Source organism: Pseudomonas sp. SZ57, from assembly GCF_009495975.1.
GTDB lineage: Bacteria > Pseudomonadota > Gammaproteobacteria > Pseudomonadales > Pseudomonadaceae > Aquipseudomonas > Aquipseudomonas syringae.
In genome coordinates, this window is sequence record NZ_WIBD01000004.1 from 146,325 (window position 1) to 203,995 (window position 57,671).

48 protein-coding genes and 4 tRNA genes (2 of these 52 cut by a window edge) are annotated in these 57,671 nt (G+C 59.8%); 12 read left to right on the plus strand and 40 right to left on the minus strand.

Annotation, left to right across the window (positions count from 1 at the left end; translation table 11 throughout):
- Nucleotides 1-633, minus strand: partial view of a molecular chaperone HtpG gene (gene htpG, locus GE543_RS07845; protein ID WP_153221146.1) — the start only. 1,275 nt of this gene lie to the left of the window's left edge; only the first 633 of its 1,908 coding nucleotides appear in the window; the start codon lies at nt 631-633; its stop codon lies beyond the left edge, outside the window.
- A gap of 313 nt (nt 634-946) precedes the next feature.
- Here htpG and GE543_RS07850 point away from each other — a divergent pair, with 313 nt between their 5' ends.
- The gene (locus GE543_RS07850; RefSeq protein ID WP_003316565.1) at nt 947-1,207 is read left to right on the plus strand and encodes a lipoprotein; all 261 of its coding nucleotides are present in this window, start codon (nt 947-949) and stop codon (nt 1,205-1,207) included.
- A gap of 93 nt (nt 1,208-1,300) precedes the next feature.
- Here the strand turns inward: GE543_RS07850 and brnQ are convergent, their stop codons facing one another.
- A complete protein-coding gene (gene brnQ / locus GE543_RS07855; protein WP_153221147.1) occupies nt 1,301-2,614 on the minus strand; it encodes a branched-chain amino acid transport system II carrier protein in 1,314 nt (437 codons plus the stop codon).
- A 301-nt stretch (nt 2,615-2,915) separates the two neighbouring features.
- Here brnQ and GE543_RS07860 point away from each other — a divergent pair, with 301 nt between their 5' ends.
- The gene (locus GE543_RS07860) at nt 2,916-3,491 is read left to right on the plus strand and encodes a GNAT family N-acetyltransferase (protein ID WP_046270810.1); all 576 of its coding nucleotides are present in this window, start codon (nt 2,916-2,918) and stop codon (nt 3,489-3,491) included.
- A gap of 99 nt (nt 3,492-3,590) precedes the next feature.
- On the opposite strand, the gene sucD is transcribed toward GE543_RS07860, so the two are convergent.
- From sucD to sdhC, 9 genes are all read right to left on the minus strand, one after another.
- Nucleotides 3,591-4,472 carry a succinate--CoA ligase subunit alpha gene (gene sucD / locus GE543_RS07865; RefSeq protein ID WP_003316562.1) on the minus strand — a complete coding sequence of 294 codons (882 nt, stop codon included), beginning with the start codon at nt 4,470-4,472 and terminating at the stop codon, nt 3,591-3,593.
- Nucleotides 4,472-5,638 carry an ADP-forming succinate--CoA ligase subunit beta gene (sucC, locus tag GE543_RS07870; protein ID WP_004410334.1) on the minus strand — a complete coding sequence of 389 codons (1,167 nt, stop codon included), beginning with the start codon at nt 5,636-5,638 and terminating at the stop codon, nt 4,472-4,474. The genes sucD and sucC overlap by 1 nt, the downstream gene beginning before the upstream one ends.
- 208 nt (nt 5,639-5,846) lie before the next feature.
- Nucleotides 5,847-7,283 (minus strand): dihydrolipoyl dehydrogenase, encoded by a 1,437-nt coding sequence (gene lpdA / locus GE543_RS07875; protein WP_003409846.1) that lies wholly within the window; start codon nt 7,281-7,283, stop codon nt 5,847-5,849.
- A gap of 172 nt (nt 7,284-7,455) precedes the next feature.
- Nucleotides 7,456-8,691 carry a 2-oxoglutarate dehydrogenase complex dihydrolipoyllysine-residue succinyltransferase gene (gene odhB / locus GE543_RS07880; protein WP_024960477.1) on the minus strand — a complete coding sequence of 412 codons (1,236 nt, stop codon included), beginning with the start codon at nt 8,689-8,691 and terminating at the stop codon, nt 7,456-7,458.
- A 41-nt stretch (nt 8,692-8,732) separates the two neighbouring features.
- Nucleotides 8,733-11,564, minus strand: coding sequence for a 2-oxoglutarate dehydrogenase E1 component (locus tag GE543_RS07885; protein WP_153221148.1), 2,832 nt, complete (start codon nt 11,562-11,564; stop codon nt 8,733-8,735).
- 259 nt (nt 11,565-11,823) lie between these two features.
- Entirely contained in the window at nt 11,824-12,528 is a 705-nt protein-coding gene (locus GE543_RS07890) for a succinate dehydrogenase iron-sulfur subunit (protein WP_003343563.1), read from the minus strand.
- A gap of 12 nt (nt 12,529-12,540) precedes the next feature.
- Nucleotides 12,541-14,313 (minus strand): succinate dehydrogenase flavoprotein subunit, encoded by a 1,773-nt coding sequence (gene sdhA, locus GE543_RS07895; RefSeq protein ID WP_003419913.1) that lies wholly within the window; start codon nt 14,311-14,313, stop codon nt 12,541-12,543.
- Between the two features lie 3 nt (nt 14,314-14,316).
- Nucleotides 14,317-14,685: a succinate dehydrogenase, hydrophobic membrane anchor protein gene (gene sdhD / locus GE543_RS07900; protein WP_003316551.1), complete on the minus strand. Its 369-nt coding sequence runs from the start codon at nt 14,683-14,685 to the stop codon at nt 14,317-14,319.
- Nucleotides 14,679-15,053: a succinate dehydrogenase, cytochrome b556 subunit gene (gene sdhC, locus GE543_RS07905; RefSeq protein WP_003423585.1), complete on the minus strand. Its 375-nt coding sequence runs from the start codon at nt 15,051-15,053 to the stop codon at nt 14,679-14,681. The genes sdhD and sdhC overlap by 7 nt, the downstream gene beginning before the upstream one ends.
- 361 nt (nt 15,054-15,414) lie before the next feature.
- Here sdhC and gltA point away from each other — a divergent pair, with 361 nt between their 5' ends.
- Entirely contained in the window at nt 15,415-16,704 is a 1,290-nt protein-coding gene (gene gltA, locus GE543_RS07910; RefSeq protein ID WP_003366698.1) for a citrate synthase, read from the plus strand.
- A 64-nt stretch (nt 16,705-16,768) separates the two neighbouring features.
- On the opposite strand, the gene GE543_RS07915 is transcribed toward gltA, so the two are convergent.
- The 9 genes from GE543_RS07915 to GE543_RS07955 all read right to left on the minus strand — a co-directional run bounded on the left by GE543_RS07915 (nt 16,769) and on the right by GE543_RS07955 (nt 24,000).
- The gene (locus tag GE543_RS07915) at nt 16,769-17,380 is read right to left on the minus strand and encodes an START domain-containing protein (RefSeq protein WP_162886983.1); all 612 of its coding nucleotides are present in this window, start codon (nt 17,378-17,380) and stop codon (nt 16,769-16,771) included.
- Nucleotides 17,381-17,436: 56 nt separating this feature from the next.
- Complete coding sequence (locus tag GE543_RS07920) at nt 17,437-17,694, minus strand: YkgJ family cysteine cluster protein (RefSeq protein ID WP_003406159.1); 258 nt, start codon at nt 17,692-17,694, stop codon at nt 17,437-17,439.
- A 94-nt stretch (nt 17,695-17,788) separates the two neighbouring features.
- Nucleotides 17,789-18,430: a translation initiation factor 2 gene (locus GE543_RS07925; protein WP_074996954.1), complete on the minus strand. Its 642-nt coding sequence runs from the start codon at nt 18,428-18,430 to the stop codon at nt 17,789-17,791.
- Nucleotides 18,431-18,544: 114 nt separating this feature from the next.
- Nucleotides 18,545-19,984: a PLP-dependent aminotransferase family protein gene (locus GE543_RS07930; protein ID WP_003366691.1), complete on the minus strand. Its 1,440-nt coding sequence runs from the start codon at nt 19,982-19,984 to the stop codon at nt 18,545-18,547.
- A gap of 216 nt (nt 19,985-20,200) precedes the next feature.
- Nucleotides 20,201-21,016 (minus strand): OmpA family protein, encoded by an 816-nt coding sequence (locus GE543_RS07935; RefSeq protein WP_046236867.1) that lies wholly within the window; start codon nt 21,014-21,016, stop codon nt 20,201-20,203.
- Nucleotides 21,013-21,366 (minus strand): DUF4398 domain-containing protein, encoded by a 354-nt coding sequence (locus GE543_RS07940; RefSeq protein WP_046236866.1) that lies wholly within the window; start codon nt 21,364-21,366, stop codon nt 21,013-21,015. Before GE543_RS07940 ends, GE543_RS07935 begins: the two co-directional genes overlap by 4 nt.
- A gap of 10 nt (nt 21,367-21,376) precedes the next feature.
- Nucleotides 21,377-22,204, minus strand: coding sequence for an ABC transporter substrate-binding protein (locus tag GE543_RS07945; protein WP_153221149.1), 828 nt, complete (start codon nt 22,202-22,204; stop codon nt 21,377-21,379).
- A gap of 116 nt (nt 22,205-22,320) precedes the next feature.
- The gene (locus tag GE543_RS07950) at nt 22,321-23,250 is read right to left on the minus strand and encodes an electron transfer flavoprotein subunit alpha/FixB family protein (protein WP_003366683.1); all 930 of its coding nucleotides are present in this window, start codon (nt 23,248-23,250) and stop codon (nt 22,321-22,323) included.
- Nucleotides 23,251-24,000 carry an electron transfer flavoprotein subunit beta/FixA family protein gene (locus GE543_RS07955; RefSeq protein ID WP_003394537.1) on the minus strand — a complete coding sequence of 250 codons (750 nt, stop codon included), beginning with the start codon at nt 23,998-24,000 and terminating at the stop codon, nt 23,251-23,253.
- A gap of 519 nt (nt 24,001-24,519) precedes the next feature.
- Between GE543_RS07955 and GE543_RS07960 the strand changes: the two genes are divergently transcribed.
- Nucleotides 24,520-26,175 carry an electron transfer flavoprotein-ubiquinone oxidoreductase gene (locus GE543_RS07960; RefSeq protein WP_249723799.1) on the plus strand — a complete coding sequence of 552 codons (1,656 nt, stop codon included), beginning with the start codon at nt 24,520-24,522 and terminating at the stop codon, nt 26,173-26,175.
- A gap of 51 nt (nt 26,176-26,226) precedes the next feature.
- On the opposite strand, the gene GE543_RS07965 is transcribed toward GE543_RS07960, so the two are convergent.
- On the minus strand, nt 26,227-27,132 hold the full coding sequence (locus GE543_RS07965; RefSeq protein ID WP_153221150.1) for an AraC family transcriptional regulator: 906 nt from the start codon (nt 27,130-27,132) through the stop codon (nt 26,227-26,229).
- Nucleotides 27,133-27,311: 179 nt separating this feature from the next.
- Here GE543_RS07965 and GE543_RS07970 point away from each other — a divergent pair, with 179 nt between their 5' ends.
- Nucleotides 27,312-28,364, plus strand: a complete 1,053-nt coding sequence (locus tag GE543_RS07970; protein ID WP_003406175.1) for an NAD(P)-dependent alcohol dehydrogenase — start codon at nt 27,312-27,314, stop codon at nt 28,362-28,364.
- An 11-nt stretch (nt 28,365-28,375) separates the two neighbouring features.
- Here GE543_RS07970 and GE543_RS07975 read toward each other — a convergent pair whose 3' ends face one another.
- From GE543_RS07975 to leuC, 9 genes are all read right to left on the minus strand, one after another.
- Nucleotides 28,376-29,185 carry an IclR family transcriptional regulator gene (locus GE543_RS07975; RefSeq protein WP_153221151.1) on the minus strand — a complete coding sequence of 270 codons (810 nt, stop codon included), beginning with the start codon at nt 29,183-29,185 and terminating at the stop codon, nt 28,376-28,378.
- A gap of 79 nt (nt 29,186-29,264) precedes the next feature.
- On the minus strand, nt 29,265-30,575 hold the full coding sequence (locus GE543_RS07980; protein WP_046236863.1) for an MFS transporter: 1,311 nt from the start codon (nt 30,573-30,575) through the stop codon (nt 29,265-29,267).
- 326 nt (nt 30,576-30,901) lie between these two features.
- Entirely contained in the window at nt 30,902-32,080 is a 1,179-nt protein-coding gene (gene dgoD / locus GE543_RS07985) for a galactonate dehydratase (protein ID WP_371927119.1), read from the minus strand.
- Nucleotides 32,081-32,119: 39 nt separating this feature from the next.
- Nucleotides 32,120-32,755 (minus strand): 2-dehydro-3-deoxy-6-phosphogalactonate aldolase, encoded by a 636-nt coding sequence (locus GE543_RS07990; protein WP_153221153.1) that lies wholly within the window; start codon nt 32,753-32,755, stop codon nt 32,120-32,122.
- Nucleotide 32,756: 1 nt separating this feature from the next.
- Nucleotides 32,757-33,770: a 2-dehydro-3-deoxygalactonokinase gene (locus GE543_RS07995; RefSeq protein ID WP_153221154.1), complete on the minus strand. Its 1,014-nt coding sequence runs from the start codon at nt 33,768-33,770 to the stop codon at nt 32,757-32,759.
- 180 nt (nt 33,771-33,950) lie between these two features.
- Nucleotides 33,951-35,063 carry an aspartate-semialdehyde dehydrogenase gene (gene asd / locus GE543_RS08000; protein ID WP_153221155.1) on the minus strand — a complete coding sequence of 371 codons (1,113 nt, stop codon included), beginning with the start codon at nt 35,061-35,063 and terminating at the stop codon, nt 33,951-33,953.
- A 70-nt stretch (nt 35,064-35,133) separates the two neighbouring features.
- A complete protein-coding gene (leuB, locus tag GE543_RS08005) occupies nt 35,134-36,216 on the minus strand; it encodes a 3-isopropylmalate dehydrogenase (RefSeq protein WP_153221156.1) in 1,083 nt (360 codons plus the stop codon).
- A 155-nt stretch (nt 36,217-36,371) separates the two neighbouring features.
- Entirely contained in the window at nt 36,372-37,013 is a 642-nt protein-coding gene (leuD, locus tag GE543_RS08010) for a 3-isopropylmalate dehydratase small subunit (protein WP_153221157.1), read from the minus strand.
- Nucleotides 37,014-37,023: 10 nt separating this feature from the next.
- On the minus strand, nt 37,024-38,448 hold the full coding sequence (leuC, locus tag GE543_RS08015; RefSeq protein WP_003316525.1) for a 3-isopropylmalate dehydratase large subunit: 1,425 nt from the start codon (nt 38,446-38,448) through the stop codon (nt 37,024-37,026).
- Between the two features lie 145 nt (nt 38,449-38,593).
- Between leuC and GE543_RS08020 the strand changes: the two genes are divergently transcribed.
- Both GE543_RS08020 and GE543_RS08025 read left to right on the plus strand, forming a co-directional pair.
- Entirely contained in the window at nt 38,594-39,466 is an 873-nt protein-coding gene (locus GE543_RS08020) for a LysR family transcriptional regulator (RefSeq protein ID WP_153221158.1), read from the plus strand.
- 63 nt (nt 39,467-39,529) lie between these two features.
- Nucleotides 39,530-41,722 (plus strand): bifunctional diguanylate cyclase/phosphodiesterase, encoded by a 2,193-nt coding sequence (locus GE543_RS08025; RefSeq protein WP_153221159.1) that lies wholly within the window; start codon nt 39,530-39,532, stop codon nt 41,720-41,722.
- 64 nt (nt 41,723-41,786) lie between these two features.
- Here GE543_RS08025 and GE543_RS08030 read toward each other — a convergent pair whose 3' ends face one another.
- The 9 genes from GE543_RS08030 to uvrB form a co-directional block, all read right to left on the minus strand.
- Complete coding sequence (locus GE543_RS08030; protein ID WP_003316521.1) at nt 41,787-42,230, minus strand: Hsp20 family protein; 444 nt, start codon at nt 42,228-42,230, stop codon at nt 41,787-41,789.
- 129 nt (nt 42,231-42,359) lie between these two features.
- Complete coding sequence (locus GE543_RS08035; protein ID WP_046236860.1) at nt 42,360-43,325, minus strand: tRNA-dihydrouridine synthase; 966 nt, start codon at nt 43,323-43,325, stop codon at nt 42,360-42,362.
- 29 nt (nt 43,326-43,354) lie between these two features.
- Nucleotides 43,355-43,816 carry a thioesterase family protein gene (locus GE543_RS08040; RefSeq protein ID WP_153221160.1) on the minus strand — a complete coding sequence of 154 codons (462 nt, stop codon included), beginning with the start codon at nt 43,814-43,816 and terminating at the stop codon, nt 43,355-43,357.
- 525 nt (nt 43,817-44,341) lie between these two features.
- A tRNA-Glu gene (locus GE543_RS08045) sits at nt 44,342-44,417 on the minus strand.
- 46 nt (nt 44,418-44,463) lie between these two features.
- Nucleotides 44,464-44,539: transfer RNA gene (locus tag GE543_RS08050), tRNA-Ala, on the minus strand.
- A 51-nt stretch (nt 44,540-44,590) separates the two neighbouring features.
- Nucleotides 44,591-44,666 (minus strand) — tRNA-Glu (locus GE543_RS08055).
- A gap of 88 nt (nt 44,667-44,754) precedes the next feature.
- Nucleotides 44,755-44,830, minus strand: a tRNA-Ala gene (locus GE543_RS08060).
- Between the two features lie 148 nt (nt 44,831-44,978).
- Nucleotides 44,979-46,460 carry a glutamate--tRNA ligase gene (gene gltX, locus GE543_RS08065; RefSeq protein WP_003433142.1) on the minus strand — a complete coding sequence of 494 codons (1,482 nt, stop codon included), beginning with the start codon at nt 46,458-46,460 and terminating at the stop codon, nt 44,979-44,981.
- Nucleotides 46,461-46,864: 404 nt separating this feature from the next.
- On the minus strand, nt 46,865-48,880 hold the full coding sequence (gene uvrB, locus GE543_RS08070) for an excinuclease ABC subunit UvrB (RefSeq protein ID WP_153221161.1): 2,016 nt from the start codon (nt 48,878-48,880) through the stop codon (nt 46,865-46,867).
- A gap of 401 nt (nt 48,881-49,281) precedes the next feature.
- Between uvrB and GE543_RS08075 the strand changes: the two genes are divergently transcribed.
- Nucleotides 49,282-50,478 (plus strand): amino acid aminotransferase, encoded by a 1,197-nt coding sequence (locus tag GE543_RS08075; RefSeq protein WP_103688154.1) that lies wholly within the window; start codon nt 49,282-49,284, stop codon nt 50,476-50,478.
- A gap of 221 nt (nt 50,479-50,699) precedes the next feature.
- Nucleotides 50,700-51,011 carry a hypothetical protein gene (locus GE543_RS08080; RefSeq protein ID WP_003409811.1) on the plus strand — a complete coding sequence of 104 codons (312 nt, stop codon included), beginning with the start codon at nt 50,700-50,702 and terminating at the stop codon, nt 51,009-51,011.
- 52 nt (nt 51,012-51,063) lie between these two features.
- On the opposite strand, the gene GE543_RS08085 is transcribed toward GE543_RS08080, so the two are convergent.
- Nucleotides 51,064-53,397, minus strand: a complete 2,334-nt coding sequence (locus GE543_RS08085; RefSeq protein ID WP_153221162.1) for an acylase — start codon at nt 53,395-53,397, stop codon at nt 51,064-51,066.
- A gap of 192 nt (nt 53,398-53,589) precedes the next feature.
- Here GE543_RS08085 and GE543_RS08090 point away from each other — a divergent pair, with 192 nt between their 5' ends.
- The 3 genes in view from GE543_RS08090 to GE543_RS08100 are tightly spaced (at most 7 nt apart) and all read left to right on the plus strand, a layout consistent with a single transcriptional unit that may run on beyond the window.
- Complete coding sequence (locus GE543_RS08090; protein WP_153221163.1) at nt 53,590-54,762, plus strand: efflux RND transporter periplasmic adaptor subunit; 1,173 nt, start codon at nt 53,590-53,592, stop codon at nt 54,760-54,762.
- Nucleotides 54,763-56,733, plus strand: coding sequence for a MacB family efflux pump subunit (locus tag GE543_RS08095; RefSeq protein WP_153221164.1), 1,971 nt, complete (start codon nt 54,763-54,765; stop codon nt 56,731-56,733).
- Nucleotides 56,734-56,740: 7 nt separating this feature from the next.
- On the plus strand, nt 56,741-57,671 hold the 5' portion of the coding sequence (locus GE543_RS08100; RefSeq protein WP_153221165.1) for an efflux transporter outer membrane subunit. 458 nt of this gene lie beyond the right edge of the window; the window shows 931 of its 1,389 coding nt (coding positions 1-931); its start codon is at nt 56,741-56,743; the stop codon falls past the right edge of the window.

A 57,671-nucleotide genomic window follows, 5' to 3' on the forward strand; every position in this document is an offset into this window, starting at 1 on the left:
GATCGGCAAGGCGATATGGTCGGAGTATTTCTTGATGATGTTACGCAGGCGGTAGCCGTCAGCGAATTCCTCTTCACCGTTTTTCAGGTGCAGAACAATACGGGTGCCACGATCAGCCTTGTCGACGGTGGCGACTTCGAACTCGCCTTCGCCCTTGGAAGACCAGTGCACGCCTTCGCTCGCTGGCGTGCCGGCACGACGGCTGAACACTTCGACCTGATCGGCAACGATGAACGCCGAGTAGAAGCCGACGCCGAACTGACCGATCAGGTGCGAGTCCTTCTTCTGGTCGCCCGACAGGTTTTTCATGAAATCAGCGGTGCCGGACTTGGCGATCGTGCCCAGGTGGGTGATCACGTCTTCACGGCTCATACCGATGCCGTTGTCTTCAAGCGTAACGGTCTTCGCGTCCTTGTCGAAGCTCACACGAATTTTCAGCTCCGCGCCGCCTTCCAGCAACTCGGGCATGGACAACGCTTCAAAACGCAATTTGTCGACCGCGTCAGACGCGTTCGAGATCAATTCGCGAAGGAAAATTTCCTTGTTGGAATACAGCGAATGGATCATGAGGTGCAGCAGTTGCTTTACCTCGGTCTGGAAGCCCAGGGTTTCCTTTTGAGTTTCCACACTCATAATCATCAAACTCCGATCTGGATGGTATAAGCCGTCACGGTCAGGCAGCAGCCTGTGTGACAGCGGGTAGTCATCAAGGTGGGGGCTGGGTCGGGGATTTCAAGAGCCAATGATGCCTGGAGCGTGTTTCGTGCTTCGGGCACGAGGCGAACCCGCCTGCTCGGAGCTCGCCGGAACGGCTGATGATCGGCGCGCTTTCATCAGCCTGTAACGACCGTGAAACGGCGCCCTCCATTATTGTCGTCACGGGTGGAACTTAACCCTCAGGAGCAGGCTCTTAGGCTCGTGAATAATCAATAAGGAGAAACACCCCATGCGTAAATCTTTAGCCTATGCCTTGATGCTTTCTGCCACCCTGGGCCTTGCCGCCTGTGACAAAAAGTCCGAAAACACTCAGCAAGATGCCAACAAGGCAGCTCAGCAGTCCCAGGAGTCGATGGAAAAGGCTCAGGAAAAAGTGAATGACGCGGCCAAGGAAAGCCAGGAAGCCGCTCAGAAGAACGCTGAAGCCGCTCAGCAGCGCACCAATGAAAACGCCGACAAGGCGCCAGAAGCAGCACCAGCCACCAAGTAAGGCTGACACGCTCGCAGAACTAAAAAGGCCCGCTTACAGCGGGCCTTTTCATGCAGCACGATTTTTCCTGCGCAATCGTCTAAAACCCGGCCTTCAAGCCAGCGCCTCGCTGCGCTTGCCCATGACCCTGTCCACCACCACTGCAACTGCCAGCGTGACAACAGCAGGCACCAGCCACGCAAGCCCCTGATCACCCAGCGGCAGATGGCTCAGAACATCGGGCAGCGCGTCGCCGAAACCGGCGCCCTTCAGCGCATCGATCAGGCCAAACACCAGCGAAACCAGCATCACAGGTGCCACCACACGTCCCTGGCTCTGCCAGAGCTCTTTGCAGAAGCTCAGCGCGACCAGAACGATGCACGGCGGATAAATCGCCGTGAGCACCGGAATCGAAAACTGGATCAGTTTGGTCAACCCGAGATTGGACACCAGCAGCGAGAACACGGCGAGGATGATCACCAGCGTTCTGTAGGACAGCGGCAGCACCTTGGCAAAGTATTCGGCGCAGGCACAGGTCAGGCCTACTGCAGTCACCAGGCACGCCAGGGAAATCAGCACGGCAAGAAAACCGCTGCCCAGCGAACCGAAGGTGTGCTGCACATACGCATGCAGAACCGCTGCGCCATTGCTGGCACCTGCGGCCACGGCGTGGCTGCCGGAGCCGAGGCGAAACAGGCTGACATACACCAGCGCCAGCCCGACCCCGGCGATCAGCACGGCAATGATCGCGTAGCGCGTGATCAGACGGGGCGATTCGACACCGCGCGAGCGGATCGCGTTGACGATGACGATACCGAAGACCAGCGCCCCCAGGGTATCCATGGTCAGGTAACCGTTGATGAAGCCCTGGGAAAACGGCGCTACGGCGTACGCCGGCTCCGCCTCCCCTATTCCGCCTGCCGGCAAGGCGAATGCCGCGATGCCCAGTACCGCCAGCGCGATGATCTTCAGCGGCGCCAGAAAGCGCCCGACGGTATCGAGCAGGCGCCCCGGGTACAGCGACACCCAGAACACCACCAGAAAATACACCAGACTGTAGAGGAACAACGCCATCGGGGTGTCGCCGGTCAGCGGCGCCAGGCCGACTTCGAACGAAACCGTGGCGGTACGCGGAGTGGCGAACAATGGACCGACCGCCAGATAGCAGACGGCAGCGAGCGCCCCGCCAGCGATCTTGCCAATCGGACTGCTCAGGGCATCCATCGCGCCGCCGACCCTGGCCAGAGCGATCACGGTAATGACCGGCAAGCCAACCGCGGTGACCAGAAAGCCCAGCGCCGCCATCCAGACATGCGGCCCGGCCTGCAGGCCCACTATAGGGGGGAAGATGATATTGCCAGCCCCGACGAACAGGGCAAATGTCATAAAACCGAGTGCCAGGATGTCCTGGCCTTTCAACACTTTCATTACGAGGGACCACACGGAATCGAAATAAGGGATGGGACGTCACCCATGAATGGGGCAGACGCAGCCCGTCGGCGTAAGACGTGGCAGTACCTTGCGAAACGCCCCTCGTGAGGGCAACGCAAAAACGGCGGACAGGGTAGCCAACTTCGCTCGAAAATGCACTGTCTCAGGGCGAGCCACCCGACGACGCACCCTTAACTGGCAGTTGCAAAAGCCGCTGTAAAACCAGAAATGCCTGACAGACCAGGCGTTTCCTAACGGATAGATTGGGCCTCCTCTCTATACCCGGCAGCTTATTTCCATGCCTGACATCACCCATCTGAGTGCGATACCCACGCCGACCCTGTACACGCCGCGCCTGGTCCTGCGGCCGTTGCAGCTTGAAGACGCTGCGGCGATGCAACACCTGTTCAACCAGTGGGAAGTGGTGCGTTATCTGACCCACCACGTGCCCTGGCCCTACCCTGACGGAGAAGCGCTGCGTTATATCCGCGAGGACGCCCTGCCAGCCATGCAGGACGGTGAAGAGTGGCACTGGTCGATTCGTCTTTGCGGCGAGCAGGATCATCTGATCGGTGCCGCGTGCATGATGGATGAGCCAGACAACAATCGCGGGTTCTGGCTCTCTCCACCCTATCAGGGGCTGGGCCTGATGTCGGAGGTGTGCGTGGCCATCGACCGTTTCTGGTTTGAAACCCTTAAACGTCCCGTTTTGCGTGTGGCAAAATCGGCCTTGAATGAAGCGTCGTGCCGACTGTCTCGGCGCGAAGGCATGCGCCTTGTGACCGTTCAGGAAGCGCAGTTTGTCTGCGGAACCACCCAAGAGCAAATATGGGAGTTGACCCGTCAGGAATGGCAGATGAATACCAATCGATAAAAGGAAACAGGACCAGGACGCCCCGCCGTCTTTTTCAGACGCCCAAACAAAAGCCACCCGAAGGTGGCTTTTGTCGATTACCCGAAAAGCAAGCGAGGCTTACTTGGTCGGCCAACCAGTCAGCTCGGCCAGGGCCTTGCCGATGTCTGCCAGGGAGCGCACGGTTTTCACGCCAGCGTCCTGCAGTGCAGCGAATTTCTCGTCTGCAGTACCTTTACCACCCGAGATGATTGCACCGGCATGGCCCATGCGCTTGCCCGGAGGCGCAGTCACACCAGCGATGTAGGAAACAACCGGCTTGGTCACGTGTGCCTTGATGTAGGCAGCCGCTTCTTCTTCAGCCGAACCGCCGATCTCACCGATCATGACGATCGCTTCGGTCTTCGGGTCTTCCTGGAATAGCTTCAGGATGTCGATGAAGTTCGAGCCCGGAATCGGGTCACCGCCGATACCAACACAGGTGGACTGACCGAAACCGGCGTCAGTGGTCTGCTTCACAGCTTCGTAAGTCAGGGTGCCGGAACGCGACACGATGCCTACCTTGCCTGGCAAGTGAATGTGACCTGGCATGATGCCGATCTTGCACTCGCCCGGAGTGATGACGCCTGGGCAGTTAGGACCGATCAGGACCACACCCAGCTCGTCGCACTTGACCTTGGCTTCCAGCATGTCGATGGTCGGGATGCCTTCGGTGATGCACACGATCAGCTTGATGCCGCCGAACGCTGCTTCAAGGATGGAATCCTTGCAGAAAGGAGCCGGAACGTAGATGACGCTGGCGGTTGCGCCAGTGGTGTCTACCGCTTCTTTCACAGTGTTGAACACGGGCAGGTTCAGGTGCGTGGTGCCGCCCTTGCCTGGTGTCACGCCGCCAACCATCTTGGTGCCGTAGGCAATGGCTTGCTCGGAGTGGAAGGTACCTTGCGAACCAGTGAAACCCTGGCAGATAACCTTGGTGTCTTTATTGATCAGGACGCTCATTACTTGCCCTCCGCGGCTTTGACAACTTGTTGAGCAGCGTCGGTCAGGCTGGTAGCAGCGATGATGTTCAAACCGCTTTCTGCCAGTACTTTAGCGCCCAGCTCAGCGTTGTTGCCTTCAAGGCGAACAACAACCGGGATTTTAACGCCGACTTCTTTCACTGCACCGATGATGCCTTCGGCAATCATGTCGCAACGAACGATGCCGCCGAAGATGTTGACCAGTACTGCAGCGACGTTGGCGTCGGACAGAATGATCTTGAACGCTTCGGTAACGCGTTCCTTGGTGGCACCGCCGCCAACGTCAAGGAAGTTTGCAGGCTTGCCGCCATGCAGGTTGACGATGTCCATGGTACCCATGGCCAGACCGGCACCGTTGACCATGCAGCCGATGTTGCCTTCCAGCGCAACGTAGTTCAGTTCGAACTTGGCGGCGTGAGCTTCGCGAGGATCGTCCTGCGAAGGATCGTGGAAGCCCTTCAGCTTTGGCTGACGGTACATGGCGTTGGCGTCGATGTTGATCTTGGCATCCAGGCAATGCAGATCGCCGTCAGCCTTGATCACCAGCGGGTTCACTTCCAGCAGTGCCAGGTCATGGTCCTGGAACAGCTTGGCCAGACCGGTAAAGATCTTGGCGAACTGGGTGACCTGCTTGCCTTCCAGACCCAGCTGGAAAGCCAGCTCGCGACCTTGGAACGGCTGAGCGCCAACCAGTGGATCGATGGTGGCCTTGAGAATCTTTTCAGGAGTGTCGTGAGCGATCTTCTCGATGTCCACGCCACCTTCGGTGGACGCCATGAACACGATACGACGGCTGGAACGATCGACCACAGCGCCCAGGTACAGCTCTTTGGCGATGTCGGTGCAGGACTCGACCAGGATCTTGGTCACTGGCTGACCGTTGGCGTCAGTCTGGTAAGTCACCAGGCGCTTGCCCAGCCACTGTTGAGCGAACGCTGCAGCGTCTTCTTTGCTGCGAACCAGCTTTACGCCGCCCGCTTTACCGCGACCACCTGCGTGAACCTGGGCTTTGACGACCCACTCGGTCCCGCCGATCTTGTCGCAGGCTTCTGCTGCTGCTTCCGGGGTGTCTACCGCGTAACCCTTGGATACTGGCAGGCCGTACTCAGCGAACAGCTGCTTACCCTGATACTCGTGAAGATTCATGCTTATTACCGTCTTCGTTTAGGTACTGCGCATTCGGTGCTGCACGTCGGCGTGCCGCACCACCTGTGACCGCTACTCCGGGTGGACTCCGCAAGTGCCGTGGGACACTCATGAAGCCGCCTGAGAGGTCGAGTCCGGCGCAGATTCCGCGGTAAGCCCTGCTTGCAAGGCCAACGACGGGCACTGCGCCGTGGTTTCTCTTGTTGTCTTAGCGTTTCTTGCGATTCTGGATATGAATGGCGCCGCCATTCACAGCCAGTGCAGCTTCATGCAGCGCTTCGGACAGGGTCGGGTGCGAGAAGACCATCATGCCGATGTCCTCTGCGCTGCTGCCGAATTCCATCGCGATTGCGCCCTGCTGTACCAGCTCTGCAGCGCTCGGGCCGATAACGTGAACACCCAGTACGCGATCGGTCTTGGCGTCGGCAATGATCTTGACGAAACCGCCGGTGTCGTTGGCTGCCATGGCACGGCCACTGGCTGCGAACGGGAACGTACCGACATTGACTTCAACGCCTTCGGCCTTGAGTGTCTGCTCGGTCTTGCCGACCCAGGCGATTTCCGGGTGGGTGTAGATAACCGACGGGATCAGGTTGTAGTTCATCTGGGCCTTGTGGCCCTTGATGCGCTCGACAACCATGATGCCCTCTTCCGAGGCCTTGTGCGCCAGCATCAGGCCGCGAACCACGTCACCGATGGCGTATACGCCCGGTACGCTGGTGGTGCAGTAGTCATCAACGTAGATGAAACCGCGCTCATCCAGATCCACTCCGCTGTCCGAAGCCAGCAGGTCGGTGGTCACAGGGCGACGGCCCACGGCAACGATCAGACGGTCGAAGGTGATCGACTGTTCGCCGGCAGCGTCGGTGTAGCTGACCACAACCTGTTCGCCTTCGACCTTGGAACCGGTCACGCGAGCGCCCAGTTTGATGTCCAGGCCCTGCTTGTTGAAGGTTTTCAGCGCTTCCTTGGAAACCGCTTCGTCAGCGGCCGGAATGAACTTCTCCAGCGCTTCCAGAACGGTGACCTGAGCACCCAGGCGAGCCCAGACAGAACCCAGCTCCAGACCGATCACGCCAGCGCCGATGACGCCCAGACGCTGTGGAACCTGCTGGAACTCAAGAGCACCGGTCGAATCGACGATGACTTTCTGGTCTACCGGAGCAGGCGGAATGTCGATAGGACGCGAGCCCGATGCCAGGATCACATGGTCCGCTTCGATGATTTCGACAGTACCGTCGGCAGCGGTCAGCTCGACCTTCTTGCCAGCCAGCAGTTTGCCGTGGCCCTGCAGAGTGGTCACGCCGTTGGCCTTGAACAGGCTGGCGACGCCGCCAGTCAGGCCTTTGACGATGGTCGACTTGCGGCCGATCATCGCTGGAACGTCGATGTTCAGTTCAGAGGTCGAGATGCCATGTACGCTGAAGCCATTCTTGGCTTCATAGAATTTCCAGGAGCTGTCGAGCAGTGCCTTGGAAGGAATGCAACCCACGTTCAGGCAGGTACCGCCGAGGGCCAGTTTGCCCTCCTTGTCCTGATACTTCTCGATGCAGGCAGTCTTGAGACCAAGTTGCGCAGCCTTGATGGCGGCAACATAACCGCCAGGGCCTGCGCCAATCACTACCACGTCGAATTTCTGGGACATAAAAAAGAATTCCTCTATAGCTGCGAGCTTTAACCTGCAAGCTGCAGACAGGTCTGTGATGCTTTACAGACGAGCGTTGCAGCCTGTTCATTAGATGTAATCTGCAAGACCCTGGCTGTGCGACAGACTGCGCTCTTGCGCAGCCTGTCATGTGCAGCCCGGGACTGCTTCATCAAATATCCAGCAGCAGACGAGCCGGATCTTCCAGCAGGTTCTTGATGGTCACGAGGAAGGTTACCGCTTCCTTGCCGTCGATCAAACGGTGATCGTACGACAACGCCAGATACATCATCGGGCGAATCACGACCTGACCATTGACCGCCATCGGACGCTGCAGAATGTTGTGCATACCCAGAATTGCAGCCTGTGGCGGGTTGACGATCGGCGTCGACATCATCGAACCGAAAGTACCACCATTGGTGATGGTGAACGTACCGCCGGTCATCTCGTCGATGGACAGTTTACCGTCGCGGGCTTTCTTGCCGAAGGTGGCGATGCCGCCTTCGATTTCAGCCAGGCTCATGTGCTCTGCATTACGCAGAACCGGTACGACCAGACCGCGATCGCTGGAAACCGCTACACCGACGTCGGCATAGCCGTGGTAAACGATATCGGAACCATCGATCGACGCGTTGACGGCCGGGAAGCGTTTCAGCGCCTCGGTGGCTGCCTTGACGAAGAACGACATGAAGCCCAGACGTACGCCGTTGTGCGACTTCTCGAACAGGTCCTTGTACTTCGAACGCAGCGCCATGACTTCGGTCATGTCGACTTCGTTGAACGTGGTCAGCATCGCCATGTTCGACTGAGCTTCGACCAGACGCTTGGCAACGGTTGCACGCACACGGGTCATCGGCACACGCTTCTCGGTGCGATCGCCAGCGGCGACGACAGGAGCAGCGGCGGCGGCAGGCTTGGCAGCAGGTGCAGCGGCCGGAGCGGATTTCTTCGCTTCAACGGCAGCAACCACGTCTTCCTTGGTGATACGGCCGTCTTTACCGGTGCCTTTGAGGCTGGCCAGGTTGATGCCGTTTTCTTCAGCCAGTTGACGCGCAGCAGGCGCAGCAATCGGGTCTTCTTCGCCAGCAGATGCAGCCGGTGCAGCGGCGGGTGCCGAAGCAGACGCCGAGGCAGGCGCAGCAGCAGGTGCCGGAGCAGCAGATGCTGTAGCACCGTCATTCAATGTCCCGAGCACTTCGTTGGACAGGACGATGGCGCCCTCTTCCTTGGTGATCGCGCCCATCACGCCGTCAGCTTCGGCCAGCACTTCGAGGACAACCTTGTCAGTCTCGATATCGACCAGCATTTCGTCACGCTTTACCGCATCGCCCTCTTTTTTGTACCACTTGGAAATGGTGCCGTCGGCAACGGATTCCGGGAAAGAGGGGGCTTTAATCTCGATAGCCATTATCTGTAATTCCTTAATTCGGTTTCTAATGCTCGAAGGCGTTAAACAGTGAAGGCATCTTGCAGCAGTTTTTCCTGCTGCTCGGCGTGCATCGATGCGTAACCACACGCTGGAGCGGCAGAAGCATCACGACCGGCGTACTCGAGAACGAGTTCACGTTTGTGGTTGCCCATGCTGCGACGCAGGTGGTGTTGACTGCTGTACCAGGCACCCTGGTTCATCGGCTCTTCCTGACACCAGACCACATGCTGCAGGTTGATGTAAGGCGCGATGGTTTCCATCAAATCATCTTCAGGGAACGGATACAGCTGCTCGAGGCGAACGATGGCGATGTCTTCACGCCCTTCGGCACGGCGTTTTTCCAGCAGGTCGTAGTAGACCTTGCCGCTGCACAGCACCAGACGCGTGACCTTGGCCGGATCGAGGGTATCGATTTCCGGAATGACGGTCTGGAACGAGCCTTCGGCCAGATCTTCCAGGGTCGAAACCGCCAGCTTGTGACGCAGCAGCGACTTCGGTGTCAGCACGATCAGCGGCTTGCGCAGCGGACGGATGACCTGACGACGCAACAAGTGATAGATCTGCGCCGGAGTCGTCGGTACGCACACCTGAATGTTGTGCTCGGCGCACAATTGCAGGTAACGCTCCAGACGGGCCGACGAGTGCTCTGGCCCCTGCCCTTCATAGCCATGTGGCAACAGCATGGTCAGACCGCACAGACGGCCCCACTTGTGCTCGCCGCTGGTGATGAACTGGTCGACAACCACTTGGGCACCGTTGGCGAAGTCGCCGAACTGGGCTTCCCAGATAACCAGCGCATCAGGCTGGGTGGTCGAATAGCCGTATTCGAATGCCAGTACAGCCTCTTCCGAAAGGAACGAGTCGTACAGGTCGAAACGTGGCTGACCGGAGTACAGATTCTGCAACGGGATATAGGTCCCGGCGTCTTTCTGGTTGTGCAGCACGGCGTGACGGTGCGAGAACGTACCGCGACCGATGTCCTGCCCCGTCATGCGGATCGGGTGACCTTCGAAGGCCAGTGTGGCGTACGCCATGGTTTCGGCGTAACCCCAGTTGATCGGCAAGCCACCGGCCTGCATCTTCTGGCGGTCTTCGTAGATCTTCTGAACCTGACGCTGCACGACGAAGCCTTCCGGCAGCTCCATGAGCTTGGCGGACAGTTCCTGCAGGGTCTTGAGATCGAAGCGGGTGTCGTGACGCGCAGTCCAGGCATGGCCCAGGTATGGACGCCAGTCGACGAACAATTCCTTGTTCGGCTCCTTGACCAGGCTTTTCACCACGTGCAGACCGTTGTCCAGCGCGCTGCGGTAGTCGTCGACCTTGGCCTGAACGCGGGCATCGTCGAGAACGCCGGCCTTGATCAGATGCTCGGCATACAGCTCGCGGGTGGTGCGCTGCTTGGTGATCTGCTGGTACATCAGAGGCTGGGTGCCGCTAGGCTCGTCAGCTTCGTTGTGACCACGGCGACGGTAGCAGACCAGGTCGATCACGATGTCACGCTTGAACTGCATGCGGTAATCGATGGCCAACTGTGTCACGAACATCACGGCTTCAGGATCGTCCCCATTAACATGGAGGATCGGTGCCTGGATCATCTTGGCAACGTCGGTGGCGTACTCGGTAGAACGCGAGTCCAGCGGGTTACTGATGGTGAAGCCCACCTGGTTGTTGATGACGATGTGGATCGTGCCGCCCGTCTTGAAGCCGCGAGTCTGCGACATCTGGAAGGTTTCCATGACCACGCCCTGGCCGGCAAAGGCCGCGTCGCCGTGGAGGGAAATCGGCAGAACCTTGTCGCCGTTCGGATCGTTGCGACGATCCTGACGCGCACGCACCGAACCCTCGACCACCGGAGACACGATCTCCAGGTGAGACGGGTTGAAGGCCATGGCGAGGTGAACCTCACCGCCTGCGGTCATGACGTTGGAAGAGAAGCCCTGGTGGTATTTGACGTCACCGGAACCCAGTTCCACTTTCTTCTTGCCTTCGAACTCGTCGAACAGGTCGCGAGGATTCTTGCCGAAGGTGTTCACCAGCACGTTGAGGCGGCCACGGTGGGCCATGCCGATCACGACTTCCTTGGTGCCATAGGACCCGGAACGCTGAATCAGCTCGTCGAGCATCGGAATCAGGCTTTCGCCGCCTTCCAGACCGAAACGCTTGGTGCCCGGGTATTTGGTGCCCAGGTATTTTTCGAGGCCTTCAGCTGCGGTAACACGCTCGAGCAGGTGGCTCTGAATGTCAGCCGAGAACACCGGACGGCCACGAACACTCTCGAGACGCTGCATGAACCAGTTGCGCTGCTCGGAATCCACGATGTGAGTGAACTCGGAGCCAATGGTGCGACAATATGTCTGCTGCAACGCTTCATGAATTTCGCGTAGGCTCGCTTCCTCTTTGCCGATGAACAGGTCGCCGGCACGGAAGGTCGTATCGAGATCGGCATTGGTCAAGCCGTAATGATTGATCGACAGATCCGCAGGCGCAGGGCGCTGCCACAGGCCCAGCGGATCGAGTTGGGCAGCCTGGTGGCCACGCATCCGATATGCCTGGATCAGTCGCAGCACTTCAACCTGCTTCTTCTCGTGTTCGCTGCTCACACTGCCGGCGGACACCGGTTGAGCGCGGCGCTGGTTTTTGGCCAGCAACACGAAATGATCGCGAATGGTCGAGTGCGATACATCAGTGGCAGAGCTGCCGTCTGCTGGCAACTTCTGAAAGTAGGTGCGCCATTCTTCTGGCACAGCGTTAGGGTCGTGCAGGTAAAGCTCATAGAGCTCTTCCACATAGGCAGCGTTACCACCGGATAGGTGGGCACTGTTCCACATGCGCTGCATCACGCTTTCTTGCATGCTTGGTCACCCTCGGTAAGGGGACACCACCGGCGAAGACACCAGAGCAATCCTGAAATAGTCGTGTGCAGCGACTGTATCAAGTCACCAGGGATCACGCAGATAGTCCGGGTACCAGCCCGGATGCCCCTGCTGGTCTCATTTCTTCAAAATAAGAGCCGCAGCTTTGCGAGCTACTGCTCAGGTTAAAACTACGGCGCCGGTTGAAGCCTGCGCCGTAGCCACTTCAGTACAACGGTGTAACAGATAAAGCGATAAATCAGACGCCGTTCTGCAACAACATGTTGCGTACGTGACCGATAGCCTTGGTTGGGTTAAGGCCCTTCGGACAGACGTTGACGCAGTTCATGATGCCGCGGCAGCGGAATACGCTGAACGGATCGTCAAGCGAAGCCAGACGCTCACTGGTGCGAGTATCACGGCTGTCAGCCAGGAAACGGTAGGCTTGCAGCAGTGCAGCAGGACCCAGGAACTTGTCGGGGTTCCACCAGAAGGACGGGCAGGAAGTCGAGCAGCAAGCGCACAGGATGCACTCGTACAGACCATCGAGCTTTTCGCGCTCTTCCGGCGTTTGCAGACGTTCGATTGCCGGGGCCGGCGTGTCGTTCTGCAGGAACGGCTTCACCTTCTCGTACTGCTTGTAGAAGATGCTCATATCGACGACCAGGTCACGGATAACCGGCAAACCAGGCAGCGGACGTACGATCAGCTTGTTCTTGGCAACGACAGCCGACAGCGGCGTGATGCAGGCCAGGCCGTTCTTGCCGTTGATGTTCATGCCGTCGGAACCGCACACGCCTTCACGGCACGAGCGACGATAAGAGAACCCTTGATCCTGTTCTTTGACCAGGGCGAGCACGTCCAGCACCATCAGGTCCTTGCCACCGGTATCGACCTGAAACTCCTGCATGAACGGCGCGGCGTCCTGCTCAGGGTTGTAACGATAAACACTGACTTGCAACATATCGGCCACCCCTTAATAAGTCCGAATCTTGGGTTCAAAAGTCGGAACAGTCTTCGGCGAGAAGTTCACGGCACGCTTGGTCACGCGCTTGTCACCCGGGAAATACAGGGTGTGGCACAACCAGTTCTCGTCGTCGCGATCTTCGAAGTCTTCGCGAGCGTGAGCGCCGCGGGACTCTTTACGATGCTCTGCGGCAATCGCCGTGGCTTCGGCAACTTCCAGCAGGTTTTGCAGTTCAAGCGCTTCGATACGGGCGGTGTTGAACGCCTGGCTCTTGTCGTTGATCTTGACGTTGGCGATACGCACGCGCAGATCAGCCAGCTGGGCAATACCCTTCTGCATGTATTCGCCAGTACGGAACACACCGAAGTAGTTCTGCATGCAGCTCTGCAGTTCTTTACGCAGCGACGCAACGTCTTCACCGGTGGTGCGCTCGTTCAGGCCGGCAAGGCGTGCGAGGGCAGCATCGATGTCGGACTCGGAAGCGCGTGCATAATCGACGCCCTCACGCAGAGCCTGCTCCAGGTGGATACCCGCAGCGCGGCCGAACACCACCAGATCGAGCAGCGAGTTGCCGCCCAGACGGTTGGCGCCGTGAACCGATACACAAGCCACTTCACCTACCGCGAACAGACCTGGAATGATCTGGTCGACGCCAGCCGCATCCTGAGTGATCGCCTGACCATGAATGTTGGTGGCAACGCCGCCCATCATGTAGTGGCAGGTCGGTACGACAGGAATCGGCGCGGTTGCAGGATCGACGTGAGCGAAGGTCTTGGACAGCTCCATGATGCCTGGCAGACGGCTGTGCAGCACTTCTTCGCCAAGGTGATCGAGCTTGAGCATCACGTGATCGCCATCGGGACCACAGCCGTTACCGGCAATGATTTCCTTGACCATGGAACGTGCCACAACGTCACGACCGGCAAGGTCCTTGGCGTTCGGAGCATAACGCTCCATGAAACGCTCACCGTGCTTGTTGATCAGGTAACCGCCTTCACCGCGACAACCTTCGGTGACCAGTACACCTGCGCCGGCAATACCGGTCGGGTGGAACTGCCACATTTCGATGTCCTGAACCGGCACACCGGCACGCAGCGCCATGCCGATACCGTCACCGGTATTGATCAGGGCGTTGGTGGTCGACGAGTAGATACGGCCTGCACCGCCAGTCGCCAGCACGGTTGCATTGGCGCGGATGTACGAGGTTTCGCCCGTCTCGATGCAGATCGCGATGATGCCGACAAAGGCGCCATCGTTGTTCTTCACCAGATCAACTGCATAGTATTCGTTGAGGAATACAGTGCCGGCCTTCAGGTTGGCCTGATACAGGGTGTGCAGCAGCGCGTGACCGGTACGGTCGGCGGCAGCGCAGGTACGGGCAGCCTGCCCGCCCTTGCCGAAGTCCTTGGACTGGCCACCGAACGGACGCTGGTAGATACGGCCCTGCTCGGTACGGGAGAACGGCAGGCCCATGTGCTCGAGCTCGAAGACCGCTTCCGGACCTACGGAACACATGTATTCGATAGCGTCCTGGTCACCGATGTAGTCGGAACCCTTGACGGTATCGTACATGTGCCAGCGCCAGTCATCGTTCGGATCGGCGGAAGCGATTGCACAGGTGATGCCACCCTGGGCGGATACGGTGTGCGAGCGAGTCGGGAAGACCTTGGTGACCACGGCAGTCTTGTGACCGCCCTGGGCGAGCTGCAGCGCAGCGCGCATGCCGGCACCGCCACCACCAATGATGATGGCGTCGAAAGAAAGCGCATTAATGTTAGCCATGGATCAGATACCCCAAAGAATCTGCACGCCCCAGACGAAGTAGGCGAACATCAGAACGCCGCATACCGCCTGGAACAGGAAACGTACTGCAGTGGCGGACTTGCCCAGCGCCATCGGCGTCAGGTAGTCGGTCGCGATGGTCCACATGCCGACCCAGGCGTGGGCGCCAAGGGCAACGAGGGCCAGGAGACTGAAGATACGCATTCCGTTGTGAGCGAACAGACCATGCCATTGGGCGTAGCTCAGACCCGGGTGAAAGACCATGTAACCGATCAGGAAAATGAAATAAGCCGCGAGCACGACTGCGGAAACACGCTGAGCCATCCAGTCATAGAGGCCCGAACGCGACAGGTTGGTGACGTTGGTTACCATATCCATACTCCCGCCAGAAGAATCAGAATCACGGAGACCGCGATAACGATTTTGGAGCCCAGCTTGCCGCCTTCAAGCGTCTCGCCTACCCCCGAGTCCATGATGAGGTGACGAATACCGGCCACCAGGTGGTACAGCAGGGCAGACAGAAGTCCCCAGATGATCAGCTTGGCCAGCGGACTGGTCATATACGCCTTGACTTCACCAAATCCCTCTTCGGAGGCCAGCGACTTGTCCATTGCATACAGCATGATTGCAATACCGACAAAGAGGATGACACCGGAGATGCGGTGAAGGATGGACGTGTAAGCGGTGACTGGGAGCTTGATGGTCCTTAGGTCTAGATTTACAGGTCGTTGGCTATTCACGGCTTTTTTTCACACTGAAGAGCCCCTAACAATCAGGGCAAGTTGTTGGGAAGTGCACTGGTCAGGTACCCACCACCCAGGAAGTGACGACCCCCTTGAAACAGGCCAAAAGCCTCTGGCGGTCGGACGCCGAGTATAGACAGTTAGGTCACTAATGACAACGCGCAGACGTACCGCCAATAGCGGATTGCGTTGCCGCGACAAAAGGCGTAAACGGCAGTAAACCGTCTGCAAAATCCACGGCCGAGCCCTTGCGGAACACGACTTTAGGCAAATTGACTTTAGAATTTATCTCACTATAGTGATGCGGGCCCTGCGTGGGGGGCCTGTCTGATGATTTGAAGCATAAATAGGAGGCCACATGGCTGACAAAAAAGCGCAGTTGATCATCGAGGGCGCTGCCCCCGTCGAGCTGCCAATTCTGACCGGTACAGTGGGTCCGGACGTGATCGACGTACGCGGCCTGACCGCCACCGGCCGCTTCACATTTGACCCTGGTTTCATGTCCACGGCCTCTTGCGATTCGAAGATCACCTACATCGATGGTGATAATGGCATTCTGCTACACCGCGGCTACCCGATCGAACAACTGGCCGAGCAGTCCGACTACCTCGAAACCTGCTACCTGCTGCTCAACGGTGAACTGCCCACCGCCGAGCAGAAAGCCCAGTTCGTGGCCGTGGTCAAGAACCACACGATGGTTCACGAACAGCTCAAGACCTTTTTCAACGGTTTCCGCCGCGACGCCCACCCGATGGCCGTCATGTGTGGCGTAGTCGGCGCCCTGTCAGCGTTCTACCACGACTCGCTGGACATCAATAACCCGCAGCACCGCGAGATTTCCGCGGTACGCCTGGTCGCCAAGATGCCGACCCTGGCAGCGATGGTCTACAAGTACTCCATGGGTCAACCCATGATGTACCCGCGTAACGACCTCAGCTACGCGGAAAACTTCCTGCACATGATGTTCAACACCCCGTGCGAGATCAAACCGATCAGCCCGGTGCTGGCCAAGGCGATGGACAAGATCTTCATCCTTCACGCCGATCACGAGCAGAACGCTTCGACCTCCACCGTGCGTATGGCAGGCTCTTCAGGGGCCAACCCGTTCGCCTGTATCGCAGCCGGTATCGCAGCGCTCTGGGGCCCTGCCCACGGCGGCGCCAACGAAGCGGTACTGACCATGCTCGATGAAATCGGCGATGTGTCGAACATCGACACGTTCATTGCCAAGGCCAAGGACAAGAACGATCCGTTCAAGCTCATGGGCTTCGGTCACCGCGTGTACAAGAACCGTGACCCGCGCGCCACCGTAATGAAGCAGACCTGCGACGAAGTGCTGAAAGAGCTGGGCATCACCAACGATCCTCAACTCGAACTGGCCATGCGCCTCGAAGAGATCGCCCTGACCGATCCGTACTTCATCGAGCGCTCGCTGTACCCGAACGTCGACTTCTATTCGGGCATCATCCTCAAGGCCATCGGCATTCCGACCAGCATGTTCACCGTGATCTTCGCCCTGGCGCGGACTGTCGGCTGGATCTCGCACTGGAAGGAAATGCTCTCCAGCCCTTACAAGATCGGTCGCCCTCGTCAGCTGTACACCGGCAACGTGCAACGCGACATCGTCGCCCTGCAAGACCGAAAGTAAGCGCCACGCGCAAAAAAAGGGCTGCCATTGGCAGCCCTTCTTTGTGCGCGCTATCCAGTGCGGATCATTTGCTTTGCGCGGCACGCTCCCTGAGCGCTTTCAAGGTGTTGTACGGTGCATCGACAACGAACTTGTTGGCCAGCATCGACGGCACACTGCCACCCGGCTCGGTGTGAACCTGATAGGTCACTTCAGTCTGGTTCGGCCCCTTCGGCACCATTTTCCAGAAGCCTTTGACCTCGGTCACCCGCACATAGCCCTTCTCCTCGGGGATATACGAAGGCTGCTCTTCGAGGTTACGGGTAACACTCCCGTCAGCACCTTCCTGAGTGGTGATCAACAACACGGAATCGCGAGGCGTCACCGGCCAGGGCGTATTGAACTGGCTGTAGGTCCAGGTCTTGTTGCCTTCGTGCTTGAGCACTTTCTGCAACTTGCACTCATGAATCCAGGCGCAGGCCCCCGTGACATCCTCCTGAAGCGCACGCAACTTGCTCACGCTGGCATTGATCAGCGCAATGCCCTGATACGCCTTGTAATCCGAACCAGGCACGTCGCTCAACGAAACCTTGATGCCATCCTGATTCTTGACCTCTTTCCACTCTTCAGCCTGCGCCGTTCCGGCAAGCATTACAGTGAAACCACAAGCAACAGCCATGCGATACAGCGGACCCATTGTTTTATTCCTTGTTTTGAAGTTCCGAAGAAGCATTTGTGCTCGAAAACACTTTTTCAGGCCACAGCAGTGGCTTTTTCCCACCAACCGATCAAGCGAATGGCATCCGCCTGGTCGGCACCGCAGACATCCTCTGCCGCCTTGAACTGACTGCACACCGCGGGCCGCTCAGCCCTGCCGAACAAGGCGCACAAAAACTCGACCGACAGATGCAGACAGCGCTCGCCAGCAGGCTTTCCGTCAGGCATACCGGGTATGGGAGACGTGATGGAAGGCGCTATGCAGCACGCGCCACAACCGGAACGGCAGTCCATGACCACACACCCTTGTTTGAAAATTGAAAAAGAGAAAGGATATTAACCGTCAAAACGTCTGTTTGAAAACGCCGTATCGGACGACAGGCAGGACTTACTGCTTGAATTTGAAGTCCAGCGCAGCGCCTTCTACATCGCGACGGTTGTCATTACGCATCTGCAATTGCATTTCGTTGGTCAGCAATCGCCCCTCGAGCTCAAACGGGCCGGGGTTCGCAGAATCGCCCTTGTCGCTGAACATCTGCGGCAATATCGGCTTGCGCTTGTTGGTAATCACCTTGGCAGGCGGGTCGAGCTCCTTGACTAGCTCGGGAGGCAGGCTCAGGTCCAGCTTGGGTGCTTTGATTCGCACATCCTTGACGCTGGCGGTCTTGGCATCCTTGGCGTTCTTGCGCTTGCTCGCAGGTGCCTTGGCTGCCGCAACCCTGGAGGAGGCTTTTTCGGAAGTCGCCGATTTGACGCTCTGAGGTGCTGCAGGTTCTGATTTTTCCTTTCCGACCACCACAGGTACGACTGGCACGCCCGGCATCAGCTGATGCATGGTGTCCGGCGCCTTGATTTGCTTGGCATCGGTGGCGACTGCCTGCGCAGGTGCCTCAGTCTTCAGATGCACCTCGGGCGATACCGGCGCGGTGATGACCGCCTCGGTCTTGGGTTTGGGCACAGAGGTATCCGGAGCGTCACAACCACTCAGAAGTACGACGACAAGCAATCCGAGACAGCGAAAAACATTCATAGGCAAAAAGTCAGGCAAGACAGTGGCAAAAAGCCGGAAAGAAACACATGCTGTCCTTTTGAGGCCAACCTGACAAGACAAGAGTTCCGAAGAATTGACAAATATCTTTGCCAATCAATAAGCCTGAACAGCCTCCTGACATAACTGCTTGGCCAGAATCCCCAATGTCATCAATGCGCGCTCGGCTTCCTTGTTCCATTTCATGCCGCAATTCAAACGAATACAGTGGTTGAACTGCTCGGTATTGCTGAAAATCAGCCCGGGCGCGATGCTGATGCCCTGCTCGAGCGCACGCACGTGCAATTCCTGGGTATTGACCCTGCCCGGCAGACTGACCCACAGGATAAAGCCCCCTGCGGGACGACTCATTTGAGTGCCTTCGGGGAAGAACTGCTGCACCGCCAGCTGGTAGGCACTGAGGTTCTTGCGGTATTCAAGACGAATGAAACGCAGGTGCCGATCGTAGCCGCCGTTTTCGAGGTAAGCCGCGACGGCCATTTGCGTCACGCTGCACGCCGAGTGAGTACTGAAGGTCTGCAGGCGCTGAATTTCCGCCTGGTATTTGCCGGCTATCATCCAGCCGATGCGCACACCCGGTGACAAAGTCTTTGAGAAGCTCGAGCAGTAAATCACCCTCCCCAGCCGGTCGAAGGCCTTGAGCGCCTTGGTCCGCCCTACTTCGAACATCAACTCGCCGTAGACGTCATCCTCAACCACCTGAATATCGAAATCCGAGGTCAGCCGCAGCAGGTTTTTCTGTCGCTCCTCCGGCATGGTACCGCCCAGTGGATTGCTCAGCCGCGAGGTCAGTACCAGGGCCTTGATGGACCACTGATTGGCCGCCAGCTGCAAGGCTTCAAGACTGATGCCGGTGGCCGGATCACTTGGGATTTCGATGACTTTCAAACCCAGCAGGTCGGCAAGTTGCAGCAACCCGTAATAGGCTGGCGATTCGGCGGCTATCAGATCGCCGGGCCGGGTCAGCACCCGCAGCGCCATCTGCAGCGCATCCACGCAGCCGTGAGTGATCACCACCTCAGACGGGTCGACCACCACGCCGGCGTCGCGCATGCGGATGGCGACCTGCCTGCGCAAGGGTTCGAAGCCAGGGCTGAACATGTAACTGAAGGCCCGCGGGCTGTGAAAACGCGTGACCTTGGCCAGTTGCTGATGCAGCGCGCGCACCGGCAGGTAATCCACATGAGGCACCGCAGCCCCGAGGGCGAACACACCTTCGCGGCGGGACTCTTCGAGCACCTGCTGGATAATGCTGCTGCGCGTGACCAGGCCGGGCCGCTCGACCCGAGCGATATCTGGGGTCGAAGCCGTCAGCGCGGGCGTTTGATGGACGTAGTAGCCGGACTGGGGCCGTGCGCGGATCAGCCCCTGGTCTTCAAGGTTCGCGTAAGCCTGCAATACAGTGGCATGGCTGACGTTGAGCTGCGAACTCATTTTGCGGACGGACGGCACCCGCTCGCCTGGCTGATACACACCACGACGGATGTCTTCGGCCAACTGCTGAGCGATACGCTGGTAGAGCAAGAGATTGGTCATGACACAGCCTCAAAAGACCGGTGATTTATTATTTTTGAAAATACAGATGCGTAATAACCGGCACAGATCGGAAGTGTACGGGAACAGTTTGAAATCAGGCCAGCATTGATGATTGCTGAGTGAAAATAAACGCGGGCAGAAACGCCATAATCAATGTGATTAAAGACAAAAAAGCCCGAGGCCGTTTCCGGCGTCGGGCTTTTCATCGGCTTTTTATCAGCGAGCTGCGCCCAGCTGACCTTTTTCGTCCGAGAAAACGATCTCGACACGCCTGTTTTGCGCACGGCCCCGCTCGGAGGTATTGGCATTCACAGGAAACTCCTGCCCATAGCCTTCGACGTGGATACGCTTTTCATCGATACCCAGGTCCATCAGCACGTCAGCAACGGCCTGTGCCCGGTCTTTCGAGAGTTTCAGGTTCTCCTGACGATCGCCCGTGCTGTCGGTATAACCTTCGATCCGGACCACTCGGCGCGGGTTGATCTGCAGAAACTGCACAACCTTGAGAATGGTACGGCTGGCGGAGTTTTTCAGCTCGGCATGCCCGGCGTCGAACAGCACATCACCCAGGGTCATGACCAGGCCGCGGTCGGTTTCGGTGGTGGCCAGGCTGAGGATCTGATCCTCCAGCCAACGGCCCTGCTGCTGGGCGCTGGCCAGCTTGGCTTCACGCAGTGCCAGCTGCATACGCTGACGCTCCATGTCCATTTTTGCCAGACGCTCCTGACTCAGCATCAGGTTGCTGTGCTCACGCGCGATTTCGCTGTAACGGCTGCTGAGGTAGGCGTAGTGAGCGACATCGGCACCGCTCCCCAGGTAGCTGGACAGACGCTCGGCGCGGGCCAGCGACTCACCCGCGCGAATGACATCTTTGGGCGCACTGCGCAGCACATCGGTATCTTCCTTGACCTTCTGGAAGTCGGCACTGGCCTGCTGCAAGGCCTGGCCGCTGTCCTTGTGACCGGCACAACCGTAAAGGCCAGCCGACCCTAGCAACAGACACACACTCAGGACACGGGGAATACGGTTCATTGCGCCTCCCCCAGCTGCTTGCGCAAGCGATTGAGGCGGGTATTCAACTGATTGACCTGCTCCTGGCTCTTGAGGGTCAGCACTCGCGCTTCGGCCAGGCGCGCATCAAGTTCGGCCTGCTCGGCTTTCATGCGCGCGTCCTTGTAGGCGTGGATTGCCATGGAGGCGCGGGCTTCGGCGAATCCGGCCTGGGCGACTTCCATCTCGGGTTGATCGTCACTGGCGCCGACCGCCTTGGCCTGCTCCAGCGCCTGCTCGGTCAGTTTGAACTGCTCGGTTGGTACCGGATCACTGGCGCAACCGGCCAGCGTGGCGATTGCCATGACGGCAATTGAAAAACGAATACTCACAAAAACATCCCTACTTGTTGGGTGCGCTGGCGCTGGCAGGTTGCAGCAGTTGGGCTTTCCACAACTCCAGGTTGTGCCTGATGACATCGCCCGCAAGGCCAGAGGCGGCCGATTCTGTCATCTTTTTCGCCAGCTGTCCGCGCAACCATGGTTCATTGCAAGCCGAGTTGAACGACAAGGCCAGATAAAAACCCGGCGTATCGACCGGTAGAGGCTGCGCTATCAGGTCTTTGGAAAGCCCCAGGGTCTGCACCATGACCAGACCGGCATAACGCCCGGCAAGCACGTAATCCACCTCACCCAAGGCCAGCTTCTGGAACGCGGGCGTAAGTGCAGGCACCCTCTCCAGGGTCAGACTCTGTCTGGCCAGCGCATCAAAGGATGGCGTCAGGCGGGTCTTTTCCGACATGGCGCCGGGATGACCCTGCAGCTCGCTGACGGCATTGAACGGCACACTGTGATCGTGACGCGTCCAGACCATGATTTCGTTCTGCACGATCGGCGGATGAATGTAATCCAGCGCTTCGAGTTGTGCCGCGTTCAACGGCGCGTCAGCCAGCAGGTCCATGCGCCCGGTGCGCACCTCTTCGAGTGCCTGACTGCGCTTGCCGCCATACAGAAACTCAACCTTGATACCCAGCTCGCCCGCTGCCTGAGTCAGCAGATCGGCATTGGCGCCCATCAGGTGACGCGGGTCCTGGGGATCACGCCACAGATAAGGCGGCGCGTCCGGGCTGCCGGTCACGATCAGACGCTCGCACTTGCCTGCGGCGAAGACCAGCGTCGGCATCGCGATCAGCCCGAAGAGAAGCGAAGACAGCAGCCGGGAATGCACCATGAAAAGTCCTTTCGATACCCAATAAAAAACCCGTTCGATCCGGGCAGGCGCACCGCAAACCGCCGGTGCGCGAACCCCGAATGGAACGGGTTCTCTTTATAGTGGAAGCGCGTGGCTTAAACCAGCTTCTCCAGCTCAGGGATGGCTTCGAACAAGTCAGCCACCAGACCGTAATCGGCGACCTGGAAGATCGGCGCCTCTTCATCCTTGTTGATCGCAACGATCACCTTGGAATCCTTCATACCGGCCAGATGCTGAATGGCACCGGAAATACCGACCGCGATGTACAGCTGGGGAGCAACGATCTTGCCGGTCTGACCGACCTGCATGTCGTTGGGTACGAAACCGGCATCGACCGCAGCACGGGAAGCGCCCACTGCCGCACCGAGCTTGTCGGCCAGCGTGTACAGGTGCCTGAAGTTGTCACCGTTCTGCATGCCGCGACCACCGGAAACGACGATCTTCGCTGCTGTCAGCTCCGGACGATCGGATTTGGCCAGCTCTTCACCGACGAAGCTAGACTTGCCGGCATCGTGAGCAGCCGAAACCGCTTCAACAGCGGCCGAGCCACCCTCTGCAGCCACCGGGTCGAAGCCGGTGGCACGTACGGTGATGACCTTGACCGCAGCCGTCGACTGCACGGTGGCGATGGCGTTACCGGCGTAGATCGGACGCGTGAAGGTGTCGGCGGAAACCACCGAAACGATCTCGGAGATCTGATCGACATCCAACTGAGCGGCGACGCGCGGCAGGATGTTCTTGCCATTGGACGTTGCCGCGGCCAGAACATGGCTATGGCCCGCAGCCAGCTCCACGACCAGCGGTGCGATGTTTTCAGGCAGTTGGTGCGCGTAGGCTTCGTGATCGGCCACCAGGACCTTGGTCACACCGGCAATTTTGGCGGCTGCGTCGGCAACGGCGCTCACGCCGGAACCGGCCACCAGCAAATGAATGTCACCGCCGATCTTCTGGGCAGCAGCAAGGGTGTTGAGCGTAGCCGGGGCTACGGTCGCATTGTCGTGTTCAGCGATAACCAGGATCGTCATTTAGATTACCTTCGCTTCGTTTTTCAGTTTCTCGACCAGTTCAGCCACCGACTTGACCTTGATGCCGGCGCTGCGTGCAGCCGGCGCTTCGACCTTGAGGGTCTTGTTGGTCGAGGCCGTGGAAACGCCCAGTGCATCCGGGGTCAGCACTTCGAGCGGCTTCTTCTTGGCCTTCATGATGTTGGGCAGCGAAGCGTAGCGTGGCTCGTTCAGACGCAGGTCCGTGGTCACGATGGCTGGCAGGCTCAGGGAAACAGTCTGCAGGCCGCCGTCGATTTCACGGGTTACGGCGACCTTGTCACCGGTCACTTCAACCTTGGATGCGAACGTACCCTGCGGGTAGCCGCTCAACGCAGCCAGCATCTGGCCGGTCTGGTTGTTATCACTGTCGATGGCCTGTTTGCCAAGGATCACCAGTTGTGGCTGCTCCTTGTCGACCACGGCCTTGAGCAGCTTGGCCACGGCCAGAGAAGTCAGTTCCTCGGCGGACTCGACCAGCACGGCACGGTCGGCACCCAGTGCCAGGGCGGTACGCAGTTGTTCCTGAGCGGTGGTCGGGCCGATGGTGACGACGACGATTTCGGTGGCTACACCCTTCTCTTTAAGACGAACCGCCTCTTCAACGGCGATTTCGCAGAACGGGTTCATGGACATTTTGACGTTGGCAAGATCGACGCCGGAGTTGTCCGCCTTGACGCGAACCTTGACGTTGTAGTCGACCACTCGTTTGACAGCTACAAGAACCTTCATGGATTCCTCACTCTCCGGTGAAAAGAAGTCGCCCGGCGGCACCAGGCGATCGATATGTGTCCTCAACAAGCAATCGCTATGCGTGCAGGCCATTCGGACGGCTTTAAAAAGCCATATAAAAGCCGGGAGTCACCCGTCAAGCAGCGGCTGGGTGTGTAAAATGCGCCGTGCGACGTTGACCTGTTGCCTGCAGCGCGTCTGCCTGATGCCTTTTGAGAGATTGCCCGCAATCCGGGAACCTCGTTTCAGCCTACGGCAAACGCAAAACCGCCCGTATATTGACCGCAACGCCTTTTCCGGTCAATACGCCAAATCGGCCAGTTCCGAGTCTGGTGTCTTTGATTTATCTGGCCTGCGGCCGATTCAAACAAACGTTTGTATTGGACCCGCGCAGTGGTGTAGATATAATGCGAACCATTAAAAGACGGGGCGGTTCAATACCTCCATGCGTCGGCCTGCAGCGACTAAAAAAGCAGTGCCCATAAAAACACCGTGAGCCTTGAGAGTAGGAGATAGCCTGTGGAACGCGAATACATGGAATTCGACGTCGTTATCGTCGGAGCCGGCCCGTCCGGGCTTTCTGCCGCTTGCCGCCTTAAACAGAAGGCCGCTGAAGCTGGCCAGGAAATCAGCGTCTGCGTGGTGGAAAAAGGCTCCGAAGTCGGTGCACACATCCTCTCCGGTGCCGTGTTCGAGCCCCGCGCACTGAATGAACTGTTCCCCAACTGGCAGGAACTGGGCGCTCCGCTCAACACGCCGGTCAAGCGCGACGACATCTACGTGCTGCGCGATGCCGAAAAAGCTCAGAAAATACCGGACTTTTTCGTCCCCAAGACCATGCACAACCATGGCAACTACATCATCTCGCTGGGCAACCTGTGCCGCTGGCTGGCGCAGCAGGCTGAAAACCTCGGTGTCGAAATCTATCCGGGCTTTGCCGCACAGGAAGCGCTGTTCGACGAAAACGGCGTGGTACGCGGCATCGTCACCGGCGACCTGGGTGTCGACCGCGAAGGCAATCCGAAGGAAGGCCTGTACACCCCCGGCATGGAACTGCGCGCCAAGTACACGCTGTTCGCCGAAGGCTGCCGTGGTCACATCGGCAAGCAGCTGCTCAAGCGCTTCAAGCTCGACGACGAAGCCGACGTGCAGCATTACGCTATCGGCCTCAAGGAAATCTGGGAAGTCGACCCGGCAAAACATGAACAGGGGCTGGTGGTTCACACCGCAGGCTGGCCGCTGAACGATGACAATCCGGGCGGCTCGTTCCTTTACCACCTGGAAAACAATCAGGTCGTGGTCGGCCTGATCATCGACCTGTCCTACAGCAATCCGTACCTCTCGCCGTTCGACGAATTCCAGCGCTACAAGCATCACCCGGTCGTCAAGCAGTACCTGGAAGGCGGCAAGCGCATCAGCTACGGTGCCCGCGCGATTGCCAAGGGCGGCTTGAACTCCCTGCCGAAGATGGTCTTCCCAGGCGGCGCGCTGATCGGCTGCGATCTGGGCACGCTGAATTTTGCCAAGATCAAGGGCAGCCATACGGCCATGAAGTCAGGCATGCTGGCTGCCGATTCTGTAGCCGACGCGCTGCTCGCCGGCAAGGAAGGCGGCGACGTGCTGAACTCCTACGTGGACGCCTTCAAGGCCAGCTGGCTGCATGAAGAACTGTTCGCCAGCCGTAACTTTGGCGTGGCGATCCACAAGTACGGCGCGATCAAGGGCGGCGCATTCAACTTCATCGATCAGAACATTTTCGGTGGCAAGCTGCCGTTCACGCTGCACGACACCAAGCCGGACTACGCCTGCCTAAAGCTCGCAGCCGACTCGAAGAAGATCGATTACCCGAAACCCGACGGCAAGCTCAGCTTCGACAAGCTCAGTTCAGTATTCCTCTCCAGCACCAACCATGAAGAGGAACAACCCTGCCACCTGAAGCTGACCGATCCGAGCATCCCGATCAGCAAGAACCTGCCGCTGTATGACGAGCCGGCTCAGCGTTATTGCCCGGCTGGCGTGTATGAAGTCATCACCAAGGAAGACGGCGAGAAACGCTTCCAGATCAACGCGCAGAACTGCGTGCACTGCAAGACCTGCGACATCAAGGACCCGTCGCAGAACATCACCTGGGTGGCACCGGAAGGCGCTGGCGGCCCGACCTACCCGAATATGTAACGGTCGCAGCAAGCCTCAACAGAAAAAGCCCCTTTCGGGGCTTTTTTTCATTCAGGCGGGGACACGCAGGTTGCTGCTCTCCTCCCCCGGGCTGCGCTCGAAATAGCGCTTGTATTCACGACTGAACTGCGACGCGCTTTGATAGCCGACCTTCAACGCGACCTGCGCCACCCCCAGGCCCTCGGCCACCAGCAATTGCTGAGCCTTGAGCAGGCGCAGACGCTTGAGGTACTGCACCGGCGACAACAGCGTGCTGCGCTTGAAATGCTCATGAAAGGTCGACGTGCTCATGTTCGCGCAACTGGCCAGCGTGTCGACGTTCAACGCGTGGTCATAATGCTCATGCAGGTAGGTCACGGCCGAGGCAATTCGTGCGAACTGCCCCTGCTGTTCGACCAGCGCACGCAACACCCCCGACTGCGGTCCGCGCAGCGCGGTGTACAGCACCTCGCGAATCCGTGCCTGGCCCATGGCCTGACACTCCAGCGGATCATGCAGACAACGCAGCAGACGCTCGACACTGTCGCGCATGGTGTTGTCGATGCGCACCGAGGTCATGGACTCCGGCGTCTGCACCTGACTCTCGTGCCCGGTGACCGGGCCCATCGCCTGCACCAGCTCACCGAGCAATACGCGGTCGATGGCCACTGAAACGCCGTAAAGCGGCTTTTCCGGAGTGGCGAAGGTTTCGCACTTGAATGGCACAGAGAGCGCCTGAATCAGGTAATGCCCGGTGCCGTATTCGAACGTGCGCGGCCCCAGGCACGCGACCTTGCTGCCCTGCACCACAATCATCAGGCTCGGCTCGTAGATCTGCGGGCTGCTGGCGACGTAACCAAACGCCGAAAGCACGCGGACCTCCGGCAACGGCGTAGCGACAAACCCCGGACGCACCGCCAGCGGCTGGATCAGGGAAACGAGGGTGGCATTGCCATCCGGCACAACAGATGAGGTCATGGGCACAGCCTGACAGAGAAACAGACAGCCGTATCATCGCAGATTTGCGCCTCAGCGCCGACCCTGAAATATCAGGCCGGAGGAATAGGCATGAAACACGGAGGATTCACCATAGCCGCGAAGGGCCCGTATCAGGACAATGGTTCGCCTCTCTTCCGTTACATCTTGCGAGGTCAAACATGTACACAGCTATCGGTTACGCCGCACAGTCAGCTACCGCTCCCCTCGCCCCGATGACCTTCGAACGTCGCGCTCTGCGTGCCGACGACGTTGCCATCGAAATCCTTTATTGCGGCGTCTGCCACTCTGATATTCACCAGGCACGCAACGAATGGGGCATCGCCGTCTACCCGCTGATGCCGGGCCACGAAATTGTCGGTCGCGTCACTGCCACCGGCAGCAGTGCAACCCAGTACCAGGTCGGTGACATGGTCGGTGTCGGCTGCATGGTCGATTCGTGCCGCGAATGCTCGGCCTGCAAGTCGGACCTCGAGCAGTACTGCCTGGAAGGCCCGACCATGACTTACGCAACGCCGGACCGCGTGGACGGCAGCAACACCATGGGCGGTTACTCGAACAGCATCGTGGTCGCCGAGCACTTCGTCGTGCGCGTCCCGGAAAAACTCGACCCTGCCGCTGCTGCGCCTATTCTCTGCGCAGGTATCACCACCTATTCGCCGCTCAAGCACTACGGCGTCAAGGCGGGCGACAAGGTCGGCATTCTGGGCATGGGCGGTCTGGGCCACATGGGCATCAAGTTCGCCAAGGCCATGGGCGCTGAAGTGACCCTGTTCACCCGCTCCGCCGCCAAGGCTCAGGAAGCACATCGTCAAGGCGCCGATCATGTGATCGTGTCCACCGACGCTGAACAGATGAAGGCTGCTGCAGGGCACTTCGACTTCCTGCTCGACACCATTCCGGTGCAGCACGACCTGAACCCCTACCTGGAAACCCTGCGTTTCGACGGCGCACACATCCTGGTCGGCCTGATCGAGCCGATCGAGCCGCCAGTACACGCAGCCAATCTGGTGATGAGCCGTCGCGTGCTGGCTGGTTCGTTGATCGGCGGTATCGCGGAAACTCAGGAAGTACTGGATTTCTGCGCCGAGAACGACATCACCTGCGACATCGAAATGCTCGATATCCGCAACATCAACGAAGCCTACGAGCGCATGCTGGCCGGTGACGTGAAGTACCGCTTCGTAATCGACATGGCCACGCTGAAGGCCTGATCGACTGCCGATCAGCCGCCGAGATCGGCCGAGAGTTCCGCTGCGATGGTTTTGATCAGCGGAACCAGCTCGGCCATCTTCTCCAGCGGCATGTAGGGCACGGTACTGGCGACACTGATGCCGGCAACGATCTGTTTGCTGGCATCACGTACCGGCGCTGCGACACAACGTATCGACGGTTCGTTGTCCTCCAGATCGAATGCATACCCTCCTTCTACGTACTCCTCCCGCCGTTCCTTAAGCTGCTCCCAGGTTTGCTGCTCATGAGCAGGCCATAGCGGATGTCTGCCTGTGCTCGGCATGCTGATGTCATACAGCCGTTGCCACTCGGACTGAGCACTGTCCAGCAGCAGCGCCTTGCCGATACCGGTGCGTACCAGCGGCATCCGATGCCCGACCCGCGAACGCATTTCCGGCCCATTGCGACCGGGATTCTTGTGCAGATAGAGCACGTCGTCCCCTTCCCGTACTGCCAGATGCACGGTATCGCCGGTCAGCTCGGACAAGCGATCCAGATACGGCCGGGCCAGCATCGCCAGGGGCACCTCTTCACGCGCCTGAAACCCCAGCTCGATCAGTTTCGGCCCAAGCAGATAGCCCACCTGAGGAACGATGCGCAGGTAACGCGCCTCGACCAGGCAACTGGCCAGACGGTGCGTGGTGCTGCGCGTGGTGCCGATCAGCCGGGCGATCTCCTTGAGGTCCCGTGCGCCACCGGCAACCGCCTGCACCACCCCCAGCCCGCGCAGCAAGGTCTGAGTCCCGGTGGGTACGGAATCCTTGCCGGTAATCTTTTCAGGGGTGGTCGAATCGTTGTGCATGAGAGGCCTTGCTCGGATCAAAAGGGTTCGGATCGAAAACCGGCGGCATTATCGCCGCCTGCGTCCGGATGCGTCGACATCAGAGCTCGATACGCTCCACTTTTCCTACCAGCAGGATGTACGACAGCGCGCCCAGCAGCGCCAGGACCGAAATGTAAGTGATGGCAGGCGCGAACGAGTCTCCCGACGCCAGAAAGCCAATCACGATCGGGGTGGCGATGGCAGAAAGGTTGCCGATGAAATTGAACGTGCCACCGGTCAGGCCCAGCAGGCGCGCCGGTGCCAGGGTCGAGACCAGCGACCAGGTAATCGACGCCAGACCGTTGCCGAAGAACGCCAGCGCCAGAAAGGTGATCACCAGCGGCGTAGAGTCGACAAAGTTGGCACCGATGATCGAGGTCGAGATCAGCAGCCCGGCAATGATCGGCAACTTGCGTGCAAAGCCTACGCTATGCCCGCGGCGGATCAGCCAGTCGGAGAAGAAGCCCGAGCACAGCACACCGACAAATGCGGCGAGGAACGGCAACGACGCCAGCAGGCCGGACTTGATGAAGTCCATGCCCCGGTATTTCACCAGGTAGGTCGGGAACCATGTCAGAAAAAACCACAGCGTCGAGTTCAGGCAGAACTGCCCCAGGTAGATGCCCCACAGCTTGCGCTTGCTCAACACAATGCCCAGGTCCAGCCAGCTGAACGCCTGCTTCTGTTTTTCGACGTCCTTCTGGATGTCCACCAGCCCGCCGCCCGCCTGAATCAGCTCGATTTCCTGCTGATTGACGCCTTTGAAATCACGTGGCTCGCGATACACCGTGTACCAGATCAGCGCCCACAGCACGCCGACCCCACCGGTGGCGACAAACACCATGTGCCAGCCGTAGTGCGCCTGCAACCAGGCCAGTACCGGGGTCAGAAATGCCAGGCCGACGAACTGCCCGGAGGTGTAGACGCCGATGGCGGTGGCTCGCTCGCGCTCGGGAAACCAGGTGGTGACCACGCGACTATTGATCGGATAGGCAGGTGCTTCCAGCGCACCGACCGCCATGCGCAGTACGAACAGGGCGATGAAGCTGGCGGCGAAGCCGAGCATGATGGTCGCGATGGACCACAGCAGCAGGGCTGCGGTATAGAGAATGCGCGGCGGCACGCGGTCCACCAGCCAGCCCCCGGGCAGTTGCATGGCGGCGTAGGTCCAGCCGAACGCGGAAAAGATCAGCCCGACATGCACCGGATCAAGGCCCAGTTCGGAGGTCAGCGCTGGTGCGGCAATCGACAGGTTGCTGCGGTCCAGGTAGTTGATCACTACGGTGATGAACAGCAGCACCATGATAAAGAAACGTTTGCGGGACGGCGTCACCAGGGATGCCGCACCCTCCAGAGTTCGAGTGCGCATGGAATGTAGCCTCTTGTTGGATTTATTGAGGTCTGTGTTTCGATATAACCGAGCTGAAGGCACGCCGATTCTCGTTCCCACGCAGAGCGCTCATCGTTATACGCAAGTGCGCTTTGGATTCTGGCCGAAGGCCGTAAGAGCGAACTTGTTCGCGAAGACAATTGTTCAAACGAAACATTTTCAGAGAACATGTCGGCCTGTTCGCGAACAAGTTCGCTCCTACGCCCTGCGGGCAGAAGCCTGAACGCCCATTTTCCAGGCTCTTCAGGACTTATGTATGGCGATGAGCGCAGAGCGCCTAAACGATGGTTAGCGGATTTGCTGTTCTACCACTCCGCAAAACTGCCATCCGCATGACGCCAGATCGGGTTGCGCCAGCGGTGGCCGATGGCGGCGCGTTCGATGACGTACTCTTCGTTGATCTCGATGCCCAGGCCGGGGCCGTTGGGGATCTTGACCATGCCTTTGTCGTAGTCGAAGACTTCCGGGTGCTTGACATAATCGAGCAGGTCGTTGCTTTCGTTGTAGTGGATACCCAGGCTCTGCTCCTGGATGAAGGCGTTGTAGCAAACCGCGTCCAGCTGGAGGCACGCCGCCAGCGCGATAGGCCCCAGCGGGCAGTGCAACGCCAGTGCGACGTCGTAGGCTTCAGCCATGTTGGCGATCTTGCGGGTTTCGGTAATGCCACCGGCGTGTGAGGCATCCGGCTGGATGATGTCGACGTAGCCTTCGCTCAATACGCGCTTGAAGTCCCAGCGCGAGAACAGCCGCTCGCCCAGCGCAATCGGCGTACTGGTCAGCGGCGCCAGTTCCTTCAGTGCTTCATAGTTCTCGCTGAGCACCGGCTCTTCGATGAACATCAGCTTGTACGGGTCCAGCTCTTTCATCAGCACCTTGGCCATCGGCTTGTGGACCCGGCCGTGGAAGTCCACACCAATGCCGACATTCGGCCCCACGGCATCACGCACAGCGGCCACGTTGGCCAGCGCCAGGTCGACCTTGTCGAAAGTGTCGAGAAACTGCAGCTCTTCGGTGCCATTCATCTTCACCGCCGTAAAACCGCGCTCCACCGCGTCCTTGGCGGCGCGCGCCGTGTCGGCGGGCCGATCACCGCCGATCCACGAGTAGACGCGAATCTTGTCACGCACCTGACCGCCGAGCAGATCACTGACCGACACACCCAGCGCCTTGCCCTTGATGTCCCACAACGCCTGATCGATGCCGGCCAGCGCACTCATGTGAATCGCGCCGCCGCGGTAGAAGCCGCCGCGGTACAGCACGGTCCAGATGTCTTCAATGTTGCGCGGGTCTTTGCCGATCAGGTAATCGGACAGCTCTTCCACCGCGGCGGCGACGGTATGCGCGCGGCCTTCGACCACTGGCTCGCCCCAGCCGACAACGCCCTCGTCAGTCTCGACCTTGAGGAAGCACCAGCGCGGCGGAACGATGAACGTGGTGAGTTTGGTGATTTTCATGGGTGCGGTTTCTCTTGTTGATTCTCTTATTGGATAGCGGCTACTGCACGGCGGCGTCTGCCGGGTCGATCAGTCTGCAAGCGCTGCACTGTGCTGCTTCCAGGCCGCCACATAGGCCTGAGCACGCGCGGTGACGTCTGCGACGCTCATGCCGGGTTTGAACAGCCCCGAGCCCAGACCAAAACCCTTCACGCCGGCGTCGAGAAATACCTTCATGTTGTCCGGCGAAATCCCACCGACCGGCAGCAGGATCGTGCCCTTGGGCAGGACCGCCAGCCACGCCTTGACCACTGCAGGCGACATCTGCTCGGCAGGAAACAGCTTGAGCACATCGGCGCCTTCGGCCAGTGCCGCAAAAGCTTCGGTCGGCGTTGCGACCCCTGGCGACAGGAACAGCCCGGCCGCCTTGGCCGCACGCAGTACCTTGGCGTCACTGTGCGGCATGACGATCACCTGCCCGCCAGCATCCTTGACCTGAGTCACCTGCTCAGCGGTGAGCACGGTGCCAGCACCGATCAGGCAATCGGCAGGCAATTGCTGACGCAACAGGCGGATGCTGTCGAACGGTTGCGGGGAGTTGAGCGGCACTTCGATGACCCGAAACCCCGCTTCGTACAGCGCATCGCCCACGGCAGGCGCTTCTTCGGGACGCAGGCCGCGCAAAATCGCGACCAGACCATTTTCTTTCAATGCTTGCTTGAGCATGTCAAACCTCTCGAATGTGTTGGGACGAGCGGCGCGCGATCAGACCGGCCTGAACGGCGACCTGCCACAGGCCACGCTCGGTCGCCTGCTCGGCCAATGTCACCCCGGGAAAGCCACAAACGGCCAGCCCGCGTGCATAGCGCGTGCACAGCGAATCGCTGCCGATGAGGATCACCGCAGGCAATTGTTCGTGGTTGTGCAGATGCAGCCTGGCGATGGCGCCCAGTTCATGGCCGATCAACAGTCCGGAAAGATAGTCAGGTTGCGCACCGGCAGCCAACTGCCCGGTCAGGCCGAGCGTTCGCGTGCTGAAAATGGTCGACAGCGGCCCCGCGGAGCCCGCGTCAGACAGGGCAATCGACAAGCCGCGGTCAAACGCCTGCTCATCGAACGCCTCGGCAGGCTGCATGGTGCGTCCGAGAATGGTGTGGGCGCAGAGCGCGGCGTAGACCTCGCCGGTCATGAAGGTATCGAAGTGAACGATGCGACCGCGCTCTACCTGCACCCATTTGGAGTGGCTGCCCGGTAGACCGATCAGCAGAGGCTGGCTGCCCTGCCCTTCTTCGAGCCCTGCCAGCACACCCAGCACCTGGGTTTCTTCGCCACGCATGACGTTGGGCAGGGTCGAGCGCTGCAGGACGCCGGGGATGATGTGTACCGTCACGCCGCGCACGCCGCGCACGCTGCGTACCGTCTGCAACGCTGCGCTCAGTTCGTTGACGCTGGCCGGCGTTTCCCGGTAAGCCGCCTCGCGCCAGCCCTGCGCGCTGCCGACCATGCCGCAGGCAATCACCTGCAGATCCGGCTGGGCATCGAGCCAGTCGCCGCACGCCTGGTCAAAGGCCAGTTCGAAACCGTCACTGCAGAACTGCCCCGCGATCAGCCGCGGCGTGGTTGGCAACTGCATGATGCCCGCGCTCAATGCGCGCTGTTCCAGTACCTGGCCATGTTCGCCAAGTCGATAAGCACGAAGTGAGGTTGTCCCCCAATCGAGCGCGATCAATTGCGCCTGCATTGCGTCACCTGTTGTTTTTTTGGAAGTGAGTGCAGGACGACTATAAACCTGTTGTTACACTTATCTCAATATGTAAATTTCAATCCCATATATAGGGACAAAGGGCGATCAATCAAAAGTATCAGGCATTAAAAAACCCGCCTCCCTTTCGGAAAGCGGGTTTGCTGTGAAACCGAAGTCTCAACGCTCCAGCAGGATTCTCAGCATGCGACGCAGCGGCTCCGCAGCGCCCCACAACAGCTGGTCACCCACGGTGAAAGCGCCCAGGTACTGCGAACCCATGTTCAGCTTGCGCAGACGCCCCACCGGAATGCTCATGGTGCCGGTCACCGCCGTCGGGCTCAGCTCGTGCATGCTGGCTTCGCGGTTGTTCGGCACCAGTTTGACCCACGGGTTGTGCTGGCTGATCAAGCCTTCGATGTCCGCAATCGGCACATCCTTGTTCAGCTTGATGGTCAGCGCCTGGCTATGGCAGCGCATGGCACCGATGCGCACGCAGATGCCGTCCACCGGGATCGGGCTCTTGAAGCGACCGAGGATCTTGTTGGTCTCGGCCTGGCCTTTCCACTCTTCGCGGCTCTGGCCGTTTGGCAGCGCCTTGTCGATCCAAGGGATCAGGCTGCCCGCCAGCGGCACGCCGAAGTTCTCGGTAGGGAACGACTCGCTGCGCATGGCTTCAGCCACCTTGCGGTCGATGTCCAGAATGGCGCTGGCCGGATTGGCCAGATCATCGGCCACCGAAGCATGCACCGCGCCCATTTGCCGGATCAGCTCACGCATGTTCTGCGCGCCGGCGCCGGAGGCCGCCTGATAGGTCATGACGTTCATCCACTCGACCAGACCGGCATCGAACAGACCACCCAGGCCCATCAGCATCAGGCTGACGGTGCAGTTGCCACCGATATAGTTCTTGGTGCCCGCGTCCAGTTGCTGGTCGATGACCTTGCGGTTCACCGGGTCCAGCACGATGACCGCGTCATCCTGCATGCGCAGGCTGGACGCCGCATCGATCCAGTAACCCTGCCAGCCGGCTTCGCGCAGCTTGGGGAACACCTCATTGGTGTAGTCGCCACCCTGGCAGGTCAGCACCACGTCCAGGGTTTTCAGCTCGTCGATGCTGTAGGCATCTTTCAGGGGCGCAACATCCTTGCCCACCGAAGGCGCCTGGCCACCGACATTGGAAGTAGTGAAGAACACCGGCTCAATGAGATCGAAGTCCTGCCCTTCCCGCATCCGCTGCATGAGCACGGAACCGACCATGCCACGCCAACCGATCAGACCTACACGTTTCATCGCAACTACACCTTGAATAAAAGTGGGACCGCCGCTCTGCGCGTACACAGCAGGCGGCGGGCCAGAGAGATTACAGATTCCGCAGCGCGGCGACTACCGCATCGCCCATTTCCTGCGTACCGACTTTGACGTTGCCTTCCGACCAGATGTCGCCGGTGCGGATACCCTGATCCAGAACCAGGCTGACAGCCTTTTCGATAGCGTCGGCTGCATCGGTCAGATTGAAGCTGTAACGCAGCATCATCGACACCGACAGAATGGTCGCCAACGGGTTGGCAATGCCTTTGCCGGCGATGTCCGGCGCCGAGCCGTGACATGGCTCGTACATGCCCTTGTTGGCCGTGTCCAGCGAGGCCGACGGCAGCATGCCGATGGAGCCGGTGAGCATCGACGCCTGATCGGAAAGAATGTCGCCGAACAGGTTGTCGGTCACGATCACATCGAACTGTTTGGGTGCACGCACCAGTTGCATGGCAGCGTTGTCGACGTACATGTGGCTCAGTTCGACTTCAGGGTAATCCTTGGCAACCTGCTCGACGATTTCGCGCCACAGCTGGCTGGACGCCAGAACGTTGGCCTTGTCCACCGAGCAGAGCTTCTTGCCACGCACCATGGCCATGTCGAAACCGACTTTGGCAATGCGGCGGATCTCGCTTTCGCTGTACGGCAGCGTGTCGTAGGCCTGACGCTCGCCATTATCCAGCACGCGCGTGCCGCGTGGCGCGCCGAAATAAATGCCACCGGTCAACTCGCGAACGATCAGGATATCCAGGCCGGCGACGATTTCCGGCTTCAGGCTCGACGCATCGGCCAGTTGCGGATAAAGGATCGCCGGACGCAGGTTGCCGAACAGGCCCAGTTGCGAACGGATTTTCAGCAGACCGCGCTCAGGACGGATGTCGCGCTCGATGGTGTCCCATTTCGGGCCACCGACGGCGCCGAGCAGCACGGCATCGGCCGCACGGGCACGCTCCAGGGTTTCATCGGCCAGCGGCACGCCGTGTTTGTCGATGGCCGCGCCGCCGATCACGTCGTGGGTCAATTCAAAGCCCAGTTGATACTTTTCGTTGGCCAGTTCCAGCACCTTGACCGCTTCGGTCATGATTTCCGGACCAATACCATCACCTGGGAGAATCAGAATCTGCTTGCTCATAACATCCTCGATTTTGTGCATCGGCGTCTTTGACAACGCCTGCTTGAAACGCTCAATACCACAGAAAATTTAGCGTCCGGCCAAAACACTTTTGCCAGCAAGGCGCAATTACACCTTACTGGCAAACATGCATCCGCTGTCGATCAATCAACCGATCAGTCGCGGAACAACCACGGCTGGCTGGCGCGGTGCCTGCTCTCGAAACCGGCAATGGCCTCGGCGTCCATCAGCGTCAGGCCAATGTCGTCCAGACCATTGAGCAGGCAATGCTTGCGGAACGCATCGATTTCAAAGCTCAGCACCTTGCCATCCGGGCGGGTCACGGTCTGCGCCTGCAGATCGATACTCAACTGATAACCGGGCTCGGCTTCCACCTGCTTGAACAGTTGATCGACGTCTTCCTCGGACAGGATGATCGGCAACAAGCCGTTCTTGAAGCTGTTGTTGAAGAAGATGTCCGCGTAGCTCGGCGCAATGATTGCCCAGAAACCGTACTCTTCCAGTGCCCACGGCGCGTGTTCGCGGCTCGAGCCGCAGCCGAAGTTTTCCCGGGCCAACAACACACTGGCACCTTGGTAACGCTCGTGGTTGAGGACGAAATCATGGTTCAGCGGACGCTTGGAATTGTCCTGATACGGCTGCCCCACGTCCAGATAACGCCATTCATCGAACAGGTTCGGGCCGAAGCCGGTGCGCTTGATCGACTTGAGAAACTGCTTGGGAATGATCTGGTCAGTATCGACGTTGGCACGATCCAGAGGAGCGACCAGGCCATGGTGCTGGGTAAAGGCTTTCATACGGGACTCCTCAGTGCTGGATCAGGTCGCGAACATCGATGAAACGGCCATTCACCGCAGCGGCAGCGGCCATCGCCGGGCTCACCAGATGCGTGCGGCCACCGGCCCCCTGACGACCTTCGAAGTTACGGTTGGAGGTCGACGCGCAGTGCTCGCCGGAACCCAGGCGGTCCGGGTTCATCGCCAGGCACATGGAGCAGCCCGGTTCACGCCATTCAAAGCCGGCTTCGATGAACACCTTGTCCAGCCCCTCCTTCTCGGCCTGCGCCTTGATCAGCCCCGAGCCTGGCACCACGATGGCCTGCTTGATGGTTGAAGCCACCTTGCGACCTTTGGCAACGTCCGCAGCGGCGCGCAAGTCTTCGATGCGCGAGTTGGTGCAGGAACCGATGAAGACCCGGTCCAGCTGGATATCGGTAATCGGCTGATTGGCTTTCAGGCCCATGTACTTGAGCGCACGCTCGATGGAGCCACGCTTGACCAGATCCGGCTCTTGCGCAGGGTCCGGCACGTTCTGATCGACCGCCAGGACCATTTCCGGCGAGGTGCCCCAACTGACCTGCGGCTTGATCTGTGCGGCGTCCAGCTTGACCACGGTATCGAACACAGCGTCCGGGTCGGACACCAGGTCCTTCCAGGCTTCGACAGCGAGGTCCCACTCCGCGCCCTTGGGTGCGAACGGTCGGCCTTTGACGTACTCGACGGTCTTCTCGTCGGTGGCCACCATGCCAACCCGCGCGCCCGCTTCGATGGACATGTTGCAGATGGTCATGCGCCCTTCGATCGACAGGTCGCGAATCGCGCTGCCGGCGAATTCGATGGCGTAACCGTTACCGCCTGCGGTGCCGATCTTGCCGATCACCGCCAGTACGATGTCCTTGGCCGTCACGCCGAACGGCAATTGCCCTTCGACCGAGACCAGCATGTTCTTCATTTTCTTGGCGACCAGGCACTGAGTGGCCAGCACGTGCTCGACCTCGGAAGTGCCGATGCCGTGGGCCAGCGCACCGAACGCGCCGTGGGTAGAGGTGTGCGAGTCGCCGCAGACCACACTCATGCCTGGCAGGGTTGCGCCCTGCTCCGGGCCGATCACGTGGACGATGCCCTGGCGCGGGTCATTCATCTTGAATTCGGTGATGCCGTACTCGTCGCAGTTGTCGTCGAGGGTCTGCACCTGCAAGCGCGACACCTGATCCTCGATGGCACCGATGCCACCCTTGCGTTCCGCGGTGGTCGGCACGTTATGGTCAGGCGTGGCGATGATCGAGTCGATCCGCCACGGCTTGCGCTTCGCCAGCCGCAGACCTTCGAACGCCTGCGGCGAGGTCACTTCGTGGATGATATGACGGTCAATGTAGATCAGCGCCGAACCGTCGTCGCGCTGTTTGACCAAATGCGAATCCCAGAGCTTGTCGTAGAGCGTTTTCCCGGCCATCGGACGTACTTCCTCATCAGCTTCTTTCTATGCCTTGGGCAATCGTGGCGATGACCCTTTGGCTTGTGCGGTCATCCTATGGAATATGCTTAAATAACTCAAATTCATAATTTTCATACTTTGGATAACCAACTGGAATCTGACCATGGACCTGGCCAACCTCAATGCCTTTATCGCCATCGCCGAGACCGGTAGCTTCTCCGGTGCAGGCGAACGCCTTTACCTGACCCAACCAGCCATCAGCAAGCGCATTGCCGGACTGGAGTTGCAACTCAACGTGCGCCTGTTCGATCGCCTGGGCCGCGAAGTCAGTCTGACCGAGGCCGGACGCGCCCTGCTGCCGCGCGCCTACCAGATTCTCAACGTGCTGGATGACACCCGCCGGGCACTGACCAACCTGACCGGGGAAGTCACCGGGCGACTGACTCTGGCGACCAGCCATCACATCGGCCTGCACCGTTTGCCACCGATATTGCGGGCCTTTACCCGCACTTATCCGAAGGTTGCACTGGACATTCAGTTCCTGGATTCGGAAATCGCTTATGAAGAAATTCTTCACGGGCGCGCCGAGTTGGCAGTCATTACACTGGCGCCCGAGCCGCATGCACTGATCCGCGCCGTGCCCGTCTGGGACGATCCGCTGGATTTCGTCGCTGCACCCGAGCACCCGCTGGCCAACAGCGGCCCGATGAAGCTGGAGGATATTGTGCGCTATCCGGCGGTATTTCCCGGCGGTAACACGTTTACCCATCACATTGTCAGCGGCTTGTGCGAGGCCCAGGGCCTCAAGCCCAACATCGCCATGAGCACCAACTATATGGAGACCATCAAGATGATGGTTTCCATCGGCCTGGCCTGGAGCGTTCTGCCGCGCACCATGCTCGACGAGCAGGTGGCGCGCATTCCGCTGCCGGGCGTGCAGCTCAATCGCCAGCTAGGCTACATCCTGCACACCGAACGCACGCTATCGAATGCGGCACGGGCATTCATGAAACTGCTCGATGCGCAGACACAGTGAATAGAGGCTGCAGGCCGCAGACAGATCACTCTGGCGGCTCCATCGATCAAAGGCTCGGATACCATGCCCAACCCACCGGATAACGCCGCGCCGAAAGCCACCGCACAGACGGCCTCTGCCAGGCTGCCGCTGACGGACGCAGAGCGGGCCCTGCAGGAAACCCGTGATCGCCTGGAGCTGGCGCTGGACCTGGCGCAAATGGGCACCTGGGATCTGGATATCGTCCGCAACCGGCTGCAGGCTTCGGCACGCGCGGCGCTGTTGCACGGCATGCCGGCACGGCTCTTCGACGAGTCTGGCGGGCAGTTCTTCGGCAGCCTGCCTGCCGAAGAGCGCCGTCGAATGCGCGCGATCTATGCCGTGGCACTCGAAACCGGGCAGGACTGCCTGCAAGTCACCTACCGGTTCAAGTTGAAAAACGGAGCGTCACGCCTGCTTGAAGGCCGCGCGCGGATTTACCGGGATGAACAGGGCCAGCCCGTCAGGCTGTCCGGCACGCTCATGGACATTACTCAACAGTGCGCGCAGATCGCTCTGGAGGCCAGCGAGGAAAAATTTGCCAAGGCGTTTCATTCAAGCCCCGACTCGATCACCATCACTGAAATCGACTCGGGCCGCTATGTCGAGGTCAACGATGGTTTTACTCGCCTGACCGGTTTCAGCGCGCAGGAAGTGCTCGGCCGTACAGCGCACGAGGTCGGTATCTGGACCGACACCTTGCAGCGCGAACACATGCTTGAAGAACTGCGCCAGAAAGGCCGCGTGCATCACCGGGAAATGGACGGTCGAGACAAGCATGGCGCACCGCTGGTGCTGGATATATCGGTCGAGTTCATTACCTTGAACAACACCGCCTGCCTGTTGATGAACGCCCGCGACATCGGCGCGCTTAAAAATGCCCAGGCGCAGATTCAGCACCTGGCTTATCACGACCCGCTGACCGGGCTGCCCAACCGCGCACTGCTGCTCGACCGTCTGAGCCAGCAAGTGTCGCTGCTTCAGCACCAGAACCTGCGCGGCGCCCTGCTGTTTCTCGATCTGGACCATTTCAAGCACATCAATGACTCGCTTGGCCACCCGGTGGGCGACAGCGTTCTGAGCATCATCGCCGCGCGCCTTGAAGCCAGCGTGCGCCAGGAAGACACCGTAGCCCGCTTGGGCGGCGACGAATTCGTGGTGTTGATCTGTGGCCTGGAAGGCTCGCAGGACGAGGTCACCCGGCAAGTGCGGGAGCTGGCCGACAACCTGCGCAACCTGCTGGCCGAACCGATGTTTCTCGACGGCCATCGTCTGCAGGTCACCCCGAGCATCGGCGTGGTGCTGATTCCGGATGATGGGTTGACCCCGGCCGATCTGCTCAAGCGTGCCGATATTGCCCTGTATCGGGCCAAGGATTGCGGGCGCAACGCTTCACAGTTTTTCCATGTGTCCATGCAACAGGCCGTCAGCCAGCGTCTGCGCCTGGAAAATGACTTGCGCCTGGCCCTGACCCGCAACGAATTTCACCTGCACTTCCAGGCCCAGGTCGACTGTCGCAACGAATACATCACCGGGGCCGAGGCCCTGCTGCGCTGGCAACACCCCGAATACGGCTTGCTGGCGCCTGATCAGTTCGTGCAGATACTTGAAGAAAGCGGCATGATTCTGGAGGTCGGCAGCCATATTCTGAACGAAGCCTGCAAAACCGGAGGCCTGCTGTTAAGGCAGGGGCTGATCCCGGAAAACAGATTTCTGATGGGCGTCAATATCAGCCCGCGGCAGTTTCTCCAGCACGATTTCATCGAGCGCGTGGAGCGCAGCCTGACCCTGAATCAGTTGCCTGCGTCCATGCTCAAGCTGGAAATCACCGAAGGTATCGTCATCCAGAACCTGGACGACACCATCCTCAAGATGCTCAGCTTAAAGGCGCTGGGCGTCAGCTTTGCGATGGATGATTTCGGCACCGGCTATTCGTCCCTGACCTATCTCAAGCGCTTGCCGGTGGATACGCTGAAGATCGACCAGTCCTTCGTCCAGGATGCCACCAGCGACCCCAATGACGCAGAAATCATCCGCGCCATCGTCGCCATGGCGCAGAGCCTCAACCTGAACGTGATCGCGGAAGGCGTGGAAACCTCGGAGCAGTTGGCATTTCTGGAAAAAGTCGGCTGCTACACCTATCAAGGCTATCTGTTCAGCGAGCCGCTGCCAGGCCCGCAGTTCGAGTCATTGCTGCAGCTCAAGCGGCCTGCGCAGCAAACCGCACATCAGGACTAAAAAAGAAGGCGCCCCGCAGGCGCCTTCTCTGTTACATACCGCTGACTCAACCTCACCTGACGGATCAGTTTTCCAGCGCTTTCTGGCTATTGAGCGGAATACGCTTTGGTTTCGCTTCTTCCGGCACGTTGCGCACCAGGTCGATATTCAGCAGGCCGTGAGACAGATCGGCCCCTTTGACTTCGATATTGTCCGCCAGCCTGAATGACAGCTTGAATTCACGCCGGGCAATACCCTGATGCAGATACGTCACGTTTTCGGCTTCTTGCTCGCGCTTGTTGCCGATCACGGTCAGCACGCCTTTTTCAACCTGCAACTCGAGATCCTGCTCTTGCATGCCTGCTGCAGCAATCACGATTCGATAATGGTCATCGGTGTGCCGCTCGACGTTGTAGGGCGGGTAGCCGCTGGTTGTCTCATTTCGTGCCGCCGACTCGAAGAGGTCGTTGAAGCGGTCGAATCCCACTGAGTTGCGAAACAGTGGAGCCAGAGAAAATGCAGTAGCCATAACAATTCTCCTGTTTATCAGCGAGTGGTTTACGCGACCCGTGTTCGGCATCGCTTGATCACCAAAATAGGGACAGCCTTTCGCTTTTCAAGAGACTTTTTTCAGGATTTTTTTGACCGTTCGTCGGGATCAGCTTCTAGGTAAGCAACCGGGCGCGCAGCCCAGCAATACGCTGATGCGATCGCAGTCGGTCTCGCGGCGCAACGTATTGAACATCAGGGTCGCCTCGGGATAACTCTTAGTCAGCAGCACCAGCCACTGCTTGAGCCGGCCCGGCGCCTGAATCAGCGTCATCTTCGCCAGACAGTCCTGCCAGAAGACCCGCAGCATCGGCTGCAGCTCGTCCCAGGTCATTGGCACGACCTCTTCGCCCTTCTGCGCCGCAGCGATCTGCCGGGCCAGATCGGGACGCGCCACCAGCCCGCGACCGATCATGATGTCCCGCGCGCCACAGATTTCGCGGCAACGGCGCCAATCCTCAACGGTCCAGATTTCCCCGTTGGCAACCACCGGGACCTTGACCACTTCCTGAATGCGCGCAATCCACTCCCAGTGCGCCGGCGGCTTGTAGCCGTCGACCTTGGTGCGGGCGTGAACGACGATTTGCTCTGCCCCCCCGTCAGCCAATGCCCGCGCGCAATCCAGCGCGCCATCGGTGTTTTCGTAACCCAGGCGCATCTTGGCGGTGACAGGAATATGTTGGGGCACGGCACGGCGTACCTGGCTGACGATCGAATGCAGCAATTCCGGCTCCTTGAGCAGGATCGCGCCGCCCCGCGAGCGGTTGACGGTCTTGGCCGGGCAGCCGAAGTTGAGGTCCAGCACGGGGGCGCCCAACTCGCAGGCGAACGCGGCGTTCTCGGCCAGGCACACGGGGTCAGAGCCCAGCAATTGAAGGCGTAACGGCGTGCCTGCGTCAGTTTTCGCGCCTTGGTGAAACTCCGATGCGTACTTGTAGAAGTAGTGCGCCGGCATCAAGCGCTCGGACACCCGGATGAATTCGGTCACGCACCAGTCGATGCCGCCGACTTTCGTCAGCACATTACGCAGGATGTCGTCGACCAACCCCTCCATGGGCGCCAGAGCAATTTGCATGGGTCACACTCGAAAAAAAGTCCGGCAGTTTACTGCCCGACGTACGGATTGGGAACGGCGTTGTCAGCGATGGCTGCGCCGTAGCCCTCAATGAACTCGGCAGGCATACGCTTGGGCTTACCAGTGGACAGTTCGATGCAGACGAAGGTGGTTTGCGCGCGCAGCAAGGTCAGGTTATCGGCAGGACGCTTGAGCTGAAAACAGCGTGTCATTTTCAGGCGGCGGTCCCAGTCGACGATCCAGGTCGCCAGTTGCAGTTCGTCGTTCTCGTAGGCGCTGGCCAGGTAGTCGACCTCATGCCTGACCACCGCCATCGCACGGTCCAGACGTCGGTATTCGGTGAGGTCCAGCCCGAGGAACTGCGAATGACGCCAGGCACAGCGTTCCAGCCAGGACACATAGACAGCGTTATTGGCGTGCCCCAGCCCGTCGATGTCTTCGGCGGCGACATTCAGATCGATGACAAACGGCATTGCCCGGTCCCAGACCATGCGTGCTCCTGCTTGAGTGGATGTGATTGGCGGGAGTGTAGCGGGTCATGGCGCGCGTTCACACGCGTTGGCATGAAAAGCGCCCCTCCGAACGCCTTTTGCTCTTCACGCTACAGCGCTCAGAGTCATACACAAGTCTGGATAAGCCCGGATAAAAGGCCTGGAACCGTACGTGCAGACTGGTCACAGACCTGTGGGAGTGAGCTTGCTCACGAAGACGATGCATCCAACCCCTATTTCCTGGGGGCTATACCGGCCTCTTCGCGAGCAAGCTCGCTCCCACAAGACTTGTGTATAACCAAGAGGGCTGCAGCGCGAGGATGCAGTTCGCGGCGCACTGCGTTGCGAACGCATAGAGGACGCGGAGTGTCCTGAACGGCATGCCAACGCAGTATCGGCACGAGAGTCGGTTACAGTTGAGTGTGGCAATAGATAAAAACAGAAAGGAGGGGTTTTCAAACCCTGAAAAAACAAAAGGGCCATTCAATAATCGAATGACCCTTGGTCCCGCAGAGCGGGAAATCGTGGCGTCCCCTAGGGGACTCGAACCCCTGTTACCGCCGTGAAAGGGCGGTGTCCTAGGCCACTAGACGAAGGGGACGCAAAACCTTCAGTCAGGTTCATCGAACGATGAACCCTGGCAAAATTGGTGGAGCTTAGCGGGATCGAACCGCTGACCTCCTGCATGCCATGCAGGCGCTCTCCCAGCTGAGCTAAAGCCCCGGATTTACGCCTCTCGGCGGAGATCAACCTTCCGGCATCACTCGGTGAAACTGGCGTCCCCTAGGGGACTCGAACCCCTGTTACCGCCGTGAAAGGGCGGTGTCCTAGGCCACTAGACGAAGGGGACAAAACCTTCTCGCAAAAAAAACGGTCGCTGGATCCGCTTGTTTCACATCATTTCAGCGCAGTGTAGCAGCACTCTGAAACGCTAAATTTGGTGGAGCTTAGCGGGATCGAACCGCTGACCTCCTGCATGCCATGCAGGCGCTCTCCCAGCTGAGCTAAAGCCCCACATCAGTGGACGGGGCGCATATTAAGCGTGAGTGACAGGACTGTCAAATTTATTTTCTACAATCTGAAAAATTTTTTGTCGGTAATACAACCACTTACCATTCAACCCCCGGAAAACCGGGGGCAATTCACAGGAACAGGTAACGCCTCAGGCGATAGAGCCCAGAAGCTTTTCCCATTCCTTGTTTTCTTTCTTGGAAACGCCGCCCAGCAAATCGAGTGCCTGACGAAGCCGGAAGCGGGTCAGGTCAGGACCGAGGATTTCCATCGCATCGGTCACCGACACCGAGTTGGCCTGACCGGTGATCGCAGCGAACATCAGTGGCATGGCATCACGCAGCTTGAGTTCGAGATGTTCAACCACCGCCTGGATACAACCCATGATGCGGTCCTTCTCCCACTGACGCAGCGATTCCAGCTTCCACAGGATCAACTGGATCACCTGACGAACCTGCTCCGGGGACAGCTTCTTGTGTTCGAACAGCTTCACATCAGGCGTGACGCCACCTGCGAAGAAGAAGCCGGCCAGCGGTGCAACCTGACTGAAGGTCTCTACCCTGCCCTGCACATGCGGTGCGATCTTCATCATGTAGTCAGGATTCAGCGCCCAGGTCTTCAGACGCGAGGCAAACTCCTCGACCGGCAGATCACGCAGCCATTGGCCATTGAGCCAGGACAGCTTCTCGATATCGAAGATCGGCCCGCCCAGCGAAACACGCGACAGGTCGAAGTTGTCGACCATCTCCTGCAGGGAGAACTTCTCGCGCTCGTCAGGCATCGACCAGCCCATGCGCCCCAGGTAGTTGAGCATCGCCTCGGGCATGAAGCCCATGCGCTCGTAGAAAGTCACCGAGGTGGGGTTCTTGCGCTTGGACAACTTGCTCTTGTCGGGGTTACGCAGCAGCGGCATGTAGCACAGTTGCGGCTTGTCCCAGCCGAAGTATTCGTACAGCAGGATCAGCTTGGGTGCCGATGGCAGCCATTCTTCGCCGCGCAATACGTGGGTGATGCCCATCAGGTGGTCATCGACGACGTTGGCGAGGAAGTAGGTCGGCAGGCCGTCGGTCTTCATCAGGACCTGCATGTCCATGCGGTCCCACGGGATTTCGACTTCGCCACGCAGCATGTCGGGTACCACGCAGACGCCTTCGGTCGGCACTTTCATGCGGATCACGTGTGGCTCCCCAGCGTCCAGGCGGCGCTGGACTTCTTCCTTGGAGAGCAACAAGGCGCGACCGTCATAACGCGGGGTTTCGCCCTTGGCCTGCTGTTCGGCGCGCATCTGGTCCAGTTCTTCGGCAGTGCAGAAGCACGGGAAGGCATGGCCCATGTCGACCAGTTGCTGCGCGTATTTCTTGTAGATGTCGCCGCGCTCGCTTTGGCGGTAGGGGCCGTGAGGACCACCGACGTCGGGGCCTTCGCTCCAGTCGATGCCCAGCCAGCGCAGTGCGTCGAAGATCTGCTGTTCGGACTCGCGGGTAGAGCGCAGTTGATCGGTGTCTTCAATGCGCAGGATGAACTCGCCGCCATGCTGTTTGGCAAAGCAGTAGTTGAACAGCGCGATGTAGGCCGTGCCGACGTGGGGGTCGCCTGTGGGCGATGGCGCGATGCGGGTACGAACGGTGGTCATGGAAAATCCCGAATTAGGTCGATCAAGCGCGGAATGTTAACAGGCCGGGGGCATGGGGCTCCAGCAAGAAAGGCAATTGCCCGGACGCCTCTCGTTCCGCATGCTCCGCGCCCGGAGCTGTAAACAAATTCAGCTGATTATCGTGCCAATGCTCCGCGTTGGCATGCAGTTCGTGACGCTCTGCGTCACACGGCGGTTCTGCGACATCAGGTGGATTGGGGTTGGGTGAGGTCCGGCCCGGAGCCTGATGACTATCGTTCCTCACGCTCCGCGTGGGAATGCAGTTCGTGACGCTCCGCGTCACACGGCAGTTCTGTCAGGTGGATTGAGATTTGACAACGGCATGCCAACGCGGAGCATTGGCATGCAGGTCAGCGCGGATTGACGCAGCGTCGGCTAGCCAATCAAACCGCCAGCAACCGCTCGCGCAGTTTGCCGATTTCGTCGCGCATTTGTGCGGCGGCCTCGAATTCCAGGTCGCGGGCCAGTTGGTACATTTTTTCTTCCAGTTGGCGAATGCGTTTGTTGATCTCGCTCGGCGAGCGCAGTTCGTTTTCGTAGCGGGCGTTTTCTTCGGCGGCTTTGGCCATGCCTTTGCGCTTCTTGCTGCGCGAGCCGGGCACGGTGGCGCCTTCCATGATGTCGGCGACGTCCTTGAATACGCCTTTGGGCGTAATGCCATGTTCCAGGTTGAAGGCGATCTGCTTCTCGCGACGTCGCTCGGTCTCGCCGATGGCGCGCTCCATCGAGCCGGTAATCCGGTCGGCATACAGAATCGCCCGGCCGTTGAGGTTACGTGCCGCCCGGCCAATGGTCTGGATCAGCGAACGGTCGGAGCGCAGGAAGCCTTCCTTGTCGGCATCGAGAATCGCCACCAGTGACACTTCAGGCATGTCCAGACCTTCACGCAGCAGGTTGATGCCCACCAGCACATCGAATGTCCCCAGGCGCAGGTCGCGGATGATTTCGACGCGTTCCACCGTATCGATGTCCGAGTGCAGGTAACGTACGCGCACCCCGTGGTCGCTCAGGTAGTCGGTCAAATCCTCGGACATGCGCTTGGTCAGCGTGGTGACCAGCACCCGCTCTTCAAGTGCAGCACGCTTGTGAATTTCCGACAACAGATCGTCGACCTGGGTCAGCGCCGGACGAATCTCGATCTGCGGGTCCACAAGGCCGGTCGGACGCACCACCTGCTCGACGATACGCCCGGCATGCTCAGCCTCGTAGTTACCCGGAGTCGCCGAGACGAAAATGGTCTGCGGGCTGATCGCCTCCCACTCGTCGAAGCGCATCGGCCGGTTATCCAGTGCCGACGGCAGGCGGAAGCCGTACTCGACGAGTGTTTCCTTGCGCGAACGGTCACCTTTGTACATCGCGCCGACCTGCGGCACGCTGACGTGGGATTCGTCGATCACCAGCAAGGCATCCGGGGGCAGGTAGTCGAACAGGGTCGGCGGCGGCGCACCGGACGGACGGCCCGACAGGTAGCGCGAGTAGTTTTCGATACCGTTGCAGTAGCCCAGCTCCAGCATCATTTCCAGGTCGAAACGAGTGCGCTGCTCAAGACGCTGGGCTTCCACCAGTTTGTTCTGGCTGCGCAGGTATTCGAGACGCTCCTGCAGCTCGACCTTGATGTTTTCCATCGCTTCGATCAGCGTCTCGCGCGGGGTGACGTAGTGGCTTTTCGGGTAGAAAGTGAAGCGCGGCAGCTTGCGAATCACCTCGCCGGTCAGCGGATCGAACGCCGACAGGCTCTCGACCTCGTCATCGAACAGCTCGACCCGAATCGCTTCCAGATCGGATTCGGCCGGGTAGATGTCGATCACATCACCGCGCACCCGGAAGGTCGCACGGGCAAAGTCCATGTCGTTGCGTGTGTATTGCAGGTCCGCCAGACGGCGCAGCAAGGCACGCTGATCGAGTTTGTCACCGCGGTCGATGTGCATGACCATGCGCAGATAGGTTTCCGGACTGCCCAGACCGTAGATGCACGACACCGTGGTGACGATGATCGCATCCTTGCGCTCCAGCAACGCCTTGGTCGCCGACAGACGCATCTGCTCGATGTGGTCGTTGATCGACGCATCCTTCTCGATGAAGGTGTCGGACGACGGCACATAGGCTTCAGGCTGGTAGTAGTCGTAGTAGGAGACGAAGTATTCCACGGCGTTGTTCGGGAAAAACGCCTTGAATTCGCCATACAACTGCGCGGCCAGGGTCTTGTTCGGCGCCAGCACCAGCGTCGGGCGCTTGATCTGGGAAATCACGTTGGCGATGCTGAACGTCTTGCCCGAGCCGGTCACCCCGAGCAAGGTCTGGTGCGCGAGCCCGGCGTCGATCCCTTCGACCAGTTGGCGAATGGCCTCGGGCTGATCGCCGGCTGGCTCAAAGCGGGTAAAGAGCTGGAACTCGGACATAATTGACCTCTTGAATGGTGCGCGTCTGACGGGTTCGCGTGAATCTTTCCGCGACCTGACCGCCTCGACGGCACAACTGGAAATATTCGTCGGCGCATGACGGCGCGCAATGACGAAATCATCGCAAACAGCCGTTCCCGCCGGGAAGCAGGCGTGCGATGTTTTGAAGTGATGGCTAATAGATGGAGTCATATATCAGCCTTTCAAGCCACCCACTTAAAGCATTGAGGTTTTAACCGAACGAACGTTCTACAAATATGCGCAAAAACCTGTAAAAAACCCGCCCTGCACTGTCGATCACCGAGGGGATGCTCTCTATACTACGCTCTGTTTGCGCACCGCTTTGGCGCATCGAGCCTCAGCGTGTCCCTTTCCCACTCTTCACCAAGAGCCGCCGCACCATGAGCCTGTTTTCCGCTGTCGAAATGGCACCCCGCGATCCGATCCTGGGTATCAACGAAGCCTTCAACGCCGACACCCGCAGCACCAAGGTCAACCTTGGCGTAGGCGTCTACTGTGATGAAGACGGGCGCATTCCCCTGCTGCGCGCCGTGGCCGAAGCCGAGAAGGTCCGCGTGGCCCAGCATGCCCCACGTGGCTACCTGCCGATCGACGGTATCGCCGCCTATGACCAGGCCGTGCAAAAACTGTTGCTGGGCGCCGATTCGCCGCTGATCGCCTCGGGCCGCGTGCTGACCACCCAATCGGTCGGCGGCACCGGCGCACTGAAGATCGGTGCCGACTTCCTCAAGCAATTGCTGCCCGATGCCGTCGTCGCCATCAGCGACCCAAGCTGGGAAAACCATCGTGCGCTGTTCGAAACCGCAGGCTTTGCGGTGCAGAACTATCGCTACTACGACGCTGCCACTCACGACGTGAACCGTGCCGGCATGCTCGAAGACCTGCACAATCTGCCGAACAACTCGGTGGTCGTGCTGCACGCTTGCTGCCACAACCCGACCGGGGTCGACCTGAGCCTGGATGACTGGAAAAAAGTGCTGGAAGTGGTCAAGGCCAAGGGCCACGTACCGTTTCTGGACATGGCCTACCAAGGCTTCGGTCAGGGCATTCAGGAAGATGCGCTGGCAGTGCGCCTGTTCGCCGAGTCGGGCCTGACCTTCTTCGCCTCGAGCTCGTTCTCCAAATCGCTGTCGCTGTATGGCGAACGCGTGGGCGCGCTGTCGATCATTACCGAATCGAAGGAAGAAACCACTCGCGTCCTGTCCCAGGTCAAACGCGTGATCCGCACCAACTACTCCAACCCGCCGACCCACGGTGCGATCATCTCCGCAGCGGTGCTTAACGACCCGACGTTGCGTGCAATGTGGGAAGAGGAACTGGGCGAAATGCGTCTGCGCATTCAGGGCATGCGCAAGGCGATGGTCGAGCGTCTGGCTGATAACCCGGCCGGTCAGGACTTCAGCTTTGTCGCGCGCCAGTGCGGCATGTTCTCCTACTCCGGTCTGACCGCCGAACAGGCCCAGCGCCTGCGCAGCGAGTTCGGCATCTACGCGCTGGACACCGGGCGTATCTGCGTGGCCGCGCTGAATCAGAAGAACATTGACGCAGTGTGTGACGCGATCAAAAAAGTGCTCTGATTGCACTGCGCCTATCTTTAGGAGCGAACCTGTTCGCGAAGGCTGTATTCCGGTCGATGCATCTCATGCAACGCACCGGCCCTTCGCGAACAGCGCTTATCCAACCGCCCCACATGCAGCACTCCACCTGCATCACCATTCGGCAACTGAATCGAACGATCCTAATTGTGCCCCCTCGAAACTGTGTCAGAACATTTTCTGAAACCGATATCGAGGTACTCATGTCTATCGAACCGCAACGTCAGAAAGCAACGACGCCAAATCAGGACGCACCTGCCAGCCCGGGCCCGGACCGCAACGATCCGGCAATCGAGCCGCAGGTCGGGGACGTAAAACCCGAGACTGAAAAGGGCAATGGCCAGAGCCAGGGCCAGACGCCTTCCCCCAGTCAGTCACAGACTCAGTCGCAGAGCCAGTCAACCGGTGACAGCGCCTACGTGCCTGACCATGAGCCGGAAGAAAAAACCGAGGATCTACGCAATCATCAGCCAACCACTGGCGTTGACGCTGACATCGATACACCCGGCGGCTGATTCCCGGCAAGCGCATTTGGGCCGCATGGCCCAAACGCTTTTCTTGCCTCTTTCAGCGATTGGCCTCCTCGCTTATCACCTGCACCTCATACGCTGGATCAGCCTTGATCTGTTGTTCAGTGAACGGCAACGCTTGCCACTGCTTTTTTGAAAACGCCTCAGTCTGGTCGCTTGAATGGGCTGACTGTGGATTGCTCGACTCCGAGAACGCCAGTAGACCCTGCGCCCTGGGGCCCTGCTCGTCGAACGACACCACCTGCAGGTAGCTGGTGCCACTGACCACCTCACGCTTGCCGTCCTTGCCGGCGATTGTCTGCATGGCGTTGTACACGCCCAGCCCGGCCGGCCCGCCATGAATCGGGATCTGCTTGCCGCTGATGCTGGAGACCTGAATGTCGCCCCATTTACTGCCTGCCGAGAGGCCTGCCTTGGCCACTTCATCGACCGCTGCGAGCATGGCCGCGCGCAGTGCGGTGGCAACAGAAGGGTTTTCAATCGCCAGCCCGCTCGGCGTGTGAACCGGGTCCCGTGGGTCGAACTCAACGCGCCAGCGCGAGGCAACAGCCTGCATGGACGTCACGATTCTCTGGAAGTACACGAAGCCGATGCCACTGCTCAGGTCAGCGCGACCATCCCAGGCTTTCAGCGCGGTACACAGCGGCGTCAGACGCGCCGTATCATCACCCAGCTCCGAGGCACAGAACCTGAGCAGATCCGGCAGCACTTGCCCGGCCTGATAGACCTCGTTGTCCATGACCATCGCTTGCAGGTTCTCGACGCTGATCTTGCCCGCCTTCTTCAGTCTCTCCAGCCGATCCAGCGCAAAACGCGCTCTCTGTCCCAGCGGCTGGCCGTCTTGGCTGATCAGCGGCGAAAAGTCCTTCAACGGCGCAGCGGGATTGACCATCCACGCCGAATCGTTGGAGTGCTGCACGAAGTCGGTCCGCAGCAATTGCGGCTGGCGCGAGGACGGATAGATACCGGCTTGTGCCGCCTCTGCGGAGACCTCCCAGTTGCATTCACTACGCGAGCCGTCGAGCACGATCAGTTCCGTGCCGATGCGCGGATCACTGCATCGGGCGAGCCGGGCGGTGTCAACGTTCGGCACCACCGAGAGGTTCATGTACAGCGCCTGTCCCTTGGCATCGACTGCCAGGGTGTTGACCCACGGAATGCCCTGAATCTTGTGCACCGAATCCTGAAACGCCTTGAGGCTGTCGGCCTTGTCCATCGCGTACCACTGCTGCAACACCCGATCATTTTGCAGGTTGGCATCACGCAGGCTGAAGGCAAACTTATTGTCCCAGTCCAGCCTGCCCGGCCACTGCACCACCGGACCGAACGTTGACGAATAGACGATGCGTGGCACCGACTTCAGGCTGCCATCCGCTTGCTTCACCTCGACACTCACCTGCTGCTTGCCCATGGCAACCGATTGGCCATCCAGCATATAGCGGGTCGAATCCTTCGGATCGAGCTGCAGGCGATGCAGCGTGAAGTGTTTCGACGTGTCGACGGTATGGCTCCAGGCCAGATGCTGATTGAAGCCGATATTGATCAGCGGCAGGCCCGGCAGCGCTGCGCCCATCACGTCGAGTTTGCCGGGAATGGTCAGGTGCATTTGATAGAAACGCAGGCCGCCAGCCCATGGAAAATGCGGATTGGCCAGCAGCATGCCGCGCCCGTTGGCGGACAGCTCGCGCCCTATTGCCACGGCATTGCTGCCGCGCTCCAGGGCAAAACGCTGATTACGCGCTGCGGCCAGTTGCAGCGCCTGAACCTGCTCAGCATTTACCTGCAGTGGCTTCTGCAGCGCAGGCGGCGTGGCACCGGCCAGCGCTTCGGCGAACTGCCCCACGCCCCCCTCGACCAGCAGGCGACGGGTCAAACGCACCAGATCATCAGTGCTGATCGGCCGGACCCACTCGGCCGCACAAGGTTGCGGCAGGCCTTGGGTGGTCTGCTCGCCCAGCGAACGGTTGTAACCGGCGACATAGCCCTGCATCAACTGGCGAATCTCCAGCGGCTGCGCATTCCAGAAATCCGCCAGTGCCTGCGGCGTATTGAGCCACTGGAACAGCAGGTCACTGGCCATGTTGTTGCGTTGCTCAAGGGTCGCCTTGTCCGGGCCGAAATAGCGCGAGCGCTGGCCGTTTACGGTAACCACCTCATTCGCCAACAGGCACAGGTTGTCCTGCGCGTAGGCATAACCGATGCCGTAGCCCAGACCGCGCTCATTGGCGGCAACGATATGCGGCACGCCAAAACCGGTCCGCCGGATCTCGGCCCTGGCCGCCTGATTTCCAGGCTCAACCAAGGCCTGCGCAGGCAGAACCACAGCGAACGAAAGACCTGCAAACAGAAAACCGCACAGGGGTCTGGACATAATCACGCTGACTCCAACTCGACAAGACGACCCGAATTAGCCGCTCCCGTTAAACGAAGCACGGACGCTGATGTTTAGCCGAAGCGGATAACCCGTGTTCGACGCTAAATTCCTGCCGGCATGCCTCGTTTAAAGGGCAGCTCTCGTGGCCGTCGTTCACCGATCGACTGATCTCCCAGCGCAGGAATCTGCATGAAACGCTCTCGACATCCTCGACGCGCCCTTCTGGTGGCGCTGTGCCTGTTCCCGGTCATTGCCGTATGCGCCTGGCAGATCCTGCCCGACAGCAAAAGCAGCGCCGCGACCGTGACGGTGACCCGTGGCACGATCGAAAACAGCGTCACGGCGCTGGGTACCCTGCAGCCGCGCAGTTACGTGGATGTGGGCTCGCAGGCCAGCGGGCAGATCATGAAAATCCACGCCCAGGTCGGCGACCAGGTCAAGGAAGGCGACCTGTTGGTCGAGATCGACCCTTCGACGCAAAAAGCCAAGCTCGACGCCGCACGCTACGCCATCGATAACCTCAAGGCGCAATTGCAGGAACAGCGTGCGCTGCACGAACTGGCCGAACAGAAGCAGCAGCGCCAGAAGCGCCTCGCCGCAGGCGGTGCCACACGGGCCGAGGACGTGCAGGCTGCGGAATCGGAATTTCGCGCCACCCAGGCACGGGTCGACATGTTCAAGGCGCAGATTCTCGAAGCGCAGGCCGCCCTGCGCAGCGACGAAGCGGCGCTGGGCTACACCCGTATTTTCGCGCCCATGAGCGGCACGGTGGTCGCCCTCGACGCACGTGAAGGCCAGACACTGAACGCGCAACAACAGACGCCGCTGATTCTGCGCATCGCCCGCTTGTCGCCGATGACGGTCTGGGCCGAGGTCTCGGAAGCGGATATCGGCCATGTCAAACCTGGCATGACCGCCTATTTCACCACCCTGAGCGGCGGCACCCGGCGCTGGAGCAGCACCGTGCGGCAGATCCTGCCAGTCCCGCCCAGGCCGCTGGATCAAGCCAATCAGGGCGGTGGCAGCCCGAGCAGTTCGCGCAAGAACGGCGGTGGCCGGGTGGTGCTGTACACCGTGCTGCTGGACGTGGATAACAGCGATCAGGCGCTGATGGCAGAAATGACCGCACAGATATTCTTCGTCGCCGAGAAAGCCGAGAACACCCTCACCGCGCCACTCGCGGCGTTGCGAAACGGGGCGCAGGCCGATCGGCAGACCGCCCAGGTGTTATCTGCCAATGGCGAGGTGCAGAACCGTCAGGTGCGCACCGGCATCAGCGACCGCCTGCGCGTGCAGGTACTCGACGGCCTGGATGAAGGTGAGCGCCTGCTGGTGCCCGCCTCCGTCGGCAGCGGGGGCTGAATGCGCACGCCGCTGATCGACCTGCGAGGTATCCGCAAATCCTACGGTGGAGGCGACAGCCCGCAGGTCAACGTGCTGCGCGGCATCGATCTGTCGATTCATGCCGGTGAGTTCGTGGCGATTGTCGGCGCTTCCGGGTCCGGCAAGTCGACACTGATGAACATCCTCGGTTGTCTGGACCGTCCGACCTCGGGCGAATACCTGTTCGCCGGAGAAAACGTCGCCGCGCTGGGCAGCGACGAACTTGCCTGGCTGCGCCGCGAAGCGTTCGGGTTCGTGTTTCAGGGCTATCACCTGATTCCGTCCGGCTCGGCGCAGGAAAACGTCGAGATGCCGGCGATCTATGCCGGGACGCCCGCCGCAGAGCGTCACGCGCGGGCCGCCGCCCTGCTCGACCGACTGGGCCTGGCGTCGCGCACCGGCAATCGACCGCATCAGTTGTCCGGCGGCCAGCAGCAAAGGGTTTCCATCGCCCGCGCCTTGATGAATGGCGGACACATCATCCTCGCCGACGAGCCAACCGGTGCGCTGGACAGCCACAGTGGCGCGGAGGTGATGACCCTGCTCGACGAACTGGCCAGCCAGGGCCATGTGGTGATCCTCATCACCCATGACCGGGAAGTGGCGGCGCGCGCCAAACGGGTCATCGAGATCAGTGATGGCCTGGTGATCAGCGATACCGCCATTGACCGGTCCACGCCGCCTGCAGACAATCCGGGCGCGCTGCAAGCGGTCGACCTGCGCAAGCGCCTGAGCGAGGGCAGCGGCAGTCACAGCGCCTGGCAAGGCGAGCTGCTCGATGCGGTTCAGGCGGCGTGGCGCGTCATGTGGATCAACCGCTTCCGAACTGCGCTGACCTTGCTGGGCATCGTCATCGGCGTAGCGTCGGTGGTGGTGATGCTGGCTGTCGGCGAAGGCAGCAAGCGTCAGGTCATGGCGCAGATGTCCTCGTTCGGCTCCAACATCATTTACCTCAACGGCAAGGCGCCCAATCCGCGCGCGCCCAAGGGCGTCATCACCCTGGAGGAAGTCGCCGCGCTGGGCGACCTGCCCGAGGTGAAAATGATCATGCCGGTCAACGGCGGCCAGGCCGGGGTGCGCTACGGCAACGTCGATCACTCCAGTTACGTTGGCGGTAATGACACGCACTTTCCGGCAATCTTCAACTGGCCGGTGGTGCAAGGCAGTTATTTCAGCGAGGCGGATGAGCAGAACGCAGCGGCCGTGGCAGTGATTGGTTACAAGGTTCGCCAGAAACTGTTCGGCGAGCAGACCGATCCTGTCGGCCAGTACATCCTGATCGAAAACGTGCCTTTTCAGGTGGTGGGCGTGCTGCAGGAAAAAGGCGCCACGTCGGGCGATCTGGACAGCGACAATCGCATCGCCGTCCCCTACTCGTCGGCCAGCATCCGCCTGTTCGGCACGCAGGACCCCGAGTACATCACCATCGCCACCCGCGACGCCAACAACGTCAAACAGGCCGAACAGTCGATACGCAACCTGCTGCAACAACTGCATCACGGCAAACAGGATTACGAGCTGACCAACAACGCCGCGATGATCCAGGCCGAAGCACGCACCCAGAATACCCTGTCGCTGATGCTCGGCTCGATTGCCGCCATTTCCTTGCTGGTCGGCGGTATAGGCGTGATGAACATCATGCTGATGACGGTGCGCGAACGCACCCGTGAAATCGGCATCCGCATGGCCACCGGCGCTCGGCAGAGCGACATCCTGCGGCAGTTTCTCACCGAGGCGATGATGCTTTCCGTGGTCGGCGGGCTGGCCGGTATCGTCCTGGCGCTGGGCATGGGCGCAGCGCTGCTGCTGAGCAAGGTGGCGGTGGCGTTCACCTTGCCGGCTGTGGCCGGGGCGTTTGCCTGCGCCCTGATCACCGGCGTGATCTTCGGCTTCATGCCGGCCCGCAAAGCTGCTCGCCTCGACCCGGTCGCGGCCCTCACCAGTGAATGATCGATCAATGAAGCCTAGCCTTTGCGTTTTGACTGCCTGTCTGTTGCTGAGCGCCTGCCAGACGCCTGCTCCGCCGCCAAAAAGCGGCATCCAGCCACCGGCAAGCTGGGCGTTTACCGAAAACGCCGCCGCACAGCGCAACGATGTGCGTTGGTGGCAGCAGTTCGGCAGTCCGCAGCTGAATCGCCTGATCGAACAGGCCAGCCGCGACAGCCACGAAGTCGCTGCGGCGATGGCGCGGGTTCGTCAGGCACAGGCCAGCGCCATCATCGGCGGCGCGCCCTTGCTCCCGGAACTGGCCTTTGACCTGCGCGGCGAACGCAACCGGTTCCTGCGCAACAGCGACCGCAAGGCCAACCCTTCCGACGACAACAACACCAACAATTTCACCAGCGACCTGACCGCCAGCTATGAAGTGGATTTCTGGGGCGGCATCGCAGCGGGACGCGACAGCGCACTACAAGGCCTGCGCGCCAGCCAGTTCGATCAGGCGACCGTGGAGCTGACCTTGCTGGCCAACGTCGCCGATCGCTATGCGCAAACCCTGGCGGCGCGCGAGCAAGGGCGGATTGCTGAACTGAACCTGACCAACGCACAAGACGTGCTGCGTCTGGTACAGACGCGCTATGAATCGGGTTCAGCTACCGCTCTGGAGCTGGCGCAGCAGAAGAATCTGGTTGCGACCCAGCAGCGTGAACTGCCCCGCGTTCAGCAACTGGCCAACGAGCAGTTGATCACCCTGGCGGCCTTGCTCGGTCAGCCGGTGCAGAATCTGCACCTCGCGGATCAGCCCTTCGACACCCTGAACTGGCCGGACATCGGACCCGGCCTGCCCAGCGAACTGCTGACCCGCCGCCCTGATCTGGCCAAGGCCGAGGCCGACCTGACAGCGGCACAGGCCAATGTCACCGTCGCCCGCGCCGCCATGCTGCCAAAAC

What these genes read in the sequence shown, in the direction of transcription:
- GE543_RS07850 (WP_003316565.1), top strand. Translation starts at nt 947, where the DNA reads ATGCGTAAATCTTTAGCCTATGCCTTGATGCTTTCTGCCACCCTGGGC.
- brnQ (WP_153221147.1), bottom strand. Translation starts at nt 2,614, where the DNA reads ATGAAAGTGTTGAAAGGCCAGGACATCCTGGCACTCGGTTTTATGACA.
- GE543_RS07860 (WP_046270810.1), top strand. Translation starts at nt 2,916, where the DNA reads ATGCCTGACATCACCCATCTGAGTGCGATACCCACGCCGACCCTGTAC.
- sucD (WP_003316562.1), bottom strand. Translation starts at nt 4,472, where the DNA reads ATGAGCGTCCTGATCAATAAAGACACCAAGGTTATCTGCCAGGGTTTC.
- sucC (WP_004410334.1), bottom strand. Translation starts at nt 5,638, where the DNA reads ATGAATCTTCACGAGTATCAGGGTAAGCAGCTGTTCGCTGAGTACGGC.
- lpdA (WP_003409846.1), bottom strand. Translation starts at nt 7,283, where the DNA reads ATGTCCCAGAAATTCGACGTGGTAGTGATTGGCGCAGGCCCTGGCGGT.
- odhB (WP_024960477.1), bottom strand. Translation starts at nt 8,691, where the DNA reads ATGGCTATCGAGATTAAAGCCCCCTCTTTCCCGGAATCCGTTGCCGAC.
- GE543_RS07885 (WP_153221148.1), bottom strand. Translation starts at nt 11,564, where the DNA reads ATGCAAGAAAGCGTGATGCAGCGCATGTGGAACAGTGCCCACCTATCC.
- GE543_RS07890 (WP_003343563.1), bottom strand. Translation starts at nt 12,528, where the DNA reads ATGTTGCAAGTCAGTGTTTATCGTTACAACCCTGAGCAGGACGCCGCG.
- sdhA (WP_003419913.1), bottom strand. Translation starts at nt 14,313, where the DNA reads ATGGCTAACATTAATGCGCTTTCTTTCGACGCCATCATCATTGGTGGT.
- sdhD (WP_003316551.1), bottom strand. Translation starts at nt 14,685, where the DNA reads ATGGTAACCAACGTCACCAACCTGTCGCGTTCGGGCCTCTATGACTGG.
- gltA (WP_003366698.1), top strand. Translation starts at nt 15,415, where the DNA reads ATGGCTGACAAAAAAGCGCAGTTGATCATCGAGGGCGCTGCCCCCGTC.
- GE543_RS07915 (WP_162886983.1), bottom strand. Translation starts at nt 17,380, where the DNA reads ATGGGTCCGCTGTATCGCATGGCTGTTGCTTGTGGTTTCACTGTAATG.
- GE543_RS07920 (WP_003406159.1), bottom strand. Translation starts at nt 17,694, where the DNA reads ATGGACTGCCGTTCCGGTTGTGGCGCGTGCTGCATAGCGCCTTCCATC.
- GE543_RS07925 (WP_074996954.1), bottom strand. Translation starts at nt 18,430, where the DNA reads ATGAATGTTTTTCGCTGTCTCGGATTGCTTGTCGTCGTACTTCTGAGT.
- GE543_RS07930 (WP_003366691.1), bottom strand. Translation starts at nt 19,984, where the DNA reads ATGACCAATCTCTTGCTCTACCAGCGTATCGCTCAGCAGTTGGCCGAA.
- GE543_RS07935 (WP_046236867.1), bottom strand. Translation starts at nt 21,016, where the DNA reads ATGAACCGTATTCCCCGTGTCCTGAGTGTGTGTCTGTTGCTAGGGTCG.
- GE543_RS07945 (WP_153221149.1), bottom strand. Translation starts at nt 22,204, where the DNA reads ATGGTGCATTCCCGGCTGCTGTCTTCGCTTCTCTTCGGGCTGATCGCG.
- GE543_RS07950 (WP_003366683.1), bottom strand. Translation starts at nt 23,250, where the DNA reads ATGACGATCCTGGTTATCGCTGAACACGACAATGCGACCGTAGCCCCG.
- GE543_RS07955 (WP_003394537.1), bottom strand. Translation starts at nt 24,000, where the DNA reads ATGAAGGTTCTTGTAGCTGTCAAACGAGTGGTCGACTACAACGTCAAG.
- GE543_RS07965 (WP_153221150.1), bottom strand. Translation starts at nt 27,132, where the DNA reads ATGACCTCATCTGTTGTGCCGGATGGCAATGCCACCCTCGTTTCCCTG.
- GE543_RS07970 (WP_003406175.1), top strand. Translation starts at nt 27,312, where the DNA reads ATGTACACAGCTATCGGTTACGCCGCACAGTCAGCTACCGCTCCCCTC.
- GE543_RS07975 (WP_153221151.1), bottom strand. Translation starts at nt 29,185, where the DNA reads ATGCACAACGATTCGACCACCCCTGAAAAGATTACCGGCAAGGATTCC.
- GE543_RS07980 (WP_046236863.1), bottom strand. Translation starts at nt 30,575, where the DNA reads ATGCGCACTCGAACTCTGGAGGGTGCGGCATCCCTGGTGACGCCGTCC.
- GE543_RS07990 (WP_153221153.1), bottom strand. Translation starts at nt 32,755, where the DNA reads ATGCTCAAGCAAGCATTGAAAGAAAATGGTCTGGTCGCGATTTTGCGC.
- GE543_RS07995 (WP_153221154.1), bottom strand. Translation starts at nt 33,770, where the DNA reads ATGCAGGCGCAATTGATCGCGCTCGATTGGGGGACAACCTCACTTCGT.
- asd (WP_153221155.1), bottom strand. Translation starts at nt 35,063, where the DNA reads ATGAAACGTGTAGGTCTGATCGGTTGGCGTGGCATGGTCGGTTCCGTG.
- leuB (WP_153221156.1), bottom strand. Translation starts at nt 36,216, where the DNA reads ATGAGCAAGCAGATTCTGATTCTCCCAGGTGATGGTATTGGTCCGGAA.
- leuD (WP_153221157.1), bottom strand. Translation starts at nt 37,013, where the DNA reads ATGAAAGCCTTTACCCAGCACCATGGCCTGGTCGCTCCTCTGGATCGT.
- leuC (WP_003316525.1), bottom strand. Translation starts at nt 38,448, where the DNA reads ATGGCCGGGAAAACGCTCTACGACAAGCTCTGGGATTCGCATTTGGTC.
- GE543_RS08020 (WP_153221158.1), top strand. Translation starts at nt 38,594, where the DNA reads ATGGACCTGGCCAACCTCAATGCCTTTATCGCCATCGCCGAGACCGGT.
- GE543_RS08025 (WP_153221159.1), top strand. Translation starts at nt 39,530, where the DNA reads ATGCCCAACCCACCGGATAACGCCGCGCCGAAAGCCACCGCACAGACG.
- GE543_RS08030 (WP_003316521.1), bottom strand. Translation starts at nt 42,230, where the DNA reads ATGGCTACTGCATTTTCTCTGGCTCCACTGTTTCGCAACTCAGTGGGA.
- GE543_RS08035 (WP_046236860.1), bottom strand. Translation starts at nt 43,325, where the DNA reads ATGCAAATTGCTCTGGCGCCCATGGAGGGGTTGGTCGACGACATCCTG.
- GE543_RS08040 (WP_153221160.1), bottom strand. Translation starts at nt 43,816, where the DNA reads ATGGTCTGGGACCGGGCAATGCCGTTTGTCATCGATCTGAATGTCGCC.
- gltX (WP_003433142.1), bottom strand. Translation starts at nt 46,460, where the DNA reads ATGACCACCGTTCGTACCCGCATCGCGCCATCGCCCACAGGCGACCCC.
- uvrB (WP_153221161.1), bottom strand. Translation starts at nt 48,880, where the DNA reads ATGTCCGAGTTCCAGCTCTTTACCCGCTTTGAGCCAGCCGGCGATCAG.
- GE543_RS08075 (WP_103688154.1), top strand. Translation starts at nt 49,282, where the DNA reads ATGAGCCTGTTTTCCGCTGTCGAAATGGCACCCCGCGATCCGATCCTG.
- GE543_RS08080 (WP_003409811.1), top strand. Translation starts at nt 50,700, where the DNA reads ATGTCTATCGAACCGCAACGTCAGAAAGCAACGACGCCAAATCAGGAC.
- GE543_RS08085 (WP_153221162.1), bottom strand. Translation starts at nt 53,397, where the DNA reads ATGTCCAGACCCCTGTGCGGTTTTCTGTTTGCAGGTCTTTCGTTCGCT.
- GE543_RS08090 (WP_153221163.1), top strand. Translation starts at nt 53,590, where the DNA reads ATGAAACGCTCTCGACATCCTCGACGCGCCCTTCTGGTGGCGCTGTGC.
- GE543_RS08095 (WP_153221164.1), top strand. Translation starts at nt 54,763, where the DNA reads ATGCGCACGCCGCTGATCGACCTGCGAGGTATCCGCAAATCCTACGGT.